Source organism: Herminiimonas sp. KBW02 (genome assembly GCF_003852535.1).
GTDB lineage: Bacteria > Pseudomonadota > Gammaproteobacteria > Burkholderiales > Burkholderiaceae_D > Oxalicibacterium.
On sequence record NZ_QAJP01000004.1, the window covers coordinates 1 to 57671 of the forward strand.

Below are 57671 nucleotides of genomic sequence, written 5' to 3' on the forward strand. Positions count from 1 at the left end.
TTCTACCCACTCCTGGATGATTGAAATTACTTCAAGCAATCACGATCGATCAAGGCGAAATGAGAGAAAGATGTTTCGGCTAAAATCGTTATCGTGATTGCAGTCTTAATCCTTCATCATCCCGTAGCGTTGTAGGCTTTCGCCACACTTACAAGGTAATAACTGAGTTGACGCTGTTTGTTAACCTCTTAAACGCAACACTGAGGTGCGCGAAGTTAATAGCCATGTTTTCCAGATTGCGACGTAGAAGAAAAAATGTGCTTTGCTATGGCTGGTAGGATGCAATTTCGTGTCAGGATTCTATGGTTTCAAAACGGATGTACTGGAATTGGAGTCGATATGCCGATTGGAATAGTAGGAAGTACAGCTCCAGAATTAAAGGTTTCTTATTGGATTGATTCCAATGGAAAGGAGCGTCATCCGTTGAAGCTTGCCGAACTTGGGCCCGATTTCAAAGTACTTTTCTTTTTTCAGAATTGGTGTCCCGGATGTCACACCGACGGATTCCCGCAGCTAAAACGTCTTATTGATCATCTCGAACACAGAGGAGTGGGATTTGCTGCAATTCAAACGGTATTTGAAGGAATGGACACAAATACCAAAGACAAAATTCTTGTGAATCAGCGGCGACATCACTTAAAAATCCCTTTCGGTCATGATGCACCTTTGACCGCTAATCTTTACCCTGCAACTATAGAGGATTATCGAAGTCGGGGGACGCCTTGGTTTGTTCTCATAAATCCTAACAATGTCGTGATTTACAACGATTTTAGATTGAATTTTGAGAAAGCCCTGATGATCATCAAGTCGAGCTCTCCACTTGATGATGGCTCTCCTAGCTTATAGCGGAACGGAGTTCATAGGTTGAGCGGAATGGAAGAATTTTCTGTGGTTATTTCAGACCGTAAAAAGGTGTCTCCTGAATAGAGTGATGGCAGTAACTGACGAGTAAGAAAATTTTGGAGAGTGATCATGATTAACAAAAGTGCGTTACGAGAGTCAATGCTTGTACTGGAAAAAGAAAAATTAGCGTTTTCAGAAAAGGCATACTCAGAGTATCTCGGAAGTGCGAGGCGGAATAGCAGTGAACCGCAAGATCACCATGATTTCTCCATAGAGTTCGCTGACTCAGAAGTAGCGCAAGCATTTGAAACTACCCTTCATAGCCATATAGATGCGATAAGTAAACTAAGAACTATCGATTTTTCTCCAAAAGTCGTGGTCGAAGAAGGCGCAATTATTTTTTTGCGAGATCGCTGGTTTGTTATTGCTGTTGCGACGACGCAATTTGATTGTGATGGAACACCGTTTATGGGCATATCAACCGATGCTCCATTGTTCAAAGCGATGGAAGGAAAAGCGCCTGACGACTGGTTCACATGGAATGGTAAGGAATTTAGAATCAGTGTGGTCGCCTGATATTGATGCACTGATGAGCTAGTAAACACGGGGCAATAATTATTTAATTGCGATGCCTATTTTGGCCGATCTGCTGCTTAAATAGACGCATAACTCAGAAGGGGAAAATGTTATTAGGGGTAAAAGTACGGAATTTTTCTTAGATACGTTAAAGTAAGCTGGTTGTATCTCATATTTACCATGGAGCGATGATGCCTAAAACAGATGAAAATAGTGAGCCACAAAACGATGTGCCTATAAAAAGAAAATTATGGAAAGAAAATTCGGAACCAGCTCCGACGCACCACTGGACTATGGATGAAATAAAGGAAGATGAAAAGCTGCACGGATTGGTCGACGAAGACCACCCGTTTCCGTCCAAAAGTAACTAAGAATTTCCTTTGATTTGATTTATGTCAATTAGGGCGGAGAAGAGGCTGCGGATGTGAATCAAATGCTTCTTGACGGTGATACCGAGATGTATGAAGAACAAGGTGAAATTGCTCGATGCTGACATCGACATTGTCTGGAATGGTCGGCAACTCTTAGCTGTGACTGGCCGACATCAACAAAGAATTTACGATGATCGGAGCATTAAGCGGAGATTCTGAATCGCGGCACCTGAAGCGCCCTTTCCTAAATTATCGAAACACGCGATCAGCACTGCTTGTTCCGATGCAGTGTCACCAAACACAGAAATTTCCAGTGAATTAGTGTTATTGAACCTTTCCGGATTGATGTTCACCGAATCAGCTGCCGTGCCTTCAATCAATGGAGCGACACATACTGCGGTGGAACTCTCATAGTGTTCCGAAAGTATTGCATGCAAATCGTAAGGAGTAGTAGCAACTCGCGATGCCCATAGCGGTAGTGGTATTTGTACCAGCATTCCTTGGCGAAAGGTGCCGACCGCGGGTATAAATAAAGGCGGGCGAGAAAGCCCGGAGTGTTGTTGCATTTCTCTCAAGTGTTTATGTTGAAAATTCAGACCGTAAGGACGAAACGCCGGCCTCTTTTCTGAGGGATCTTCATAGGAAGCGATCATCGCTTTGCCGCCCCCGCTGTATCCGCTGATCGCATTGACCGTTATTGGCGTGTCCGGCGCAAGTAAGCCTTTTTGAATTAAAGGACTCAAAAGTGCAATCACACCTGTGGCATAGCAGCCAGGGTTCGACACCCGACGAGCTTGAGCGATACGACTTGCTTGTTCTGGGTGCATTTCCGGAAAACCATAAACCCACCCAGAAGCTACACGGTGAGCAGAACTGGCATCCAATACACGTACGTTATCGTTTTTGATCCAAGATACTGCATCTTTCGCTGCGTCGTCTGGCAGGCATAAGATCGCCACATCGACATCATTGAGAAGTTGTCGACGCACGTGTTCTTTTTTACGATCAAACTCGTCGATTGAGATGATATCGATATCATCGTCGTTGGCAAGCAATTGGTGAATTTGGAGGCCGGTTGTTCCAGCCTGCCCATCTATGAATATCCTGGGTTTTTTCATGACGACTCAGTTAATTTTCTATCGAGAAATCGTAAATATATAGTGTAATTTCGGAAGTCAGGTTCTCTACGGCGAAATGATTGGAAGAAAATCAAACAGATATCATTTTAGCGAGTTCGATATAACGTGTCCTTGGAATTGAGACTGAGTTATCAAATCAAAGTTCTGGCTATGATTAAGACAGAAGCGATAAAGTCACACAAGCAAAATGCAGACATTGAAACATATTAGTATTGACTTATGATGCCCGATTTTGATTTGCCTAATGCTCTAGATTCGAACGGATAGGAATAGCGATACGGCTCATGGTGAAAGCCTTCGTTAGGCAGTTATAACTTAAGAAAACGGACGTAGCGTAAGTTCAAGGCCCAAGATCACGAGGAAGAGAAGAAAGCAGTGACGGAATGTTTTCGGACTGATCTTTTGCCGAACAATCGCGCCTAACCACATTCCGATAAGAGCGGGAAAGACGGCCAATAACGACAGGCTGAGCTGATCAAGTCGGAACGCACCTTGGGTGAAGAGTCCTCCTGCGAGAGCAACCGTAGAGACGGTGAATGAAAGGCCGAGGGCCTGGACTAGTTCATCTTTCTGAAGTCCTAGGGCCTGCACATAAGGCACGGCCGGAAGAGTGAAGACGCCGGTGGCACCAGTTAACAATCCGGTAACAATGCCGATAAGAGGCGAGAGCCAGGATTCTAAACGTTTTGGAATCGAGAGCGTCGGTAAGAACAGGGCAGTGATGGCATAGGCGATCAGGGCAAGTCCTAGAGCACGCCCCGACAAGATGGGGTCAACGATTACCAATAGTCGCGCGCCCAAAAGTGTACCAATCACGATGCAGAGCATCATTGCCCACAGTCGGCGCAAGAGGCGAAATGTGTCACGCCCAGCCAACATTTGCCACACATTAGTCACGAACGACGGAATGATTAAGATTGCTGCTGCTGTCAGCGGTGACATAGTTGCCCCTAGGACCCCCATAGCGACCGTGGGTAATCCCATTCCACTCACGCCTTTAACGATACCGGCTCCTAGAAACGTGGCAAATAGTATGCAAATCAATTCAAGGTTCAAAGTATTCATGGTGTGCATTACATATCCAGTCAGAAGCTGGCACAATGCGGTTTTTCCGATGCCGCCTTCGGATTTGCCGAAGGGAAGTTGTTTTTTTTGGGGGGGGTATGAGATTCGATCTCACGGATCTACGCTTGTTCATTTGTGTCGTTGATGCAGGCAGCATTACGGCTGGGGCCAGACAAGCTAATCTCGCATTGGCTTCAGTCAGCGAGCGTATTAGTAATATTGAATCGGATGCCGGTGTCGCTCTACTTGTAAGAAGTCGAACGGGTGTGATAACCACCGAGGCGGGAGAAGCCCTGGCGCATCATGCGCGTCTCATACTCAAGCAACATGGCCTCTTACAAGGAGAGTTACGTGATTTCGGTGCCGGCGCGCGTGGTACGTTGCTGTTGTATGCGAACACTGCAGCGTTGACAGATTTTTTGCCGAAGAGGCTAGCACCCTGGCTGGCGCAACGTCCCCGCTTAAACATCGATTTGAAGGAACGGACGAGTACGGAAATTGTGAAGATGATCAGTTCAGGATTGGTAGAGGCGGGTGTGATATCGGATGCGATAGACTCCACAGGTCTCATAATTCAACCGGTCGCCAGCGATCATCTCGTCCTGATTGTTCCTCTAATGCATCGTCTCGCAGGATTGAAGGCGACCCACTTTGCCGACGTCACAGGTGAACAATTCATTGGCCTAGAGGTTGGGAGTGCGCTTCAGAACCATATCGACGAACACGCGACCGAATTAGGGAAAACCCTAGCTTTCCGTATTCGTATGAAGAACTTCGAGGATGTATGTCAGATGGTATCGCAAGGAGTGGGGGTGGCGATTGTTCCGTATGGAGCCGCAAGGCGTTTTAGAAGTCGATATCCACTCAAAACTCTCAGGATTAGCGATGATTGGGCTCGCAGGCAACTCTGTCTGTGTTTTCAGCAATGGCACAAGTTATCTTCACCAATGCAAAGCCTACTGACGCATCTCGGCGGCGGAGCGTAGATAATTGGCAGTCTCAGCTGATTATTGGAGAAGAAAAAATTGGTATGTCATTTTCCAAGTCAACAAATTCTTGTGCGTTAAAGTCGAGAACCGTTGCGTTGGAAATCATATTAGGCGCTAATGAACGCATCATTTTCGTAACAGTGTTAGCGTGACATAAAAATTAAACGCGTTCAGAATTTTGGATGCGATAGCTCGGTTTATACATGGTCACGAGTTCTTCCGCAGCAGTGGGATGAACAGCCATAGTACGATCGAAATCCTCTTTCGTGACGCCTGCCTTTAGAGCAACACCAAGTAGTTGGACCATCTCGCCAGCGTCATGTCCAAGTATATGCGCACCCAGAACTTTTCGACTTACCGCATCAACTATGAGTTTCATGATCGTTTTTTCCACACGACCGGAAAGCGTCGCCTTCATCGGACGAAATTCGGCACGATAGACCTCTAGTTCGGGATAGCGTTTTGTAGCCTCTTCTTCAGATAGCCCCACTGTTCCAATTTCCGGCTGCGAGAATACGGCAGTGGCGATCACGTCGTGATCAGGAGCAGTTGGATTGTTTCTATACTCGGTTTCGATGAAACACATGGCTTCATGGATCGCAACCGGTGTAAGTTGTACTCGATCAGTGACATCTCCTAGTGCGTAAATATTGGTGACGTTGGTGCGAGAATACTTGTCCACAATGATTGCGCCGCGCTCATTAATCTTGACGCCGGCAGCCTGCAGGCCGAGTTCTTGAGTGTTTGGGTTGCGACCAAGTGCCAGCATGACGGAATCTACGGCTATCGATTTTCCGTCCATTGTTTTTGCCATGAGACCCCCTTCAGGAGTTTTCGTAACGTTCTCTATAACGTCGGATAGTACAATGTGGATACCTTTTTCAGTCATTGCTTTGTGCAGACCATGACGAAGGTCTCGGTCGAAACGTGACAGAATTTCTTTTCCACGATAGATTAGTGTTACATGTACACCAAGGCCATGGAAGATATTGGCAAATTCGACGGCGATATAGCCGCCACCGGCAATCAGGATTGATCGAGGCAACTCTGGAAGGTCGAAAGCTTCATTGGACGAAATACAGAGTTCATGGCCAGGTAGAGAGGTATGTGGGTTTGGTGTGCCGCCGGTGGCGACGATGATCTTTTCTGCAGTTACCGTCTCTCCAGTTCTTAAAAAACGAATAGTGTGGGCATTGATCAACTCTGCGCGACTTTCAATGATCTCAACACCATTGTTCTCAAGGCCATGACGATAAAGACCTTCGAGTCGGGTAATTTCTTTATCTTTGCCAGCGATTAGCTTCCTCCAATTGAACGTATTTTTACCGACTTCCCATCCGTAACCTATAGCATCCTCGAAATGCTCATGAAATTGAGAAGCATAGACGAAGAGTTTCTTAGGTACGCAGCCTCGGATGACGCAGGTTCCCCCGAGCCTATGTTCTTCGGCAATTGCAACTCGCTTGCCGAGTGACGCAGCGAGTCGGGCCGCCCGCACTCCACCCGATCCACCGCCAATTACAAATAAATCATAGTCAAAGGTAGTCATGTAATCTTCCCGGAAATTAAACTTTTAACGAATGAGTAACTTATTAGACACTAAGGTCGAAAATTAAAGTACTGACCGCACATTAGCGTGTCAGGTAAATAGTTTTTGATAGTGGATGAACCCTGAACGATTAGCGATGCGGTCGTATAGTTGTCTGGCGTTATGATTGTATTCGTGTGTCAGCCAATACACACGAGATACTCCGCGGCTTTTCGCGTTTGCATAGACATGTTCGATCAAAGCGCGGCCGACGCCATTGCCACGCCCATCGGCTGCAACGAAAAGATCTTGAAGATAGCAGTCATCACTCGTTGCCCAAGTCGAGCGATGATAAATAAAATGCACTAGTCCCACCGCTTGTCCATCCACCATGGCCAACGCCGCATGTATCGGTTCGAGCGGATCTAAGAAACGAATCCAAGTCTTGTGTGTCACAGAATCAGGGATATCCACTTCATAAAATCGCTGATAGCTTTTCCACAGAGGAAGCCAAATTTCAAAATCGTCGTTTTTAATGTCCTTGATTTCGACTGGTTGCATGGAATGTTCCTAAAATTTAGGTGTTCGCTGCGGTATGGAGCGGGTACGTGGACGTTATGAGTCGGTTGTTGTTCTTCGTGCACCGGCGTCTATGGACCGACGAACTTCACACCGTACTTGTGATAGTAGGTGTTCTTGATTTCTTCCTGACTTCGATGAGGATCAGCAAAAACATGCGCTGGCGACAACAACGGGGTGATCAAGGTTGTCTCTATTCTGACAACATGATCGACAGGATATTCTGGGCCGTTCGTCGCCCGAACCCAATCGGCAATCATTGAAAATTCGTTGTGATTTGACGGCAGTACCGATGCTCGACCTTTGAATCGATAGCCTCGTCTCTGGAAAATATCAACTACATTAATTTCGACGGCGGGATTACGCTTCAAATTCTCTATCGTGCGAGGTGAAGCGATATCGGCGAAGTAGAGAGCACCATCTCTGACTGTCAAAGATGCTTTCGGTGAAAGATTGGGTGTTCCATCTTCGTTGACTGTCGCGACAAATGACAGCATCGCCTGTTTGATGATTATCTCAACGTCGGCATTAATTTCAATCATAGACATGGGACATTTCCTATGACTGTTAGGTCGATTTTTGCGAGTGCTTTTTCTCTCGCTAGTTTGGCTTGTTCTTGGTCGAGAAAGGCAGTGGCTTGCACGGAGAGAAATTGTAGAGATTTAAGTCCAATGCAGTCCAGCACTGCCGACAGATACGGAGTTAGAAAATCAGGCTGGTTAGCTCGATCGCCCGTAAAGACGCCGCCGGAAGCAATTCCGACAAAAACTGGGCGATTCCGGAGCATTCCCACCTTCCCCGTTGGAGTGGACTTGAATGTTCGGCCGGCGCGAAGAATTTGATCAATCCAAGCCTTGAGGACCGACGGAACGGTTAAATTGTTCATTGGTGTTCCAATGACAATCACATCCGCTGTTTCAACTTCTTGAATAAGAGTTTCGGACAGATCCAGTGAGCCTTTCAGCGGAGCCGCCAAAGTGCCTGGTGACGATAGGGTAGTTGCATAATCGGATGACGCGTGGGGTAGAGGGGTTGAGGCAAAGTCTCGACGGCTGATACGCGCGTTAGGAACGATCTCAAGAAGTTTTTTGACGATTGCTGCCGAAAGTTGGCGACTGTGTGATTCTGGGCGCGGGCTGCAATCTATGTGGAGGATGTTCATGCGAACGATCCCAACTGCTTTACAGAGTTGATCAGGACTATATTCATAATTGCTCTCCTTAGTTAGTCGCCGTTACTTCGAGTCCGCGTTGCACTGCCGGGCGTGCTAGGCCACGGGTAAACCATGCTTGTACATGATGAAAACGGTCGAACTCGACGAGTTCGCGCGCTTCGTAAAAGCCGATAAGGTTGCGTACCCAGCCGAGCAATGAAATATCGGCGATGCTGTAAGTTCCCATCACCCAGTCGCGGTCTGCGAGTCGATTGTCAAGGACACTGAGTAGCCGTGCTGATTCGTTTACGTAACGGTCGCGCGGACGTTTGTCCTCATAAGCTTTGCCGGCGAACTTATTGAAGAACCCGACCTGGCCGAACATTGGTCCAACTCCGCCCATTTGCCACATCACCCACTGAATCGTTTCGTAGCGGGTGTTTGGGTCACTCGAAATTAATTGTCCGGTCTTGTCTGCAAGGTATAAGAGAATAGCTCCCGATTCAAACAGCGCGAGTGGTTTACCGCTTGGCCCCTCAGGGTCGTAGATTGCGGGAATCTTACCGTTGGGGTTGAGTGAGAGAAAGGCCGGGTCGTGACTTTCGTTTGCTGCGATGTCGATTCGGTGCGGTTCATAGGCGAGGCCTGTTTCTTCGAGCATAATTCCGACTTTCACCCCATTTGGTGTCGGCAAGGAAAAGAGTTGAAGCCGATCGGGATATTGTGCTGGCCATCGTTTAAAAATTGGATGATCGAGTATCATTTTCTCTCCTAAATTTGTCAGCGTTCAGATTGAACCAGCTAGCGGAACGGCTGGATAATCTTTTTCAGGATCAAACACGTTGTTGAAAAAGTTGGTTAGAGAGAACATCGCCACCATTGAAATTATTTCCATAATGTTCGCATCCGTGTAGCCGGCATCGCGCACCGCTTGCACGTCAGAGTCGTTAACTTGGCCGCGAGTCTCAATGACTTTACGTGCAAATTGGACTGCTGCATCGCGCTTCGGGTCGCTGGAATGTCCCTTTCGAGCGAGAATAATTTCATCGGCAGGAAGTTTAGCTAAATTGGCTGCATAGGTATGAACCGCTAGACAATAATTACAACCATTCACCTCGGAAACAATGAGACTGATTGCTTCACGCGTCTTCATGTCGAGTGCCTTGTTTAAGGAACTGCGGAAGGCAGCCCATGCGTTGAATGCGATTGGACTCTGCGCAAAGCTCGCCAGCATATTTGGAGTAAAGCCGAGACTCTTGCTGAATGCATCGAGAGTTGGTTTCGACTCCGGCGGCACTTGTTCTGGCTTTAGAGCAGTAGTTCTTGGCATGGTAATCTTTCTAAAATTATCGGTTTATTTAATGGAGTATTTCAGTGGCCAGCACTTTGTCCACCGTCAACGTGCAGAATTTCTCCCGTGATGAACGGTGCGGAGTCGAGAAAGAGAATGGCATCGGTGATATCGTTAGTTTCACCTAAGCGTCCAATAGGGTTGTAAGTTCCCAGGGCTTCGTGAATTTCGGTTGGATGCATCGGCGTCTTTATGTTTCCCGGAGCAACGGCATTCACTCGAATACCTTTCTTTGCATATTCGATTGCGAGTGATTTCGTCGCAGCATTGATGCCGCCCTTCGATAAAGCCGCCAAAGCCGAGTAAACGCCGCTGATCGCTACTTGGTCGATACTAGCTGTGATGCTCACCACGTGACCACTCGAATGCTTTTCCATTTCCTGAATCGCAAGTTGCGTGATGTGATAAAAACCTGCCATGTTCACATTCATTACGGAAGCGTAATCTTCTGCTGTGTGCTCAGTAAAAGGTTTTCCGATATAAATGCCGGCGTTGTTCACCAACGTGTCAATTCGACCAAACCGTGCGACACCTTCGGAAATAACACGTTGAGCAGTTGTAGGATTGCCTATGTCGCCGATTACGTTCAAAATGTTCTCGTCATCCGATGGTTTGATCGAACGTGAGGTTGCGATGACGCGGTAATCGAGTTTTCGAAATGCCTTTACGACTTCAGCGCCGATACCACGCGATGCACCTGTGACGACAACTACCTTCTGTGACTTATTCATTCCTTGCCCCTGATAATATTATTTCTCGTCAATGTCCATCGCCGGCATACACGAAAACTCCGACGCGTTCCTGAGATATCTCTTTGGATGCATCCGGGTTTTCGCATCATGCATGAGCTTAGATTGAGCCAGCTGGTGTAACGGCCGGGAAGTCTTTCTCGGGATCGAATACATTATTAATAAAGTTCGTCAGGGAATACATAGCCACTAGCGCAACAATCTCCATAATATTTGCATCTGTGTAACCAGCATCGCGGACGGCTTGTATATCGGCGTCACTAACTTGGCCGCGCGCCTTGGTAACTTTCTGTGCAAACTGAATAACTGCGTCCCGTTTCAGATCAGTAGCATGGCCCTTTCGAGCGAGAATGATTTCATCGGCCGGCATCTTTGCCATATGCTCAGCTGTATAGCTGTGAACTGTCAGGCAGTAGTTGCAACCATTTATTTCGGAGACAACTAGGCCAATGCTGTCACGAGTTTTTACGTCAAGCGCCTTACTCAAAGAGCCAAGCAGAGTGGCCCATGCGTTGAAAGCAATGGGACTTTGCGCGAAAGTCGCCATCATGTTGGGGGTAAAACCGATATTCTTGGTGAACATATCGAGAGTTGGTTTCGAAGCAGCTGGCACTTGGTCTGGCGTTAAAGCAATAGTTCTGGTCATCATGATCTCCATAAGTAAAGTAGGCAGTGGTTTTACTAATTTGGGAAATTCCTCTTAGAATCTTCCCTTCGGTTAGTGACTCTACTTTAGGCCTGCTAGGTACAAATTTCGAGACGACCTTGGCTCAATAAAATGCTCAAAAAGATCAACATAAAGAAATAATTCATCGACTGATCGCGAAAGGAAATGGTGCGACTAGCATCTCATTCAGCCCGCAGATTGAAAGCGAAGACATTACTTGACTTCGTGTGATAGGCGTCGACATTGCCCGGGGGTCATTCCCATTTTTTCAGTGAACACCCTCCGAAATGCTGCCACGGATCGATAACCGACCGCGTCGGCCACAGCCTCGGTGGTCATTCCAGGTTTCTTAAGTTCATTAGCGGCCATGCTCATCCGGATTTCCGTCAGAAGTTCTATCGCCGAACGCCCCAGTTTGTCTTGAAAGTGCCGCACAAAAGTAGCGCGTGACATGTTGCACAAGTCGGCAAGATCAGGAAGATTCCAAGGGCGTGCCGGACTAGCGAACATTGCTGAAATGGCTGGGGTCAATCTGGAATGGCCGGCAAGCGTTAGTAGGCCAGACGGTGCCTGATCTGATTCACTCGCCGCGCGTAGTGCTAGTGTGAATAGTGCCGAAGTTAGTGAGTTGAGGATTGCACATCCTCCCGGTTTATCGCTGGCAGACTCCACACGCATTAGTCCTACGAGATTGGCTAGGTGGTTGGAAGCGGACTTGATGTCTCCCCCACGGTGGCCGTCGATGGCACGCACAATCAAAGTCGCGGGTAGATAATCACGAACCAACCGATCATGAGGCGGTTCGATGAAGAATCGCCCGCACAGCATGTCTAGATGCTCACCCGGACTGTCATTCTCGCTGAGTCTCCATCCCGCAGAACCCTGTCGATTGTGTGTGGCGCTCGGGGGATGTCCGCTGCCATCATGCAGCACATGCGCAGACCCGTGAGGCAACAGCACAATATCGCCGGCCACTAGTTCCTTGTTCGTTTTCGTGTCCGGATCCTCAATAATAGCCCGACCATTGAGCACCACGTGATAGGGGATTTCATGAGCTGCAGATTGTGGCCAAGCCACACGCCATGGTGCACCATACGTGCAGTGGACCTCCAGCTTGCCGGTGACGGTAATTATTTGCAGGAGGCGGCTGAGCCAATCGACTTGGGACATAGAATCTCGGAAACTTAAAACGTTGATTGCGATTGCACATTGGTTGTGAGCACCCCGGTGTTCAATGCGCGAGCCGACCGTACACATAGTGTCTGACATCTTTCATGGAAGAAATCGAGCACATACGAAAAACCCGGAGGGATTTCCAAGACTGCTTCCTGGGCCCCTCCGGGCTTTGGTGTTACGTTTACCTTACTTCTAGATCCCTCGAAAGGGGTATTGTGACTGGGTTAAGTTTAGATCAAATTTAGTACTTCTGTAACTGGACGGCGTGGTTTCTGCGCCCAGTTTCCGGCACGCTCAACCCCAACGGACAATAACATGACTGGCACTTCGTTTTTGGTCAGACCGAATTCGCGGTGCACCCCATCGGCATCGAAGCCTATCATCGGCGTCGAACCCAATCCGAGCGAACGGGCCGCATAGATCATCGCCGCCGCGCCAAAGGTGCCGGTGCGCATGGCCTCGTCACGTTGACGCTGCGGTTGGTCCATGTAAAGACCACGCGCAGGGTTTTCCCATTCCGGTACCATCGTTGCAGGCATGACACCAGCTTTCACCAATGGAGCTAAGCGTTCAGGTATTACGCTGGAATCGGCTAACTGGCCACAGATGATAAAGGTAACAGCTGCTTCGGTAATCGGGGGTTGACCCCAAGCAATCGGGCTCAGCCGAGCCTTGGCTTCGCGTGTGCGCACCGCGATGAAGCGCCAGTTCTGCATGTGAAAGGATGTTGGTGCTGTAGTACCGATTCGCACGAGTTCATAGATTTGCTCATCGCTTAAGGTGGCGTCAGGGTCGTAATATTTGGCAGCGGTGCGACTCAAAATACATTCGATGACAGGATTGCTCGTGGTGATTCCGTTGATCATGATTATTCCTAGGGACAAAAGAGTATGTTGAGGTATAAGAAAATGCTTACTTTGCTGGTTTGGTCAGTTCTTTGTCATTGCTATCAACGATGAATATGGCCAATAGCTTTGCTGCTTTGGTTTTGCTCGCATTTCGGCTAATAGAATGGCTCGCACCAGGCGGTTCAGACCAGCTCTCACCAGCACGGTATACGCGAACTTCACCATCGTTGACTTTTGATTCGATCGCACCTGATACCACGTACGCGTATATGAAAGCGGACTTTGCGTGCATGTGGGGTAACGAGGCTGCACCCGGTGGATACTTAACCTCTACAGCGACCAGTGATTTACCGGGTAGATTTGGAATCGTTTGTTCAAAATTCAGCTTCACAATTTCACTGCCATCATGCGCTACGACATCACTACTAATGAAGATTGTAATTGCCGCGCATAGCGCAATCAGAATCGGATGAATGATCATGTGTGGATGTCTCATATTGCCCTTGAAATTTTGTGCAGCAACGTGCAAATATTCTGTACCATCAATGGTATTAATAAAAGAACCAAGATTCGCTATTTTTGTGTGTACTAAGAAATGGCGAGTGGAGGGCGCTTCATACTGACTAGTTCCATCACATCATGAAGATCATTTGCAGATGAGATAGCAACTGTCATCCATTTCCCATCAGGGTATGTTCGGGCTTGATCGTAGAACTTAACCAATTGAGGGCTCCAGGCATAACGCCGCTCCTCAAACTTCTCTCGCTCTGCTCTTCCCAAGACCACCAGAACTGAAAATAGTTTGTATCCCGGTATTAATGTGCAGAACGCCTTGGTCTTCTTGTAGCGCAGGGACCAACCGCGGTTTTTACCGCCATGGAGCCAATCCGGTGTGAAAACATTGGGATAGGATGCTTCGATCCAGCTTCGCAGCTGGTTCCAATGCTCGAACGCCTCCAGCCCGATCCAGTTTCGGATCATGTTTTCATCTGGCGGTGCCGATTTGTCTATGATTCTGTCGCCGATTTGAGACTGCTGCTCGATGTTGCTTTCCTCACGCCTCACATTGATTTCTCTGGTGGACCTAGCACCTGCTTTTCCTGGAGACGAACTTTTCCGCGTGGGTGGGGTCTCGAGCGTCATGTTGACCTTAGGATTATGTGGGTTAATATGAAAATATTTTGTACCATCAATGGTATGAATAAAAGAACCAAGATTCCCAATTTTTGTGTGTACTAAGGATATGATTTCAAACCTGAAAATTCAAATCGATCGGACTGCAAAGTTATCTCTATCCGAACAAATTTGTGTGAGCATTCGGCGGGCAATAGAGTCGGGACTTCTTGCGCCTGGCACTCGATTGCCCTCGTGGCAAGCTCTAGCTGCACAACTTGGTGTGGCTCGCGGTACTGTTCAAGCGGCGTATGAACGATTATCAGACTCTCAGATGATCGAAACATTTGGAGCAAAAGGTACCCGCGTAGCACCACGACCCCTAGTAACTGCGATGAAACCCGAAGTGCCTCAGCCTGGAGCTTTTATAAAAAACTATCTGGAGATGATGGCCGGACCAGCGATCTTTCAACTCGGTATTCCAACGATGGAAGGGTTTCCGGAACAGCTTTTCGCTCGTGCCCGCTCTTCCAATTTACTGAAGACTGGATCTTTCTCATCGATGGTCTATCCTGACCCTAGGGGGGAGTTCGAGCTGCGGAGAGAAGTTGCAGGCTATCTCTCCATTTCTAGAAATTTTCACTGTTTTCCAGAGCAGGTGTTTATCACTTCGGGATACAGCTCCGGCTTAGGCCTTGTACTGCGAGTGTTAGGTTTGGACCATAGGAAGGTTTGGATGGAAGAGCCTGGTTTTTTCCTCACTCGAAAGGGATTAGAACTTGCTCGCTTGAATATTGTCCCGGTACCTGTAGACGCAGAAGGCCTCAACGTAGACTACGGAATCGAGAACGCCGCGGACGCAGCGTTGGTCGTGGTAACGCCTGGTCAACAGGCTCCATTGGGCACTACTCTGTCTTTGAGGAGACGGCTTCAATTACTTGAATGGGCAACCGCGAATGATGCCTGGATCGTCGAAGATGACTATCTCAGCGAACTTCAACTAGAAGGCAGGCCCGCGCCCGCCTTAGCGTCTTTGGATGAGGGGAAAAGAGTTATTCACGTAGGTTCTTTTAGCAAAACTATTAGTCCGGGACTGCGACTTGGATTTGTCGTGGTGCCAGCTGAACAGACTGCTGCGTTCTCCGAGGTTGCTACAACACTTGCCCCTGCGCCATCACCCGTAACTCAACTCGCTACTGCTCAATTTATGCGTGATGGTCACTACATTCAGCGCGTACGTCGACTCAAGCGTTTATATTCTGCCCAGAGTAACGCGCTATGCGAGCAGTTACGCATGCGTGACGCCGAGTGGATTAAGGCCGGCTTGGCGGTACTCCTCAGACTACCCGAGGGAGCCCCCGACGTGCAGATTGTTCGGGATGCGAGGAGCATTGGTATCGCACCATCGCCGTTATCTGCTTGGTTCGCGACTCCATCCAGAGCCTTACCTGGTCTTTTGCTTGGGGTTGCCTCTGCACCTGAATCGTACGTTGCTAAATCGTGTCGCCAATTGTTCGAGATCATCGACCGATATTGCTAGCAAACCACTGTTTGAGTGGGTATTTATCGATCCAAAATAGAATAATGATTCTATCTTAGATGTAATTTTGACATGACTTCGCGCAAAACTACTGCCTGATTATGTTGCTCATCTTTAGCGCCGTAGACAAGCGTTATTGGCCGGCCAGCAGCATTCACGAGTAGTAATTGCATCTGCCGTAATTTTTCTACCTCAGTTAGTTCACTTCTATAGCGCTGTTTGAAAACTTCCCAATGTTGCGGATCGTGCGCGAACCATTTTCGCAATTCGTCGGTCGGCGCAAGTTCACGTGCCCAATGATCAAGTTTCAGCGATTCTTTGCTACGGCCGCGAGGCCAGAGACGGTCAACCAGAACTCGATAGCCATCATCTTCGGAAGGATCCTCATATGCTCGACGAATCGAAATCATTGAATGTTTATTACCTAGGTTCGACATTTCAGTTCCTCATTGACTGGGCCTGATAAAGCGACTATCTAATCCAAACGTTTTTTTACTGTCTCACGCAAGACTGGTAAAAGTTTACTCTCGAACCAGGGATTACGGGCCATCCAACTAACGCAGCGCCATGACGGATGCGGTAATGGGAAAAATGTGGGAAGAAAAGAGGAGAATGCTTTAACTCTATCTGTTTGTAATCGAGGCGCTGTCCACGGCAAATAACGCGCTTGCGCATAACTTCCAATTAACAATGTCAAACGATCGGATGGGAGTTGCGCCAAAATTTTGTCATGCCATAACGGCGCACATTCAGGTCGTGGAGGTAGGTCGCCAGTTTTTCCTTTACCTGGGTAGCAAAATCCCATTGGCATGATGGCGACTTTCTCTGGATTGTAAAAATCTTGTGATGATATGCCAAGCCATTCCCGCAAACGCGCACCGCTTTGATCGTCCCACGGAATACCGCTGGCATGCACTTTCGTACCTGGTGCTTGTGAGATGATCAAAATCTGCGCCGTTCTGCTGAACTGCACCACCGGACGGGGACCTAAGGGTAAATTTGGTACGCAGTTAGTACAAGCAGCAATTTCTTCATGTAGTTTTTTTATACTTTGTACCATTTTTTCTTGGCTGGAAATTTCTGTTTTCGAAAAATTGCGGTGTTCACTGACAGAGTCGGATTTTGGTCCACAGAACTAGTCTTCTACTCACTTGAGTATGCGGAACTACATTTTAAGCCTGGGTCAGTTCTCGATGAAAATCAATAATCCACTTATCGGTAATACGACTTAGCTTGCATTACCTTTCAACGATAGATAACGGGATGACCATGCAGTAATTAGATCAGCTACATAGTCGGCATCCCGGCGTTGCGTCAGTAAATGATCTGCATCGTCCAACGAAATAAAACTCTTAGGATGCTTGGCCGCTGCAAAGATACGTGAAGCATTCTCGACATATACCGTATCGTCACCTGGCGCATGCATCACCAATAGTGGACGTTTCAAGGTCGCGATGTGCGAGTGCAAGTCGTTTTCTCGCAACGCATTGATCAGATCTTTGCGAACAAAAAAGGGACGACCAGCTAGGTGGACTTCGGCCTCGCCATCGGCTTCGATTTTTTCTAAAGCAGCAGGGTCGAATTGATGCAGAACGTGTTTTAAATCGTATGGCGAACCGATCGTTACGACCGCGCGGATATTTGGCATCATGCCTGCTGCCATTAAAGATGCTGCACCGCCCAGACTATGACCGATCAGCAAAGAAGGTTCCTTATCAGCTGCAGTCATTGCCTGACCTGCGGCGACCAGGTCCGCCACATCTGCAGCAAAAGTCGAATCACCGAATTTGCCCTGGCTCGCACCCAATCCGGCAAAGTCAAAACGCAACACACCTACACCAAGCGCTCCCAAAGCGCGTGTTGTTCGAGTAGCCGCTAGACTGTCTTTTCCACACGTAAAGCAATGTGCAAAAATCGCCCAAGCATGCGGTGCTTCTGGTCCTTCAATGCGGCCAGATAGCCGATAGCCTTTAGGTCCTTTAAAATCAAATACCTGTGACGCCATGATCATCCTTTAGTATGTAATTCAAACTTGAGCAATCGATGCCCATACTACTTGATTTTTTCGGACACTTGTAAGTGAACATATATAGGTTCAAGCTTTCGGCTTGGTTAAAGACCGAGGCGGCTACGTCGCGTAAGCAACGACGGACTTTGAAAAAGACGCACATCGATCTATGTGCATTGGGATTTGATGGGTCGTATGACCGGGTCTCAGCCTTCGCAAGGCGATGGAAGGTGGATCAGTTTTCGGTAACAATAATTTATGAGCAACAGGCCGTTTTGACTAAAAGACGAACAATATCAGATGGAAAATATGGAAAATATGGAGTGGCTACTCGACTTGCAGGATGACTCCAGCAACGAACGGTGGTTTGATGCCGCTGTGCAGATCAAGTATGAATATCAGCGGATATTACGAGAAAATTTTGATTCAGATGTCGCCAGTCTTCAGGCATATCTGCATCGAGTGGCTCAACTTGGTGCACTTCCTGGTTGGCCTAGACAGTATTGGACGGAAGAAAGCTTCGATGAGCAGGCATTTGTAGAGTTGATCGATACTTATCCTCTAGCCTCCGAAATTCTGACGGATAGCGATGGCGTGTATCGCGAAAATATGGTGTGTTTTTGTAGCGAATTATTGAGAGCTAAACTCGCACTCAAGACTGGTCTAAGGGAAAAAGCATGGTGGCATTTGTCTCGTGCCAGTTTTTATGACGGGCAAGCACAGGGGTATTACCTAAGGGTAAAGCCAGCGGAGGATAAACGGAGGAGCGGGAAAAAAGGCGGGATATCTAAAGAGAAAAATAAGCGGCAAGCGGTTCGGAATGCTTGTATGCAACATCTAAAAAATGATTGTCCCCTAGGGGGGTGGAGCTCTACGAGTGTCGCTATCGCTGCCGTAGCTCCAAAGGTCGAAAAAATGATTAGAAAACAACGCGAAGAAGTCGATGTCCATGAGCTTCTTTACGCTTGGTTGAACGGTGACCTAGAAGTCCAACAAGCAGGTGGTTTCAAAATGCCATGCGCATGATTGCGGTATGGTCGAGCGGTATACGACATTAGCCGATTGAGTAACGTCTCTGATGCGTGCGTTAGCATGCGTTAGTGCAACGTCGAATCTCCATCAAGCACGGCATGATTACATTTCGCCTGCGCGTTCCCACGACGCTGTAGGTCCCTCGTCGGACGTTCCGTGAGTGCCCGACTTCCTGCTATCAATCTTGTCGTTCTGGCGAATCATGAACTCGGGTAGTTTTTGTAAATTCGTTTAGTGACCTCGGGCCAGGCGCGCACGTAATTCTTGCGACGATCTATTTCCTCCTACTATCGCCACACATTAATTTCATATCGCTCGACTCGCGTAGTTGCCGATCACATCGTTTCCTAAATGAAGAAGGTAATTTTTTACAGGTGCTAGGTATCGCGAATTTGGCCCTAATCCTTAATCATTCGTCGAGCTGCAATTCGCAGCGTTCAAAAAAGGATTAGCTATGTACAGAACGACACCGGTAGATACCATTTCGACAACTAAGACCAACTCCAATAGCATGATTACGTCGGGCAACGTCGCTTTATTTTCATCTCAAAAAGATAATTCACTGCGCATCCTGCGCATGAAGCAACTGATTGAGCGCACACAATTATCGCGCTCGACTTTGTACTGGCTTATTGTGAACGACCCAACTTTTCCTCGCAAAATCAAATTGTCTGTACGTACCGTTGGTTATTGCGAATTTTCGGTTGATGCCTGGATTGCATCGCGCATCGCGGCATAGTCGGAGAGAAAAAATGACTAATTTAACTATGTCATTGAAGCATATGGCTACGTATCCTTTTGGGCAGCCACTGGGTGGACTTTTGATGCCTCAGGCGTCATTGTCTCCCCCCGATCTAATGCCTTTCCCTAGCCATTATTATCCGGATGAATTGGGCCAAATGATGAAGCAATTGTGCGGCAGTGGTGCCATCCCGCCTGAACTTGTTGGTACGCAATTAGCTATTTTTTGCGCTTTGGCCGCTCAAGGGGTTGCTGATGTCGCATGGCCAAACGAACAGCCTATGCCTGTCGGCATTAGCGCTGTAATGGGTGTGGGTGCCTCCACTGGCAAGAGTTTTATCGAAAAAATACTCAAGGCTCCCTTCAGCCCCTATCGAGAAGTTCATACGGATGCCAGCGGTGAAAAATACGGTTTCTTGATCGAGGATGCTTCGCGTGAATCTCTGATTGATAGCATGCGTGAATGGCCGGTAGCCGGCTTGATAACGGATGAAGCGGGCATGCTCAAGCCATTACTGCGCCATGCTCACACATTGGCAAAATTGTCAGATGGCTCTTCGTTGCATCACGCACGCAAGGCCACAGGCAGAACTCAGGTGAAGGATCCCCGCCTGGTGATGTTGCTGATGGAGCAGCCTGACTTGTTCCAAGAAACAAAAATCAAGTTAGGTGCAAAAAAGGGTGGCGTCGGGTTGATCAATCGTTGTTTTGTGGTGTCGATACCGCACAAGCTGTCCGAGGGTACATACGATGACGTAAAACTCTCACACGATATGACTGTTTGGTATGAGAAAAAAGTAACCGAGTTGATGGACGCTAGCATTTTCTATCTGAAAGGTGAGACAGCGAAGCGCCCAATACTTAAATTAAGCAATGATGCCCTTCGTCATTTTAAAGGATTGAGTCAGCACGCGAGCAAACAATGCTTGCCTGGTTCGGATTGGTTCTTCATTTCGGAGTATATCGGTCGTCATGCTGAACGTGTCCTGCGATTGGCGGCGATTTTTCATGTCTTCATGCATGGTACTAGCGGCGAAATATCTCTCGATACTTTGTTACGCGCTGAGGGCTTGGGTAACTGGTATATAGAGTCGTTTGCGCAGATCGCCTACGAACCGCCAAAGACGACTCAGGCCGAAGATGATGCTGACAAGCTCGCGGATTGTTTTTACCAATTTTTCTACCAGACCCGGTATTTACAGTTCCCCATGTCTGATCTTCGACATACGGCATTATCAATTGGCCTTACGCCTACTCGTGTTACTCGAGCGCTGGCTACTCTTGGTGAGCAAGGGCGCATTCGTGTCTTCGTACACCTCAAAAAGCCTTGGGTTGAGTTGAACGCATCACGCTTCCCTCAATACTGATCATCAGACTGTTTGCCATGAATGCATTGACATGCATTCATGCGCTTTTATGCCCTGTCGTATCGGAATAACTAAGCATATCGACCATCTTGCAGAAACATCGGTGAGGGTGGCGGCTCGGATTTCCGTGAATGCAGTTTCATGGATGTTTTCTGAAGCGCTGAATTCTGGTTATTAGTGAGATATGCGTTGGTACAAGTGGTTATCCATGCCTCAGATAGCGATAGGGATCAATACCAATATTTGAAGAAATTTATATGAATGCCAATATTAATTTATACACCTTGAAAGCTACCAACGGTACGAACTACATCATGCCCTATGCCTTAGGTGATATCCACCAGTTGATGAGTTTTATGGGTCTGGTCATCAATAGTCAAGTGTTGATGGGTAGTGCGAGTAGTAACAGAAGATATGCCCGCGAACTTAAGAAAACGAGGCTTCATCTCCATATGAAGTGTCTACCTGAATATATTCAGCTTTATTCAAAGAACTACTATTTTTCACCATTGCTTGATTTCTTCTTCGAGCAATATCGTATTCATCCGATCCATGAATGCCTAACGCTTGATGAGTTTGATTCAGACGACATCGATATATTTAATAACTTCATTTCGACAATGCGCCAGCACGCAACAGAGGTAAAGCTAAAGAAAAAGGTGGCTGATTGGCTAAGCAAAAGCAAGAAGAATCAAAAAAGCCTTATGGCGTTTGAAAACAAGTTGTTTAAAAAGAATGCGCGATTGATGGTGATTCGCTTGGATTTTAACTATCACAAGGCTGAGTTTTCGCCAGCCGAAATCGAAGAACTATGTACGCAGAATGCTGCATTGAAAGAGCGTGACCTATCCGACTATTGGGCTGGGGATGACCTTTCAGAAAAACGAGTCATGAAAGGGCGTATTGCGTTAGAAGAGGTTCAGCGTGACCGGAAGCATTTATTCGGAAACATGAAAGGCAAGCCTTCTTTATTTGAGCATCTGGTCGGCTATGCGTGGCGTATTGAATGCGGGCATGAGGCCGGCTATCACTTGCACGTCATGTTTTTCTTTGATGGTTCATATGTCCAGAAGCATGAATATCTCGCTCAAGAAATTGGCGAATACTGGCGTGATGTCATCACGAAAGGCCGTGGCTACTTTGAAAGCTGTAACAGGAACAAGACAAAGTACGGTGGTTACTGGGCGCTTGGCACAATCAATCACTGGGAAGTTGCGAGACGGAATAACTTGAAAGCTGCGATGCAATATTTTTGCAAGACGAATCAGATCGTTCAGGTGGTTCCGTATCGTGGATGCCATCTTTTTGGAACTGGGTTTGCTCGTCGTGACCGTGGAAAGGGAAATCATAGTGGCCGGCCTCGCACGCGTGGCGACTCACCCACACCAAACCAAGGCTCGGCTCTGTGATTTTTTATATCCGTTTTTGTCCTTTTTCTTTTAGATCAAGGACTTATTGAAAAACAAAACAATTGGGGTAGGTGTGGTTAGGTACGCCTACCCAATGAAAAAATATTGAGGTTACTTATGAATATGGGAAGCAAGGATCCGGCGTGGTTCGGGTGTGCGATGTTGGCAATCTTCGCTACGGGGATTTCGCTCAGTCTATCGGTAATTACCGGATGGCAGGTAGGGGATTTCTTTGTGACGAAAGCAATGATGGCTGCGGTTGGTGTATTGGCAGTGATGGCAGCGCATTTAATGCCAGCTTTATACGCTTCGAAATCGCACAAAGTACGCTTTGTCGGTCTGACGTTATGGCTGTTTTGTGTGACATACGTGGCGTTTAGTCATGCGAATTTCTTTCTGCTATCGCAGCAGCAGGCTGGAATGCAGCGGGAAATGGCAATCACGTCTTCGCCCGTAATTGGCAAACCGCAGAAGGATTTGATTGAGGTTTTGAATGACAAGGTCAAGGTGCAGACTGAGTTAGCGAAAATACAATTTCGCTGTCAGGAAGCCTGTACCCGACTGGCTTCGACGAAGGCAAATCTTGAGGCTCGGCTAGCGGTATTGGAGGAACAGGAATCAGTCGCTAGAAACTGGCAGAAGAAGTTGGAGCAGCAACAGAAACGTCAGGAAATTGCCCAAAACAACCCGGCATTAAGTCGATTGGCGGAGTGGTCGAATATGACGATTACCCATTTGGAACTCATCATGGGAATAGTCTTTTCCCTTATTCTTGAAGGGGTGGCCTGCTTTTGTTGGTACTTGGTACTGCAGCGACGTGATTTCTCTTTGACTCATCCCATTGTGACTCCAGTCGTGGCACCAGTCACGGTAATTGAGGATGTGACGAGCGCAAGTCAGATTAGTCAGATGCCAGTTTCACAGCAGTACGATGATCTAGTTGAAAAACTGGCGCAGTTAGTCAAAGGCGGGCACATTAAGCTGACTGTTGCGAGTATCCGCGAGTATTGTCGTTGTGCACAGGGTAAAGCTGCAGATCTGAAACGACTGGTCCAGGAGAGAGTAGATGGAGAATGCGCAGTTTAAAAGTCATTAGGGAGCTTGATCTGCGCGAATGATTATTTGTGACGTGCCTATTGGTGGACGAGAGACAGTTAGAAAACGGCCGATATCAGTATTTGATATCGGCTTAGTTTTAGACGCATTTGCAACTTGGTGGTCGCAACTATACGCATGCAATCGCTTTATCTTTGATGATTAGAGCCACGCCTCTTGTTCAGCCTTACGTCCTTCCTGGGCCATAGCCTCGCACAAAGCACGTAACGTCGGTTGGAGATCTGCCTTCGCAAGCAGGACGCCTAGTAAGCGCCGATCATGATCATTTAATGGCCAACGCTGAATAGTGGCTTCCCATTGTGGGACTCCCATCAAGTGTGGCTCCCAACTAGAACCTTGCTCTTCCCAAAGCCGTCCAACCCCGCAAGCGATGTCAATACCAGCTGGATCAGCATCAGCACTAATCCAGCATGGCGCAGGGGCAAGGCGTAGCAGGTTGGACATAGTGAGCATCCAATCATGAGAAGGGCGACCAGGCATCCAGACTACTGCTATTCCCTGTTGGCGCTGGCTAGCCTGTTTTTCGAAACTTGCGCGATTTTCAATTAGCCACCAGCGTTCGGGTGGGCTCACAGCTTCCAAGTTCCTTAGATCCGCCAACGGTAAGCCTAAGCAATGCAATGGCGCTAGGTCAACCTTATGTTTCCCCCAGAGTAGCTCAATGTCTCCTGCTAACCAAGCGACTTGAGCAAAACGGGCTATGCCTAGTCGTTCTAGATCAAAGATCGATTCCAACCAATGCCATTCGGCAGCTGTCAGCGCCTTGGTTGCATCTCGGGCATGTAGGGCAAAATTGCGACGCGACCCTTCCTGCCGGCTATCGTGCCACGTAGCGATAGACTTCAGTAGAGAAAATCGGCTATCCAAGACTTCTAGACGCAATGATTTGTCTTGTTCCAGCTCGGTCACAGCTCGAGACAACTCGTCCAGCAAGTCAGGGTCTAGTGCTGGCACGACTGTCGTGGTGCACCTTACCTGTAGCCAATCTACTATCTCTCCGACTTTTTCCTGGCGTGCCTGTAAACGCTGACTGGCGCTGGATAGACCCATTAAACTTTGTAAATGAGGCAAGTCACGCCAGGTAATGGATTCCCATAGCCAGTTACCGCCAGCGAGCTGTTCACGCCGCGATATCCATCCATTGTTCAGCATTTTTTGGCAGAGGTCTTCCGCTCGCTCGATAGATATATCGCTGGTTTGAGCTTCTTTCAGCAATGCTCCACGTTTACGTGTTTGAGCATCACTACGTGCCCAACGTAATAAAAGTGCTTTCTGATCGGCATCGAGCAAAGGCAGCGTTAGCGGTACAGGCTTAGAGGAGCACAAGTCGCGCGCGTTGCGACCTTTGGGCGTGACTCCTATATCTTGCATAGCCTGCCTGCTCAAGCAGCACCTGAGCGACGCTGTAAGACACCGATCGGCGGCGCCCATCGTGCTTCTTTCAGTTTTTTGGAGGTGACTAGCGTGATATCGGCAGGCTCAAATACCTCTACGTTGTGAGTGATAGGTGTAGTTAACACATATTGTGCTCGTGTTGATTTGAGGAAGTGCCCCACGAGTTGAATGTTACGTACATCTAAATGAGCAAAAGGCTCGTCAATAAAAACAAAGCCGCCAGGCACATCTTCGTCTTTGAGCAAACCTACGAGCAGAATCAAGGACTTAATTACTTGTTGTCCGCCCGAGGCTTCGCCATCGTTCAAGCCAATTTCGCCTTTTCCATCAAAATTGAAGCTGACTTTTAGCTCGGCTTGGCGCAATACGTTGTCATCATTCTCTAGGTGCGGTAAATCAGCGCTCACGTCGACACCAGCTAACAGGCCCAATTCGACAATATTTTTACGATAGCGTCGGATGGTTGCGCGCAACACATCGATATACCGTTCGCGAGCATTGTCCACTGCTACAGCTGCTGCCGAATTGCTTGACTTACGTGCATCAAGGTCGATACGCTGTTTGCTGACTGTTCCTCGCATAAGCGTTTGTTTTTCTTCGACAGTAGCGTCTGTTTCCCAGTTTCCGCTTTGTAATTCGTTTTCTACCGATGTCATACGCAACTCTGCTTGTTTGGCATTCGCGTACGTAACGTAGAGTGACTCTAACGCGGTAGCAGTAACCCATCTCGAGGGAAGCTGTCGTTTCTGTGTATTTGAAGCGGTAGCTTTCGTACGTTGCTCATCGTAGCGGTTACGCCACTCTCGCTCTTGGCGGTCGGCCTCACCCTCACTGTCACGCAGCTGCCTTTGCAAGGTCTCGTAATTAGTAAGCGCTTTAGTCTGGGCTTCTACGGCGCTGGAATGTTCCAAATCCAGGCTTTGCCAGCGTTCACTGGCGGCAACGCGGGCTTGTTTGAGCGCAGGTAGCTGTCTACGACTAAGCTCGAATTCTTCACTATGTTTTGCCAATTCTTCTGCTGCACGATGCCCTTTGCTTGCCTCGACCGCGTCATCAAATTGACGATTAACCGTTTTTTGCTTTATTGCCACCTCAGTGAGTTGCTTATCTAGCGCGTTGAGTCGCTTTTCGATGGATTCTTTACGAGCGGTGAGAGCGGCGACGCCGAACTGATAATCGCTTGCATCACTCCAGACGCTACGTCCGCCACGGCCATCTCGCAGGTAAGCAAGTGGTGTGATCCATTCTCCGCCCCGTTTTGCGCCTTCTTTGGTATCGCTAACAAGGTGAATTTGAGCTAATTGTCGTAGTAGCCAAGTGGGTACTTTTTCCGAGAAGCGTAATACTGCCAGCAGGCTATCAGCCGGTGGTTGCATCGGAGCGGGTGCCGTATCTGAGACAACATAGTGTCTGTAGCGCTCACGTTCAGCGATCGCCATGGCACGCCCTTCATCTTTTGGGTCATCCAAAACTACGATCCAACGAGAAGCGCGTAAAACCCCTTCCGCCGCTGCGCGCCAAGTATCGTCGGTGATTTCGATAACATTAGCCAAGAAATGGTGGCTGATATTTTCTTGCTTGAGCATGCGCTCAAACCGTTGTACTTCGGAAGGCGGTGGCGCTTGATGCTTGCCTTGCAATCCGTCCCAAGCGCTTTGGGCTTCGTTGCGCTGGATTTCTAAGCTGCGCCACAGGTCAGCTAATTTAGACTTCTCTTGTTCCAACTCCTGCAGGCGTGCTGAGAGCTGCGCAGCATCACTCTCGACTGCCGCTAGAGACATCAGTTCGTTGGCGCGATTGACCATTTCTTCAACCGGTCGTTCGGCATCCCGTGCCTTAACTTGGGCATCCTGAGCATTTTTTTTGGCAGTTTCCAAGTCCCGTACTTTATTGACAACGGCTTGGCTCTCTTCGAATAGTCGAAGTAGTCGCGCGCTGTCGTCAGCACGTTGGCGCCGCTGCGAACTGGCATGTAGACGCTGGCGATGTAATTCTCGCAAGCGGGTGGCACTTGTCTGCCGGTCTTCATGCCAGGTCAACACAGGGATCACTTCGGTCGCGAGTAATTCCCGTTCCCGCAGCTTTATTTGATATTGGCGATAGAGGTTAACGCGTCCGTCCAGTACCGCCAACTGAGCTTCGCCGTGCGTTAACTCACGCTCAGCGGATTCGACTTCTGCGGTCAGTTCTCGTTGATGGCGGCGTGCTTCTTCATAGCGATCCAAGACTTCTTGGTCGCCGAACACTTCAAATACTAAGCGTAGCAGCTCCTTTGGTGAGAATTCGCAGAGTCTGTCGGTTTGACCTTGTTCTAAAGCCAATACCCGGGCAATCGCCCGCGAAAGTCCAGCGCCTTCCAGGCGTTTGCGCCAATGTTCTACACCCAGCCATTCTTTATCGGCCATCTCGGCTAAGGTCTCAATCGAGACGTCGCCGTCGCTCATCGAGTAGCGCCGTTGCCAGTCGCCACCATTACGCTCAATGCGACAAGCTAGGGTAACTTGGTCTGCGTATAAAAGATTGCGTGCAAAAGGACGGGTCGACGTTTGTCGCGAATGTGGGCGGTTATCAACCGTAGCCCGTAACCAGGTCGTATCAGCATTGGCGTGACGCGCATAGGTTTTATAGCTGCGCCCCCCGGAGCATTCCAGCCCAAGAAGGGTACGCATAGCGTCGAGCAAAGTGGTCTTGCCTGAGCCGTTTGGTCCGGCTACTGTGATAATGGCACCGTCCAACGGCAATGTCAGACGTTGGCAGTAGTCCCATTGGAGTAGTTCAAGCGATTGCAAGTGAAACATCAGGCACCTTTCTCTTCATCTTGCACTTCGGGCATTTCTGCTTCTTGGCTTTTTACGCGTGTCAGTACGTCTCCCAGGGCGCCGTCAAGTATGCGCGGGGCTAGCGAGTCGTAGTCGAGCAGAAGGTCCAGCAATGGCCCTTCGATAATGTCGTCGCCGCGGCGAAGAATGAAGCCGTTTGTTTCAAGTCGCTTGAGATTGCCATCCATTCGCGTTTTCTTCCCCAACTGCGTACCAAAATCGGCTAGTAAAGCCTTATATGAAACAACTGGGCTAACCGTAGCAGCACTAGGCAGGGGTTTGTCACTATTAAACATCTCCTCCTGGATATCCCCATTTGACGTAGAGGCACGGGCGGATTGCCGTTCCCGCTTAGGTAATACGATGAGAGACCACAACACGACTAGCAGTGAAACGGCATCGCGTGGCAATTCCAAATTATTGTTGGCATTCAGTCCCGCCTCGCCGAACACGGCTGATTCAGCGTTGCGTAAAAGAGCGACGCAGATATGATCTGCATAGATGTTATCTATTAAACGCAGACCTACCTGTGCCAAACGCTCTTGCACGGCTTGCCACATGTCGGCTTCGATCAGAGCACGACGTACCCGTGGATGTTTACGAGGTAACCAGCGGCGTGCCAATAACTCGGCTGCCAACAATCCAGCATCGTCAATTACTTCATTCATTGGATTCTCTTGAAATATCAGGATGTAACGCCCCTAGGCTTAAGGCGCACACATTAGGGTCATCAACCCGCTCAATAGCTGGAAGAAAGCTAGCTTGCCAGGGCAATCGTGCCAAATCACCGGTCTGGCCTTTTAAGGTTCGAGATTGATGGTCGCCGAGCAAAGGCAATAATTGCATGCGATAGGCCGCCTGAGAAAAACGGCCGCCGAGCACAACTTGCTGCAATGGCAAAGGCTCTGCCATTTCACCTTCCGGCAACGCACCTAACCGGGTCAGTTGATCGATTAACTCATTCAATTCAGCTGGCATGCTGAGAACCTCTATCTCGCCCGCTGCAGCTTGCGCGGGAGGTGGGAGTCCTTCGGAACGTCTTGGATTTGGTCTGTCGCGCTCAAATTCTCCCTCGGCTACGTCCACTAATTCATGACCGCTTACAAAGATCGGCTGAACACCGATAGAAAGTGCGTCACCGAGTAATGTCGGCAAAAAAGGATAGGTTTGCAGCCATTGGCGTACGTCGGAGCTGGTAACGCCGGTACTACCCAGCGTTACTCGCTGACGGTCAGCCTGTTGTAGCGCGCGCGTGAACTGGCTGGCCATGGATAGCAAACGTGCTTGTCCATTGCCTAAGGCACGCGCTTCACGCTCCAAGCGTGCATCGTCGTGTTCGCTACGGATTAATGCGGTAAGCGCTTCGCCGGCACGTCCGACTAATTTCAGGGCACGCTCAAAGCGCGGCTGTGCTTCACGTAATCTGGCTTCGGAACCACTAGCGATGGCGTCGGCGAATTCATCATACAAGCGAGCCAATTGCGCATGCAGATGCCGAATCTGGCTAGCATCCGAAAGACCCATGGCTTGTGCGCCCGCTACCTGCGCCAGAAGGGAAGCCATCTCATCATCTTCGCTGCTTGCCCTAGTCAGTGGAGCCAGGAGCGCTTGTACCTGTAACGCAAGTGAGGATAAATAGTAATCCTGTGCGGTTGCATCCCAGACTAGTAAAGTTAATTCCCGCAGTCGCTTAAGGACGGCGTCCAATACTTCGGGTTTGAGATTGTAGAAAAGTTGGTTGAGATCGTCTCGGAGCAATCGCCCCTTAGGCTGCGCAGCAAGTTCGAGAAACACCCATATGCGCAGGCGAGCCGCAGCATGCCCGCCCGACAACAAGCCGCGCAAGGCATCTAGTACGTCCAAATGCTGGTTTAATCCCCAAGCCAGCATGGATTCTGTCGCTAAGCTGGGATCACGAAAATACCCATCGAAGGAGTCGAATTCTTGTTCATCAACCTGGAGCGGTTGATTCAGTTCTTCAGCCAATTTGGTTTTTCTATTAAATTGAACGCATACATCATACCGGAACGATTGCATCATTAATAACACGTCCCGTCCTCATGTTCGAGAGGGAGGGAGTATTCGCATGCTACTTGCCTGTAGTTCGTAAAGCAAAGTTACAGCTCAGAGGATTATAAAAAGTTGGCGTTCTGATTTTCTAACTTGGTGCTGAAAGCAGGCGTCTCAAGCGGTCCATGCTAATGGCAGCTTTGCTTTTGGGCTTAGTGGAAATATACGTGTGCATACTCAGCGTACCTCTGAAAAGCCAATTCCGCTCCGGCTATGAGTTGAAAAATAGTAGATTTTTACATGTGGAAGGAATTCAAATATCCCATGTTTATGGGATATTGCTCAGTCAGCCACCTCTGTATCGTTCGATTTTCTTCTGGGGTTTGACATGGCTGAGTACGCAAAGCAGGGTGATCGAGTAGCTGTTTTGGTGGATTGTGACAATACATCCCCTGAGATTCTTGAATATGCGTTACGTGTCGTTGCTCAGTTTGGACGAGTTGTCGTGCGTCGCGGCTATGGTAATCACGCCACTCTGGCAAACAAGTGGCAAGAGGCTTTAGTGCGTCTCGCATTTACGCCATGTCTTCAATATCAATACGCGGCGGGCAAGAACACTTCAGACATCGCACTGGCACTGGATGCACTTGAAGATTTGTTTGATCACCGTGCCGATACGTATTGCCTCGTTACCAGTGATTCAGATTTCGCATACTTGTGCCGCAAGTTGCGTGAACGTGGGGCAACCGTATGCATCGTGGGGGAAGACAAAACACCGGATGCTTTACGAAACGCCAGCGATCAGTTTTTTGAATATCAGAAGCCCGAAGCAGAGAATGCGAAGGTGGGCACTGCCAAGAAATCTAAGAAAAGACCTAAAGCCTTGATCGCAGCCGTTTCTCTTATGGCAGCGGAGAGTGCAGAAGGATGGGTCGGTTTGGGCGCTCTGGGTCAATATATGCGTAGAACAGATCCTGGCTTTTCTCCGCAAAAGAATGGTTACGGTGGATTGCTTGAGATGGTAGAGAGCTACCCTGGTTTGACGACTCGACGAGATGGTGGAGGCCATTGGGTACAAGTAAAGGAGAAAGCTGAGTGAGGTAGAGGGAGGGCAAGTAGATTAGGAAAATTCGTCGCCAAAATTCCAATTTAATAAGTGGCATTCTTTCTCTGCGATAGACTCTCCCTCATTACCTTCAGGAAGTATCATGATTAAGTCAAATCGAAATACGAATCCATTCGGAAAGCACATAGCTACTTTGGGTTATCAAGCAAATTAATTCGCGAAACTAAGACCCGACCAGATCCCGATAGAGCACGAGAGGCAACAGAACGTGCTCTCTATGCTCTATCCACTTCACTAATTTGATTGAAACTCGAAACTGAGCTCTTCGAATATCTTAGTTCTTTATCTTAGCTGGAGACTGTAACGCATGCTGGTAAGCATCATTGATAGAAGGTAAAGCGCTTAGTACATTACCACTCGATAGAAGGAAGCATTGTGAACGCAAAAGAAGAAAACGGGAATGCCGTATTGCAGCCATTCGAAAAATGGCTTTCCGAACGCCATAAATGGCTTCAGACGGCGGCAGTGTGGATGATTGAAAATAGAACTCGGCCTAATGAAAAGGTCATACGGCACTTCGCTGATTTGTGTTTACTTGAAGCGACCAAAGTGGAAAGTAAGGATTTTCGAAAGATCACGCCAGGATCTTTGGAACAGGCTGCAATGCGGCCGCAGCTTAGCTTAGTTGAGCTAGCTGATGTTTCTGGCGTCAATGCAATTAAGACTGGCGCTAAATTGACGTTCGGGAAGACTGGTTTAACGGTGGTATACGGTTCTAACGGATCGGGGAAGAGCGGATATGCCCGGTTGTTAAAACAGATTTGCGGATCACGTGCAAAAGAAGATCTGCTAAAAAATGTGTTTGATAAAAAGGCTGGTGAACCAACGGCCAAGGTTTTGATCGAGAAGGGGGGCGAGAGCATTCAACTCGATTGGATCTTGGAAAATGGTGGTCTTGCAGATCTTCGCCATGTGCATGTCTTCGACGCCGCGACGGCTGCTCTGTATTTTGGGCCTAAAAATGAAGCAACTTATGAGCCTTCCAGAATGAGGTTTGTTTCTTCGCTCATTCGCCTCAGCGACGAAGTAGCTGAGGAGCTAAATTCTAGAAAAGAGCGTCTAATTAGCAAATTACCCATCATGTCACCAGCTCTGGCAGGGACGCCGTCCGCTCAATGGCTTAATGCGATGAAATTGACAACGACTCAAGCAGAGGTCGACATCGCTTGTCAATATACGGAAGAATTAGACGCTGAAAGAGTAAGTGCAGAAGGTGCATTGGCGGAAAAGGATATTCCCGGTCGCTTGAAAGTTCTTGACCAAGAACTCCTCGCCGTAAATAACGTTAAAAGCTTATTTGAGACGTGGAAGAATGGCCTCGATGATACAAAAGTCGAAGCGATTATCGCTGCGAGGGTTGACGCCGCGCAAAAACGAAAGCTTGCGAATCAGGATGCAGAGAAGGTATTCGCCGACGCATCATTGGAGGGAGTCGGAAATGATGCCTGGAGAGCACTGTGGAATAAAGCTCGTGAATTCTCAGAAGCTCATGCCTATGCCGGATTGGTCTATCCGCACGTTGAAGAAGATGCAAAATGTGTCCTGTGTCAGCAACCGTTGGAAAATGACGCAAAAAACCGCATGCGCCAATTTGAAACATTTGTGAGAGGAGCTCTAGAACGCGACGCCCTGGCTTCAGAGCAAACGCTGAAAGTTCTTTTGAATGCATTGCCGGTAATTCCTAGTGTGGAGACTTGGCTAGTAAGCGCCGGTATTCTTAAGTTCGAAGAAGAGAAGGCTCAAGCCTGGCTTTCGTCGCTTCAGTCCAGAAGAACAGCTTTAGATACCGAAGATAAGAAAGAGGCGGTGGGTAGCGTGGAGTGGGAGATTGTAGGCGCATTGATTACAACTTCCATCCAAACAAAAAATCAAGAAAAGACCTCCCTGGAGGAATTGCAGAAGGACGGTACGCGACAAAAGAAGGCTGCGCGTGTGCTCGAATTATCTGCACTCCAATGGCTTAGTCAGCAAAAAAATGCCATTCTTGAAGAACTTCAGCGACGCAAGGACGTTGCTGCATTTGTCAACGCAGGCTCTCTGACATCAACAGCCTTGTTAACAAAGAAGAATACGGAGTTGTCTGTAAAGGAGCTAAGCGAAGGCTATCAGGCACGATTTGAGCTTGAGCTGAAGGCGCTAAATGGGACAAGGCTTCCTGTGATGCCTAAGAGTCGTCAGCTAGGCAAAGGTAAGGTGACTTTCAATTTGATAGTTAAGGATGCAGATGAAGGTATTAAGGCTGAATCTATTCTGAGCGAAGGAGAAAGACGAATTATCGCTTTAGCGGCTTTCCTTGCAGATATATCCGGCTCAGAGCAGAGCACACCATTTATCTTTGATGATCCAATTTCCTCGCTCGACCAAGACTTTGAGGAGCATGTCGTCGAACGACTAGTTAGCCTTGCGCAACAACGGCAGGTGATTATTTTTACACACCGACTATCTTTGCTCGTTCTTGTAGAGACCATTGTGAAGAAACTGGCTGATCAGGCGAAGCTTCAGCAGGTGGTGGCGCCGGTTACATTGCATACTTCCTCATTGCGACGAATGGGGCGCACTGTCGGTTTGGTGAGCGACATGAGCGTACGAGATGCAAAGCCGGAGAAGGCTTTGAATAAGCTGCTTCTCGAATCTATTCCTCAGTTGCGTAAGTTAATGGATGATAGTGATGTAGGCGGGTTCGACGAAAAAGCGAAATCTATCTGTAGTGATTTCCGAATTCTCGTTGAACGTTGTGTTGAGATTGTGCTTTTAAACGAAGTCGTTGTTAGGTTTCGCCGCAGCATCACGACACAAGGACGAATTGCTAGTCTCGCCAGGATACGCGTAGACGATTGCGCCATGATTGATGCTCTGATGAGCAGATATTCTGTGTACGAACACTCGCAGTCAGAAGAGCTCCCAGCGCAACAGGTAGATATCGATCAGTTGGAAGAAGATGTGGCGAAGCTGTCTGGATGGGTCAAAGAGTTTTTGGCTCGACCAACTGTAAGCTCGTAGCAGTGTAGAGACGACTGTAATCGACCAAAAATAGAGATTCAGATAGTGCAAAATTGTCCTCAATACATTACCGATAGACACCTATGAATATCACAGTAAATCGACAGGCTTGTTGTTCTCAAGATGACCAAATTGGTCCTCTTGAGATTAAGTACAGCATTGAAGTCGACTCAACTTTTTCATTACTTGTTGACGAAATTATTAAGTCACTTTTTCTACAGTTTTCGTCCTCTCACAATCGCATAATGGGAGAAGTAGATGGCATAGAGCTTGTTGAAATTTTCTCGCCACACAGCGTGAATGTAAGGCAACCTGAGTTTAAAGTGAACCCAAACATGCGAGTTGTTGATGTCCTTGGTGCCAAAGCCTTAGTATTTAATTTCCGTAATGTTTGACACACGGATTTCTAATAACGTGTACGGCTGTGCCGATCAATGTCAGCTTTGGATCGAGAGCAGACGTCTACTAACGGCCAATAGCGGACGTCCATGAAAAATAAAAGCGACCAGTTGGTCGCTTTTATTTTTCACTCGGAAGCCTACAAACTTGGTGGCTAGGGCTATGAATGTTAAGGAAAGATCGAAGAAAAATGAGCGCCTACCTGATCTGTTCCAAGGTAACCTTCAGCAATAGCTTTAATAAGCCCTTCTCAATTTAAATCTCCTCCTACCGCAACTCCTAATAGGATTTGCCTTGTGAGCTAGGCATTTGTGAGCAATCCGTTCTCGGCGAATGAAAATGCCGGCCCTTCTCCAATGATGAAATGATCTAGTACACGAACGTCGATCGATTCCAAAAGTGACGTAAGGCGCTTAGTAAGCAATTTATCTGCTTCACTGGGCTGGGTACTGCCGGAGGGATGGTTATGTGCCAAGATCATCGACGCCGCATTGAGTGACATGGCGCGTTGAACGATTACGCGTGGGTGAACCGACGTCTGATGAATCGTTCCAAAGAACAGTGGTTCGTAAGCGATAACGCGATGTAGCGCATCCATAAAAACTACCGCGAAGACCTCTCGTTGCTCATTGATTAGTTGTAGGCGCAAATAATCCTTTACTTCTTGAGGGCAGCTTAATTTCGGCCCGTGTTTGATGACGTGTTCATCCAAGATTTCAATGGCGCGGTGCACAATCCAAGTATCTATGGCGGTAAGGTCGCTTAAGAAATCACTCCAAAGTCGCGGATTCTCGGTATCTTGAGTCAATGCGTATGTATCGATATTGGTCGTCATAGAACCTCCAGGTTGGGAGAGTGCAGGTCGGGAAATGACAGCACTTTTCGAGTATGTTGAATATGAGGTCGAAAAAAAGACCGCCGAAGCGGTCTTAAGGGGCGAGGGAAAGCGGTCTTTGCATTCTCCTTCGTGAAATTTTTGTTTTGAGTGCTGTTTAGAATCTCTGTTGCATTAAAACGATGCGGCTGCGATGGATAAAACCAATACGATTTCCTCCGATCTGAACTTTCCACCAATCAGAGTTTTGTGGATGTGTCTGAAAGGATGTCCCGCTTTCCACACGTCCGATGATGCTGCTCTGTCCGCTCGCTTGAGCGCGAACGTTTGTATAGCCGTCTGGATCATCAATGACGGCCTCAGCAGAAAATTCTCGTACGGACCGTGGTTGAATCTGTTTTCCATTGTCCTTCAGGACGCCGTTTGTAAATATGTACTGATGTGATTCGTTCCCTTGTCCTTGCATCGTGACCACTACCGAGTCGGCTCTACGCTCGGCTTGATAGATGTCCGAGCATGTTCCGAATGTCGGATAGCTTTGTGCACCACTCGCTCTGACCACGACAAAATTGAATAACGCAGGACATGCCGAACCGCCGGTATTTTCAATAAGGACGATATGATCATCGCCGATACGGTACGACTCTTTGATGGACAATGAGGAGTTCGCTTGGATGGCTGGTTTGACCAAACGGCCATTCAGGATGAGTTGGGCGTGCTCATTGGTCGTGAGATGGCCGTAACGTGTTTCTAATAAATCGACTCCTTCTTTGTCTACGTTAGCTAATGTATTTTCATCATGTACATGCACAACGGGTGCTGCGCTCTCTGTTTCAATCGGTGGAACTGACAAATTGAGCCCCGCTACTACCTCATCGCTTGGGGATGGCTTTCTATGCTCGCCTGTACTGAAGCCAATCAGTAAATTAATTACTACTGCAGCAATCAAGACGACAACGCCGGCGATGGACCATCGTCGCTGCGATTTGTTGAATTCTTCTATATTGGCCCAATTGCCTTTTCGCCAGGCTAGTTCGCGGCCTTTGAAACCAAGCCAGAAGCTGATGCCAAATCCGACGATGGGAATGAGTGCTAGCAAACCTAGCCAAACCCGAAATCGGATGGCCCAGATCGCGTTTAATAAGAGACCTCCCCAGCACCAGCCTTGAATACCCTCGGGGAGGGGTTCCAATACTTGTTTTGAGACAGGTGTCTTTGCTGGGGAGATGAATTTCGCGGCTTGAGGTGCGCCGCACTCGGGGCAATGAATAGCGTTATCGGGAATTTCTTTACTACAGGCGTGGCACAAGGTCATGGCTATTTATTCCTCTATCTGAAAGGCACTTTTATCGTTGTATTGGTAGAGCTTTATTGCGGCTTGAGAATGACGGGCGGCAGTGCGAGGAAATAAGAAAACAGGTCTTCCTTGCGAGGTTCCGCCATTGCCGTTTTTATCCCCCGATGAATGCGGTACTGAGCTGGACAAAAACGAACGTGCCTATCCATGTCCAAAAGTAGGCTGGACTATGATTGAAGGCCTTGGCGCGTTTCCAGAGATAGACCGGGACCAGGATGGAAAATTTTCCAAAGTTGGCTGTATTGATACCATCTTTCTTTAGGCCTGCCTCGTCTCCCATGCAGAGACTAATATTGAGTATTAGCGAGATATACCAGTACTTGCTAGCAGCCATGTCTTGCATCGCGTAATACTGGCTTGGTGCGAACACGCCGGCCACAATGCTTTCCACAAAAAGACCGATTAGTGGGGCAAATGCGAGAGTCCACATAATCTTGTTGTTTGGGTTTGACACAGGCGAAGATGCTTTGGTCGCTGGTGCACCGCACTTTGGACACGCTGGCGCCGTTTCATGGATTTGATGAGAGCAATGTTGGCAGTTGAGAAAAGTACTCATTTTTTCCTTTATCTGAAGATTAGTTAGGTTGGCTATTTCCTAAAACAATAAGAAATCCGAGTATTGCGAAGGTAATCGCGACAATTGCTAAGGTCTTCAGTGGTTTGTGTTGATACAAACTGATGCTCGCTAGGATCACGCTGCTTATTCCTAAAATACCCGAGCCCACAATTACGTCGAGGTCGTATCCCCCTTCGAAATCCAGACTACCTAGAAACATAAAGCCGGCGAGAATCGCTGAAACGATGCTCATCCAGCCGGACTCTTTATTGACGCTCGCTGCAACCGCTTGAGTGGCGCCACACTGAGGACAGGAGGGGGCGCTTTCGTGTATTTCTTTGCTGCATCCGCGGCAAAAAACCATGGTGATTCTCCTATTTAGAAATGATGGGCAAGACCGCAGGGTTAATGTTTGTTGTTGAAAATTCAGCAATGCTCTTGCTTAGAGCATATTGGCTAGTAGCAACATGATATATCCTAAAACCGGTTTTGGGATATCCTAAATTGGGTTTGAGAATGACTGGATGCCAAATCCCATCCATGATCCCCGATACACAGTGTTTCGAAGAATGCTGCAAGAGACCCGTATTGCTAAGGGACTATTGCAGACGGATGTGGCCGATAGGTTGGGGAAAAATCAGTCTTTCGTTTCGAAGTATGAGCGCGGTGAGAGGCGCCTAGATTTCCCCGAATTTCTCGACGTTGCACAGGTTCTAGATATAAAGGTTTCGGACTTCATTAAAAGGTACGAAGCGGAAATTGAAAATCTCTCAACCTCTTTTAAGAAGTAGTTCATTCCAATAGTGCAGTCGTTTGCCACAAAGCCTTAGCTTTCAATGCAGCTCCCTGGCCAAACCAGGCTGAATCAAGTCTATGGTCGATACTCTTGGCTCGCCGTTCGTGATCAACAAATTCAGTAACAGCCTGCAAAAGTCCGAACGCAGTTCCTTTTGCCGAGGGTAATTCTGCCCCGCGTCCTTTTCCTTCATAGATTCGCTTTATTTGACGCATGGTTCGCCCCATGTTTTGTAACTCATTGTTTTCAAAGGGTAAAGAGAAAAGAGTGTGTAAGAAGGCATTTACTTCTTGATCTTTGATCTTGCGTTCCGCCAGCTTGTTCATGCGATATCGAAAGTTGTCCCAGGCAGAAAACGAAATACCCAATTCCTTCTTGACCAACTCAGGTTCGAAGGTCGTGCTATGGGGAACCTTTACAACATCTTTCCCACCCGATAAGGCAATCGCCAAAGTATTATTGCAAACCACTCGCACGCTGGTGAACTGCGCCGTTGTCGCAAGACTGCCGTCACAGGCGGTTGCCAGCAACAGGTACCCGTTTATACGATCCTTGGCTTTGATTGAGAAAGATTGTCCGGTCTTGGCCAGTGCCCAGAGTTTGCGGCCACCTTTCATGACGCCGGCCGTTTCCAATTCAAAACCAGAGCGTTCAGTCAGATCACGATAGAACTCCAAGATTTCGTCTGGCTGCACGACCTGGTATCGATTCGAGACGACAGACAGGGCAGCGTTGGTATCTGAGCGATACAGTACCTTTTGGTGGCTAAACATTTGGATCTTTTCCGGTGCACCTAATAAGCCGGTATTGAAGCGAACAGGTGTTTCCATAATCTTGAAATCAAGTCCGGACTGACGGGCCCAGGTATTAAGGGGCTGATTAGGAGTGAGCGCTTTGCCCAAGCCGTGCCATGGGGTTTCTCCGGTAAAAGCCATCGTTTCAATTTCGTGTGACATTGTGTTCCCAGCATAAAAAACCCATGGCATCACAATCGACAGTCGTCGACGAGATGACATGGGAGGGTTTAAAAGAAAGAAGAAAAGGAATTGGTTAAGTCGCGTAGAGATAGCGCTTAAGTTGGGGCAGCGGAGCTAATGAACGTTGAATGTATGTCCGCAGTGATGACATTTATTGTTAAGCATTACGGTACTGTCAACGATTCGGCCTAGCGCGATGCCTGTGGCACAACCTGCCGCGCCGCTAGCAAATGCATCAAGTACAGCGCCAGCGATGGCACCTATCGTTGCACCAATCGGCCCGCCGACCATTCCGATCGAAGAGCCAATGCGGGCTCCTCTTGCATAACTAGCGATGCTGACACTCATACCTGCGACTGCTCCAATGACGCAGCCGGCTTTAGTAGCGTAATTTCTGCTCTCGATCTGATGCGAGCGGCACTGAGGACAGGCTTCTGATGAGGAATAGGGTGGGAAAGCCTCAATAGGCTCATCGGGGTCGTGTGGATAGACATAAGGATTTTCCATGGTTTCTTTCATTGTGTTGATGAATGAACGCACTACAGCGAAATACCGGCTGAAGCTCATGGAAGTGATATGTGTTCGAAGTAGATTTCATTTAAACATTCGCATCCCATGAATATGGGATGGATCGTTCCTTATTGTTCGGTATGCTACTTTGTTCCTTGTGGCAACAATTGTGGCAACGATGTAATTGTCACTTAAGTAATCTCGCTGTCTATACCGAGGCAAAGTCGATATGCATGTACTCCTAACTAGGTTCCCTACCGCTTATGCCAATTAGATTTAGAAAGTCAATTAAGCTTGCTCCTGGTATTCGCATGAATTTCAGTAGCAAGGGGGCTAGTTGGACAATCGGTCCTCGTGGCGCTTCTTTAGGTATTGGACAACGCGGCACCTACTTAAACACAGGTATAGCGGGATTTTCATCGCGCCAAAAGCTAGCAGGAAGCAGGGGTAACCATAACCATGGTTCTAACACCAAGGTATCGATTGCTATCACTGTCGAAGTAAACGACTTAGGAGAAATTCTCTTCAAAGATGAGAATGGGATTCTGCTGACTGAGGATGTAATAAAAGTTGCGAAAAAACAGAACGGTGATGTAATCCGCGAGCTTATCCAAAGAAAATGTGATCAGATTAACAGTCAAGTTGAGGCTTTAAGCGAGATCCATCTGTATACCCCAGAATCGACACGGATCCCATCTTATGAGCCACTGCAGTACGGAGAGAGTCAGCCAGTCAAACCTCTTCCAATAAAACCCAACTTTTTTAATCGTTGGTTCAAAAAAACGATTGCAAGAATCGAAGCACAGAATGCAAAAACTCAGTTGAAATATGAAGACGATCTTTCTAAGTGGACTAGTGATCGACTTGAATTCGATACAGCGCAACGTAATAAGCAGGATTTAATTGCTAAGGTAATCCAGGGCGATACTCTATCAATGGAAATATTTTTGGAAGAGGTTTTGCAAGATATTGTCTGGCCTAGGGAAACGACTCTTTCTTTTGATATCTTGGAAGAAGGAAAAAAAGTTGTCGTTGATGTTGATCTACCTGAGATTGAAGACATGCCCGATAAGGTAGCAAGTGTTCCACAGCGTGGTTATCGCTTATCGGTCAAAGAGATCAGTGCTACACAAGTTCAGAAAAACTATATGCGTCATGTGCATGCAGTCGGTTTTCGAATTATTGGAGAGATCTTTGCTGCGCTTCCAACGGTTAATCTGGTCTTGTTATCAGGGTACTCCCAAAGGGCAAGTATTCGAACGGGGGAAATAGAAGATGAGTACTTGTATTCTGTAAAAGTACGTAGGGAAGAGTGGGGTCGTATTCAGTTTGCGAATTTGACTCATATTGAAGTTGGGGAATCTCTATCTCAGTTCGAACTTAAACGTAGTATGAGTAAGACGGGAGTATTTAAAGCTATTAAACCTATAGAGGAATGACGTTCTATTCCATATGGTTAAATACCATACTTTAGCTATGTGATAACTAAAATATTTTATTAAAGGGAGGCCGATTATGGCGGCTACTAAACGCTCACTCAATAAGTGCGTGGACTGTAAATACACTTGGTATCCCAAGGGAAAAGATCTATCCGCAAGATGTCCAGAATGTGCGAGTGTGAACGTTAAATACGCAGGGATGGGCTTACTAGGTCAACTAGGAATGGGTGCAGTTATCGTGGTAGGACTTTTAATTTTCTCTGGGAAGGACAAATCTCCGATTCAATCGACAACGAACGATGCGATCGTCGGGGAACACTTACGCTCACCGGATGAGCCTATATCGGGCGTCTCCGTTTCCTCCAATGACGAAACTGAATCAGGAAAAAATAAAGTATTTGATCAGGTCGAATATGGAACAACTAAACACGGTTCGACATTGCCGCCAGTAAGCCGACGCGATACTTCACCGGTATCTCAAACGCAAGTGAGTGGCAACATAGAGAAAACATATTCAGAACATGAGATTAATCAGATGGAAATTGAGAAACAATATCAAGGTGATGACCCTATTGTGCGTCGTAGATTACAACTACCTTCAAGGGATACCGGGAGGTTGATTCCGTAACGATATTTTTCTGGACGCCTATCTGTTATTTTTGTTGTTTTCTTTTCTTGATGGTATTGCATATCTATCAGCTAAGTTGCGATTTTCCGTGACTTTCTTGATGTAGATTTTATCTACGTTACTCCAAGCATAAAGAAGGCATAGACTCAGGTTTTTTTTGCCAGATCAAAATTCTTTATTTCTTGTAGATTGCTTTGCAGTGTTCCGGCCACTACTTTTAAAGGCACAACTCCTACACCCAGAGCACGTTCAATAGCAAGATTGTCACCGCGGTCCGCAAGTAATCCCTGCAACTTTGAAAATTCTCCGCACCAAATAGTCTCAACGTCCTTATCTCGACTGATATCTCTGTCGGCCTCTAACGCCACGGCCCTTACCTGTAAACGGCCATTCTGAGCATTTCCTCCAATTTCGACGCCATAGCCAGGTAGCGCGGCTTTTTTTGCGACAACTCGACCATCTGTAGCCCAAGCAGTTTCCATTCCTTCGCTGATTTCGTAGCCTAGCTGCGCCAGCCCTTGTAGGATAACCTGGCGCCGCGCCTCTGCTTCCTTGCGTTGCCGAGCCTGGGCAATTAATGTTCTGCATTCATCTGTGAGTTCAGTTATCGCCTGTAAAGACATCAATGGCTTACAAGCTTCAATGCGTTCGAGTAGTGTTGTTGTAGTTAGATCATGGGCCTGCAGTTCTGCGACAAGCGCTCTCAATTCAGTCATAGTGGACCGATATGTTCGGGCGCTCTCCAGATCGGCGGCCAAGTCTAAAATTAAGCTATCCAAGATGAGGTTTTGTTTTGAACTGACTTCCATCTTCTCAACTTTGCTCAATCTTTCAATATAGTTTGCTGTTCGATCGCTGCCCAAAAGCATCTCGAGTTCAGCAATCTGTTGATCAATGCGCGCTATTCTTGGGTTCTGGGTAAGGGGAACATGCGTTGCTTTCCAAGTCGTGAAATCTTGTTTCTCTAATCCAACCATGAGAGCTTCTGCTGCTGTACGCTGTGCTTCAGACAAGTCTTTGCTGCTAAAGGGCGTCGTAAGTAATGAAAATCCGCGCGCAAGGATGGTGTCCATATTGGGGGCGGCTTTGCCAGCAGCTAGCGTTCTTAGTTCTTCATATAGTTTTGTCGGAATGGCAATATCTCGAGCCTCAAGCATCTGTATTAACGTTGAGGCACTATCTCGCCCATGGCGATGGCGTTTTCGCTCTTGTACTGCTTTTTCGGAGGCTATTCGATGGCGTCGATCAAGATCAGCGGTTAGAAACGCAATTTCATCAGGAACTTTCTTTTGTAAATCCATGAATGCGTCTTGTTTTAACAGGATATCAAAAGCCTTTCTGCGATGCAGCGTCGTAGCGATTTCTTCATCAGTTAGTTCCTTAATCCTTTTGCCATCGTTGCTCCACATTGCAATGGTCTGGTCTAGGCGACGCAGATGTCCCTCACAGATAGAAATTATTTCTTCGCGAGTAACAATACGTACAACTTTGGGGCCGCTCATGTTAGTTCCTTCTGAAGAGCTGATTCGATAGCTGATTTCAAGCGCTCTTTTTCGGACGAATTTTCGTGATACCAAGCTTGCGATGAGATACGATGGAGACGAGGGATTGCACGGCTCAAGACAGAAGGACGCCAGATATCTCGCGCTCGCGCGCGGTGTAATAACTCGTGGCGCGGTGCATCGCACTCAATACCAATGGCATAAAGACCTGTGTGTGAGTCTGCAATAGCAAAGTCTAGACTGAAGGCGTCGCCTTCCTGTGCGACTACTGGATTGAAACCAATCGAGTGTAAATATGAGAGAACATCCGTAGCAAAGCCATCCAATTTTTTTCCTTGTTCCAAGCGTGCATTTACCCGTTCACTATGCATTCGTTTTAACAAAGAGAGGGCAGATGGAAGATCGCCGTTTGACATGGTGCGAGCATATTCCATATAGCCTTGCAGATAATCTCTAGGAATAGCTGGCTTACGTTGGGTGCTAAGCATGTCCGATATTTCATGGATTGGCATTGAGGTTACCAAAACGACCTTTTGGCGTGCTCGAGTTACTGCTACATTTAGCCGTCGTTCTCCACCTTTCTGTCCTAATACGCCGAAGAAGCGTTTGAATGCACCTTGACCATTGCGACCAAAGGTCGTAGAGAATACGATTACATCACGTTCGTCACCTTGTACATTCTCCACATTCTTTACGAAGACGGCCATATCCTCACCGCCGTCGCTTCTCATAGATTCTTCCTGATAAGCGGTACGGAATGCAGGATTCTCTTCAGCAAATAACTCCAATTTTTCTTCAATTAGCTCGGCTTGCTTTAGGTTGAAAGTCACTACACCCACGGATGGGCGATCCATATATGGCTTTTTCCAGAGATCCGCCAAGTAAGCTACTACACGGTCTGCCTCTTCAGCATTAGTTTGCTTATCGTACAACCCGTTGACTTGGATCATTTCGATAGGTTTGATCTCTTGGATCGTGGCATCAGGATGTCGTGCTGGAACGTTTAGATTGTTCTCGTAAAATGCTGCATTCGAATAGCCTATTAATTCACGATAAACTGACCGGTAGTGAATTTGAAGTGTTGTTATGGGAAGCGCTGTTCTTGCCAACTGTAGGAGATCAGGACAATCCTTAATTTCGCGACGATTCCATGTTTCTTCAAACTGCTCTTTTTCTTCTTCGCTAGCATCGTCATTGGGTTGTTCGCCATCGAAAAGCTCAGCCTCGTCGTTATCAGTGCGACCAGAGAAGAAGGAGCTAGGTGGCATTTGCTTTTCATCGCCACTGACTATTGCAACATTGCCGCGAAAGAGCGTAGGTAACGCATATTCAACAGGCATCTGTGAAGCTTCATCATATACAATTGAATCAAATAGGCCAGTTTTTAGTGGGAGTACACGGCTAGCAACGTCTGGATTCATAAGCCAGATCGGACGTAAAGCCATTAAACCCATACTGGCGCCTGATTCAATGAATTCACGTAGGCGCCGCGACCGCTGCCCTCGCAGTCTGGTGACATCTTCCCATTGTTTTGCCGTTGCAATATTGTTGCGATCAATACCCTCTCGTAGCACATCACGATTGAGCCTCCGCATTTCTTCATCAGCCGTAGCTAACGATTGGACCTTGGCGACTGTTTCCGTCTGTTCTAACAGAAGTTCGGGATTATTCTGTTCCATTCGGCGCTTCCAGCCCAAACGGGCTTCACGATTGACAATGCGGCGGACTTCGCCATCAAGTGATTCTAGCGGGACGTTATTAAAAAGGAATTCATTGTGCCGCATTGTCGCAAAGACTTCGAGCGTATCTTTGCTCAAGTTTTGGGAGCGTGTACGGAATTGCTGATAGGCCGCTAATGTGGGTAGTGCATCGTGAATTCGATTGAGAACGGTACGATCTTCGAGGTTGTGCTGGATAGACTGATGACATTGATCTATCAGGTCTGTGGAGAACCAGTCATGTAGTAGAGCCAGATTTTTCAAGCTTAATTGACGAGCGGCGTATCGTATAAAGGCGCGCTCGAAGCCGTCTAGGAGTTGCTCAACGGGAGCACGGTCTCCTGTCATGACAGCTTCTTCAAATTCGTCGCAGCGGGGAGCAACTGCTAAATGCTGCGCTAATTCTCGGACTTCTTCAAGTTTGCGAAGACGAGTTAGGCATTCATCGGCTAATGTTGGACCGCAGGCGGCCGTGACTTTCTCCATCAGTAATGTCTCCGCTATTGTATTAAGCTTCTGACGAAGGGGACGCCACTGCTGTTCCAGAAGTGCTGCTGCGAGTAGCTTATTGATGGAATCTACTTCAACGGTGGAGCCGGTGCGAATAATGAACTTCAATAATTTTTTTCGGCGAATATACGTAGCAGGATTCAAACGACTAAGGAATGTAGCCGGACGCACGGCCAGTGTGGCTTGTTTTATACGCTCTATTAGCTCAAGGTTAGTTGTTTGAGCTAGTGACGTCGACATGGCATCGTTATACCCAATGCTATTGATGGATATTAATTCATGACGCAGACCTTGGAGCGCTGCGTAATGAAGATGGCCAGGAGTATCCTTCCTGTCGGAAGGACGGAATAGCGGAAGCCATTGTGCAAGCCGCTTACGTTGAGTCTCATCCAAACCAGCCAATCGAGCTGCATTTTGCTTAAGCCAAGTACGATAGGGTTCTGGATCATCAACATCGAATCGCGCAGGGTGCTCATTCAGTACCTGAATACGATGTTGTTCCGCATCTAGAAAGGCTATAAAAACGACTTTAAATTCATCAATAGTTGCCGAGTCGGCGGAAAATGACTTCAATTGCGCTAAAGCACTGCCTTCAAATTTAGCGGGAAGCCAGTAACGTGCCAAGGGAGAACATTGTTCTTCAACAGTGGTAAGGGATGCAGGGTCTAACGATGAAAGTTTGCTTCTCAACTGCGGCATGTTTAAAGGTGGCGTACCGGCTTCCAGTTGGATTAACTCACCTAATAGGGTGCGATAGCTCAAGCCAGTTGCTTGATCTACGTTGTGAAGTGCGCGATGCAATCGATCTAATTCGCCTTCCAGTGCTTCAATTTTGGCTGCGACACGCTCACGTTGTTTTGACCAACCGTTGTCAAACGACGAGCCTTTAAAAATACTATCTAGTTGTTCTCGTATCGTGCGAATTGTAGGTTCACGGTCCTTATTGACATCGTTGACCATGATGATTCGGTCACCTAATCCTTCGGCAACTAGGCGCTTGTATACGACTTCCAGTGCTGCGTGCTTTTGACAGACAATGAGCAAACTTTTTTTGTGGCCAATGGCATCCGCGACCATATTGACGATGGTTTGGCTCTTACCTGTTCCAGGTGGCCCCTCTACCAAAAGACCTGGACCTTGACGTGCCTTTAGTATGGCTGACTCTTGAGACGGATCGCTAGCTACTGTCAGGTAGCGGTCTATTTCTGCCACTGATGGCACTGGCGCCTCATATTGCGCTTTTTCCTTCAAGCGCAACATAGATTCCAATGCGGTGCCAGAGGGTGATAGAACCTTTAGTTGTCTCAGATCTTCGCCTATAGCTTGGCCGCTAAAAGTTACATGAAACAAAACAGCGGAACAAACTAGTTGAGTGGTCCCGGGCGGAATCTCGTAAGTTGGTGGTGGTAGCACCCTAAGTTGGCGCTGTTCGACTGGTGCCAGTAGACCAAATGCGTCCATAACATCGGCGATTTTCAGTGTTGAACGTCCCAACACTTCGTCGGCTGCAGCACGCCAAGTTTTAACCGTCTCGCGGCCAAGCAAACCCTCCAAGGCAGGATTAATTCTGATCTCCTCGCGTTCCGAATCAAAAGCCAATGAAATTTGGGATCGAGTCCCCAGTTCCATGAGCAATTTAATTGGCCATAGTAATACTGGAGCGATTCTTGGACGAACTTTGGCGCGACTGTCCTTTATAGCTAAAAACGGAAAACCCATATACAGGCCATCGATACCAGTATCTCGTTTATAGACTGACGTTTGACGATACAACGCGTGAAGTCGCGATTCCAAACCGAGATGGTCAGCAAAGAGTGCTGGATCTAATTGAACTGATTGAGAATTACGCTGCAGCAGATGGTCTAGCAACATAGGCCCATTATGGCGCGAACTATTCATTTCCATAAGATCGGCCCGACCTACAGATTTACCGATAGTCATTCGTACTAATGGTCCACGCATGACTGAGGAAGATACTTTCTTCTCAAAAAAATCAAGAAGATGAGATACGTATTGCTGTTTCTGTGGCTCAAGCCATTGATCTACTGGAATGGCTAATAGGAGTATGGCTTCATGCAGCGACAAGCGACGCTCAAGGCGGAACTGTTCTGCCAAATCATCAATTAGCCTTTTCCCAGTACGTGCAAAGCCGGCAATTCGATCATCGACTTTCCGAAATAGTTCGGCACGACTTAACGCTAAAGTAGATCGTGCGGTTTCCTTATCAAAACTAAGGATATTTTCTCTGTCTGCTATTTGCTTGGCCTCATTCAATATTGTTTCAACCGAACGAAATTGAGAAATAGCTGCACTCAACAAGACTATTAGATCCTCTTCACTGATCGTCCTTTTCTCTGATAAAGACAATAGCCCAGGATGATTAGAGTCGGGCAAAAGTTGTCGAGTTTGTTCCCACATGGCCGCTAGTCGTGCACGCGATGTAGAAAGAAGAAAAATACGGACATTTTCTTCGCTCAGTTCAATACTTAAACTGGCAGCGCGCTGTCGAACAAGCGCAGCACGCGAGCTCAATCCAGAAATCCATTGTTCAGTTCCCAGTCGTTCCAAAAAAGAAGGTACAGGGCCAGTAATGAGATCGTAGGCTTCTAGTGCATTCTGCAGCAGCCATCCGGGATTAACGATTTCTCCGCGCAAAATTAACGGAAGTTCCGGATTGAGAAGCTTTAAGGCAATCATTAAGCGACAGTCGTCATCAATTTCAATCTGCTGCATCAGCTGTCGTAGGCCCGTTATTGCCTTGCTAGATAAGCCGGCTTGTTCTGCCCAAGTAATCAGTACACCGCGACTAAGGAGATCTTTTGCCTCGTTCCAGTGCTCTTTCTCTGCTGCCTTTAAGGCAAAAATGGGCGGCTTACGGAATCGTTGGGAGCCAAGAGAAATGCTGTTGCCTTCTTCACTATCGACATCTACTTCTCTTATTGTGGGGGCTTGTATATCCTTACCATCTAGCCACGCTTGTACTTGCGGCCATTGCCAACGTTCATGACGGTCACGTGCTAGTAGACCGCGCAACAGCAAATGAATTTGCGGATCTAAATCGGATGGGAGTGGCACACCATTGGTGACAACGTGAATCAGAAAGGCGTGAAGATTGGTCTCCTTAAAGCACGCACCATTGGTGAGCTTCTCGAGCAAAATCATACCTAAGCTCCACCAATCTGAGGCCGCGGCGACACCTCCGGCAACTGTTTCCGGAGCCATGTAACGGGTCGTTTCGAGTGGTGCGACAATATCCAGATCGAATTCAGCTAAACGTGCTGACCCGAATCCGCCAATAACAAGGTCTAATGGAGTGCGGTTCCGAACAAATAGTGTCTCAGGACGGAGATCTCGATGACGCAGTCCTGCTTCCGAGAAGGAGTTTAAGATTTTTCCGAGCTCGGAAACGACATTTCGGATAGTACTTAGGTTACTGAACTCGATGTCTATGTTGGCAAAAGAACCTTGGCTTAATTCTTCAGTCACTTCATAGGCTCGCCCATCCCATCGCCCTGTAGTAATTATCTCGGGAACATGTTCTTTGGGGAGATAGGCAACGACTTCATATACCGCCGGATCAGGTTCTGCGCCGGGGCGATATAACGTCAGAACGGCACTTCTATTTGTATCAATATGCTGGCAAACATAGCGTTCGCGTACGCTATCTGCATTGGAAATGCGTTTCAGTAATCGCCAGCCATCGATTTGCGTTTCTTCTGCAGTTGCTTGTTCTTCAGAGTCTTCTCCCGGCGCTGTCGCATCTTGTTCTAGCTCAGGTGGAATAACAGAACTTGGATCTGCACCGCAATCCAAGCACATTAAGTCACCCTGATTCATCAGATGGCCGTTTGCGCAACGTAAGATGGACGATGCGGATAAAATCCTTTGTCGCTGTTCTTTGTCTTCTTCCGTTACTAGTTCTTGTGGACGATATCCATTCTCCCTAATTGCGATTGCAGATAGCTCCCAGTTACAAGGTGCATTATCAACAATACCTTCGCAGAACCATTCCTGGACGGATCGTTCGGTTTTGCAATTTGGACAAAAACGCATCATGTCTACTAATCCTCTATTTTTTCTGTATTACTAATCGCTCGTCTTATCGGCACTAATCAGTATCTGGTGTCCCTGATCTGTTAAGAGCTCTTTTAGGCGATGGAAATCACCTCGTTGAGGTATGCCGGCAAACCAAATGCTGCCGTCCTGATCGAACATGACATCTAACGATTTGTCGCTGTCAGCTAGCGGTCGTTCATACTGACTAAATCGGTCACGTCCCAACATTGTTAGAAGATGCAAGCTTTGATTATCACTACCTCTAAGTGGTAGTGAGTTTGCGGTATGGAGTTCAAACGGATCAGATATCAAGGCATCGATTAGGCCTGCTGCTTTTTCTAATATCGGTGCGATGTGTTCAAAGGTATGGCCACTGTAGACGAGAATGTCTATTGCGGTACGGCGACGTAGACTTTGCAGTAATTTGAGCAGTGCCTCGGCCTGATCAAACGGTTCGCCGCCGGAAATAGTGATGCCGTTCGCAGAGGAAATCCAAGGAGCTATATGTTCAAGAACAGTTTCAACGGTTGTTTCGCCGGTATTTGTGGCCCAAGTATCGGCTGAGATACAACCGGGACAATGGATGCTACACCCTTGAAGCCAAATGCCAATGCGCTGACCTGGTCCTAACGTGGTGACCGGGAAGTGAAGGCGAGAAATTCGTATGTTCATGAACTACAGCTTGTGCAACTGTAGTGCGTCGGAGTCGTATCCACTCAAAGTAAATCGATCCTCTGCTTGCGCATTTTGGTCAAACAATCCTCGCGCTAGTGGATTGATGAGATGTGCCTCAATTTGATTGCGAATACCACGGCCGCCGTTTGATAAATCACTCAAGCATCGCTTTTTTAGTATTGACATAAAAGTCTCTTGGATCTCAATCGAAATGCCTTGTGCTGAGATATCGTCCAAAATAGCTCGGACCATTTGGTCAAAAATTTGTTCGGCAACATCTTGGCGAATGAAGTCAAAGACAATGATATTTTCGCCGATTCGGTTAAGGATTTCGGGCCGATTTAGTATTAGCTTGAAGTGATCCTGGATTTCACTTAATACCTTTTCCTGTACATGTTCAAAAGGTTCGCCAGGTAGTACGTTCGGTACTCGTTTCCCCAGATCTCCTTGGCGATAGATGCCTAGATTTGAAGTGAAAATGATTAATGCTTCGGAAAAGTAGACGCGATCTCCTCTCCCGGAGGTTAATACGCCATCGTCTAGAATTTGTAGAAATTTGTCTAAGATACGCGGATGGGCTTTCTCGATTTCGTCGAACAGAACTACGCTAAATGGCTTTTCGCGGATGGCATTAGTGAGTTCTCCACCAACGTCGTAACCTACATATCCGGGCGGTGCACCAATTAGACGTTGATCTGCGTGTTCTGCGCTGAATTCCGACATGTCGAAACGAATGTAAGCACTTTCGTCACCGAATAATAGGCTGGTAATGGTCTTGGCTAGCTCGGTTTTCCCGACTCCAGTGGGACCTGCGAGAAACGCTACTCCGCGTGGGCGCCCTCCCTTACGCTGCGATCCTAATCCAGTCATCGCACGTTTAACAAGATCCAGCATATGGGTAACTGCATGTGCTTGGCCTTTGACACGTTTGCGAATTTCTACTTCTGCATTCTGAATCTTATTACGTTCAATCTGAAGCCAGGGGTCTTCAGTAACGCCAACTTTATAACGACGAACTGCATCAGCAATCTTCTCAATGCCTACGTTTTCTACTCGGGCTAGCGTCGCAATAGCATTCATATCTGAAAGGAAGAGACCTTCCGTACCATCGACGAAAGCACGCTCGGCCTCAGCATAAGCTTCAGTAGAGGCGTTTTGGAAGCCAGGGACTCCGCGAAGGAGCGCGTTGGATAGCGCACGGCGTGCAAGATTATCGGGTTTTGAGATGGGGATATGGCGAATCCGCGGGTTGTCGATTAGAAGCCAATCTGGAACATCTCCTTCCTTGTCGACGATCCAAATAACCGTATTAAAGAATGGACGTCGTTGTTCTCCGTGAGGGCGAGGTTGAGCTGCGTGACCTAGTACTATTGCGCGTGTAAAAAGGTTATGTTCCGCCGCATTAAGTGATTCAGTGCGGACCGTCAAGCGAGAAGCAAAATCGATGATTAAAGCCATCGGTGCCTCAGCAAATGAGACTATACGTTCTAAGGTAGTGCTGAGTATATCTATTCCACCTGGGGCAACACCATTGCTAGGTGTTAAACCTAGGCTATTCAAAATAGTATCGCGCGATTCTTGGCTGTCAGTACGGGCATTGACAGAGAAGCCTATTAATGGATTCCAAACCACCAGTTGTGTATACCCAATCTCTCTTAAACCATCGCATAAAGTGTCGGTTAAAGGTTGTGCTGTCACAATTCCTGGGGCCACTTCACATGCTTGTAAGTCGCGAACGTTTCCGGATAGTACAAACTGACTTTTTAAGGGGGCAAAGCGAATTAGGTCGCGTAGCCAGCGTGCCTTGACGAATTCCGGCTGTTGTTTGCTTTGATTGTTGTTCATGGCCTTATTTATCAGGTACAGCTAGACAATTGAAACTTCACATGATGAGTTACTTTGAGAATCAATTTTCACTGATCGATAGGCAGTAACATCGGACGCCATTGTTTCCCTCTACTAGCAGTGATAATTGACAATTTGATAGTAATTCTACTTGGAAAGAGGTTGATGTAGAAGTGTGTAACGGTGTGCTGCATACTAGATAGCTCTGTCGAGGATTTTTTTTCGAGGGCGTGGATTACGTTCCTCTTATTCTAAGTTTGTCGAGTTCTTTGCCGAACCACGCTCGATCGCAGTCGGCCCCTGTATCTATGGAAATTATTCCTCCACCGGCGATTGCTGTTCGGAAGTCGAATGCCATGTGGAGGCTTGGCGGGAGTTCTATGGCCTTGCCGTTCAAGGAGAGTCTACCCATGCCGATTGCGCTGAGTGAGACACGCAACTCGTGCTCGGCACGAAAGCGTTCGGCTTTAAGGTAGCTATAGAGAATCGGGTTTGGGAGCTGCTGGCTGTTGAGCCTGTGTTGGTCAGTGTCCACATAATCGACGACTCCATAATTGATCGAGAAAATTTGTCGTAAAGGAACATCGTTTAGCATCAGTCCGCTTGTGCCCGGCATCAGCTGCGCATTGAGGTGCTGTCGTAGCCAAGTGAAATCGAAGACAACAGCAACACGTCCGTGATCGCTACCAGAGCCATAATGCTGCCAGATATGTGCGTTGTTCTCGAGTGCGAAGCAGCAAGCATAAGTTCGAGCCCGACTTTGGTCGTAATAATGTTCCGCAGTAAAGGTCGGTGCCTTTTCGAAGCCGATGGTTGCATTTAACACCCGATCAGCGGGAAGCTGCGCACCGTCTAGTGCGTCGGCTTTATCGAAATCGCGATAGCTATCGACGCGATTGAAGTGCAGATACGAATTAGCGATGGAGTTTATTAGATGCTCAGCCCGCATGACCTTGTATAGCGGCTGGCCATCCACCGGCTGTCGCAGTAAGGTCGCATGTGGCTCGATAAACCCTCTCGGAGCGGGAGTTGACGTGAGCGAGACTCTATCGGATATCTTGAGATGGGCATCTTTGTTCATTTTTTTGTGTGCACGTGTATTAGGTGGAATGTACCCCGAAACTCAGTAACGGATGTTTCCGGCTTGACTGCAATTCTGGTAATCAGCTGCCTCGAATTGTGTACACCATCAGCTTGCGCAACACGGATTGCAGGAGGCGAAATAATCTTCGCCAGCGAGTCATTTCGCCTGGTTACGGGAGACGGATCACATTCCAGCTAGACGTGGACAGCCAACGTCATATTTAACGAGCTATCCATTCCCTGTTAAAAGGGGAGTTCACGCCACTTTAAACCTTCTCGGTGCCGAGCTAGATACTTTTTAATCCCATTAGGCACACTGCGAAGTTGTATATCCTGGCGCAGACCCAAGAGCATCGCATCGTTCAGGTCGAGACTGAGACTGACTAGCAGGCGTCCCTTATCTGTAAATGAAATCATTTTGCGGTCAAAAAGCTTATCTAGATTTGGACTTAGAAGCAGGCCATTATCGGGATCAAGGCGCTCGTTATTGTTCTCGCAGGTGCGCCAAGATACTATGTGCGACGCAATTAACGCGGTCTGAGGACCGCAGCCTAGGGCACTGCAAGTTTTCCATCGCGTCAGAAGTTTTTTCCTAAATTCTCCTTGACCAACACGGGCCAGTAAGAGCTGCTCTCTCTCTGTACTACCGACAGAGCCGATGATCTCTTCCGCAGCTTCGTCTGAAATGTGGTCGGTAAAAGCATGTTGATTGGAATTCTGTGGAGTGCCGACGGCCTGCGGATGAAGTGATGATGTTCCGCAGTATTGTTTGTAGGCTAGGGGACATCCAGGGTGCGCCGGACGATGTTCGAAGTGAGCCTCGTTCCGTCCATTTTGGCTCTCCCTCATCAAAATTATAGGGCCATGACACTCGTAGCACCTTACTAACGCGGTTTTGCGGTGTGGATAAGCGGCCGAAACGGGCCAAATTTCCCATTGCGTCCCAGTCCATATTGCGCAACGCTTCTTGTTTTTGGGTCGAACCAGCGTATTTTCAACTTTCATACGTGTCCACTCTGTTTAGAATATAGATTAATTGAGCTGCATCGCCTCGAGGTCACCCACTGTTTATGCCGTTAACTTCCCGAACCTCCGAAAAAATGCCGGATCATTGTGCTGCTACCGCTTTCTAGAAAAATAACTGCGCACTTCAGGCGGGAACTGTCATCGGATGCTCGAGCTGGTTTGCCTAAGACATGGAAATTTAGAACATTGTTTTTTAATACTGTTGGAGGAGCTATGCTGCTTTGATCGAAACGATGGTTGAATTTTCTTCTAGTTTGTCCAAAAAATCAGCCCATGCTTGCATCATTCTCCGGCGTTCTGGTAAATGTTCAGCATAGTTGTAGGCCGCACGAACAGAATTCCTTTCTGCATGCGCTAATTGCCGTTCAATGGCATCCCGATGCCAACCTTGCTCATTTAGTAGTGTACTAGCCATGCTTCTAAAGCCATGACCCGTCATTTGATCATTTGTATATCCCAAGCGGCGAAGGCCCGCATTAACTGTGTTTTCACTCATTGGTCGGCCATTAGTTCTTGCGCCAGGGAAGACGTAACGGCCATTGCCTGTCAGAGGCTGGAGTTCGCGCAAAACTATAATGGCTTGTGTGGAAAGCGGAACAATATGCAATTCCCCCATTTTCATTCGTTCTGCAGGGATGCGCCATTCTAGAGTTTCAAAGTTGAACTCACTCCATTCCGCCTTTCGTAGTTCGCCAGGCCGGACAAAGAAAAGGGGCGCTAGTTGCAAAGCGCATTTTGTTATCAGAGTTCCTTGATACCCCTTAATTGCCCGAAGTAGCTCACCGATGGCCTTGGGCTCAATAATTGATGAGTGGTGTTTGACTTTACTTGGAGGAATGGCACCTCGTAAGGCAATAGTAGGGTCTCGTTCTGTTCGGCCGGTCGCAATTGCATAACGAAAAATTTGGCCGCAATTTTGTAGGGCGCGATGAGCAGTCTCAGTAGCGCCCCGATTCTCTACTCTGCGGAGTGCCATTAAAAGCTCAGGAGCCTTAATTTCTGAAATGGGAGATTTTCCAATCCATGGAAAGATATCTCTTTCCAGTCTGCGGATAATTTTCTCGGAATGGTTTTGTGCCCAGCTCGGCGCAAACTTGCCAAACCATTCCCTAGCGATCATCTCGAAAGTATTTTCGCTATTTTCTTGAAGTGCAGCTTTTTGAGCCTTTTTATTCTCTCCAGGATCTATATCGGTGGCCAATAGTTTGCGCGCTTGATCTCGCTGCTCTCGAGCTTCACTTAGGGTGATTTCTGGATAAGTGCCAAACGTGAGAAGTTTCTCCTTACCCCCAAATCGGTACTTTAGTCTCCACGATTTACCCCCACTCGGCGCAATGTGTAGAAATAGGCCGCCTCCATCAAACAACTTAATAGGCTTCTCGCCAGGTTTGGTATTTTTAACGGAAATGTTGGTTAAAGGCATGTGGGGGTATCGATTTAGCGGGAGGGTAGTGGTACCCCCGAATTTACCCCCTGTATGTTCTGGATGTCAATATTCCGCTTTGGACGTCTCTAAACGAAAAAACCGCATTCTCAGAGGGAGAAATGCGGTTTCTTGTACTTCTTTGGATGTCTTTAAACGAGTTCTTGGTGGAGGCGGCGGGAATCGAACCCGCGTCCAGAAGCACTCTACAGACAGTTCTACATACTTAGTGCTGCCATTTGATTTAACCCGTACGACGCGGACGCACACGCTGCGGACAGGCGAGTCACCTATTGTTTAACGTCTTGCCAAGTGACCCGGCACGACGCGATTCCTTGTATATGACTTCACTGCTGTTGCCAGCCCGCCCCAAGGAAGAAACGGTGTGAAGCTAACCGGTATTAAGCGGCTAGTGCGTACGAGTTATCGTTTGCAGTTATTACTTTTCTGGTTGTATTTACGAGGTGACCAGTCCTCGGTATGCCCTGCGCTGCTTTGCAACCCCTGTCGAAACCAGGTCGCCCCCAAAGCATTGCCATTGTATCGCATTAGATGGGGTGTTTCACGGCAGATTCAAGTGAGGCGGTATTCGCCCGGTTTGCCTGAAGCCGGATCGCCGTTTTACAAGCTGCTTTACGCTTTAATCAGTGTGAACAATTGTTGTGGCGACTCTGCCAAGGCGTCGGCATTCCAGCTGGTCGGTTCGATATTCCCGCAATAACCCCAGCCCGCAGCAATGGTCGTCATACCGGCGGCCTGGCCAGCCTGGATGTCACGCAAATCGTCGCCGACATACCAGCAGTGCTGCGGATCTATACCTATGCGTTTGGCGGCTTCGAACAGCGGGGCAGGGTGCGGTTTAGGATGGCTGGCAGTGTCGCCGGAGACCACGCAAGCAGCATGATCCAGGCCGATTTGCGGAACCAGTCTATCAGTCAGGTAGCTGACTTTATTGGTGACGATGCCCCAGACGATGCCTTGATCCTGTAATTGCGCCAACAGTTCGGTGACGCCGTCGAACAGGCGGCTTTCCACCGCTATCGATGCTTCATAGTTCTTGAGGAACGCGTCGCGTAGTTCAGGATATTCAGCGTCTTGTGGCGTCAGGCCGAAGGCGGCGCCGATCAGGCCGCGCGCACCTGCGGAAGCGGTAGGGCGCAGCACTTCGTAATCAGTCGGTTCCAGACCGCGCGCGATACGTAGTTGATTGACGGCTCCGGCCAGATCGGGCGCTGTGTCCGCAAGTGTGCCGTCGAGGTCAAACAGTATGGCTAATGGCGTGCGTAGGGTCATGTGAACTCATGCAGATAAGTAAGCAAGGCTGCGCTTTTGCACCAGCCTTGCCATATGTCGTGGATCAGGCGGGTTTGGTGCAGGCGACCAGATAATTGACGCTGGTATCCTGATTCAGCGAGTAGATTTTGGTCAGCGGATTGAAGCCCATGCCTTTGAGTGCATCGATATCCAGGCCGGCTTCACGGGCGAAGCGTGACAGTTCCGCCGGGGTGATGAACTTGGCGTAGTCATGCGTGCCCTTAGGCAGCAGGCGCAGCAAGTATTCTGCGCCGAGGATTGCGTGCAGATAGGCCTTCGGATTTCGATTGATGGTCGAGAAGAATACTTTACCGCCGGGTTTTGCGAGTTTGGCGCATGCAGCAACGATGGAGGCCGGATCAGGAACATGCTCCAGCATTTCCATGCAGGTCACGACATCGTAGCGACCAGCTTCGCGTTCGGCCAGTGCCTCCGCTGCGATCAGCTCATAGCGCACCTGTACGCCGGATTCCAGGCTGTGCAGGTCTGCTACTTTCAATGCTTTTTCTGACAGGTCTATACCCGTGACATTGGCACCGCTTTTGGCCATCGATTCAGCCAGGATGCCACCACCGCAGCCGATGTCGACTACGGTTTTGCCAGCCAATGGCGCGCGGCCATTGATCCAGCCCAGGCGCAGCGGATTGATTTCATGCAGCGGACGGAATTCTGATGTTGGGTCCCACCATTGATGGGCCAAATCACTAAATTTTTTCAGTTCTAAAGGATCAGCGTTCATGGGCTAAATGATAACTGGAAAGTGCAGTGAGCGCGCTGGTTTGCGCAGACGAAAAAAAACCCCGCCGGAGCGGGGTTTAGATTTCGCAAGAAACGAATTATTTGCGTGTGCCAACAACTTCGATTTCTACGCGACGGTTTTGTGCGCGACCAGCAGCTGTTTTGTTAGTAGCAACTGGTTGTTTTTCGCCTTTGCCTTCGGTGTAAACACGTTTCGCGTCAACGCCTTTGCCAACCAGGTAAGCTTTAACAGCTTCTGCGCGGCGAACCGACAGTTTTTGGTTGTATGCATCGGAACCGACCGAGTCAGTGTGACCAACAGCAATGATAACTTCCAGGTTCAGATCTTTCAGTTTCGAAGTCAGATCGTCCAGTTTAGCTTTGCCTTCTGGTTTCAACACTGCTTTGTCGAAATCAAAGAATGCATCAGCTGCGAACGTTACTTTTTCCGAAGTTGGAACTGGAACAACTGCTGGAGCTGGGCTAGCAGGAGCAGGAGCTGCAGCTGCTACCAGTGCACCGTCGCAACCTGGAACCGAGTCAGCTGGTGTCCAGTAGCCAGTGTGCCAGCACA

52 protein-coding genes and 1 other RNA gene (1 of these 53 running past the window's edge) are annotated in these 57671 nt (G+C 48.0%); 16 read left to right on the top strand and 37 right to left on the bottom strand.

Going from position 1 to position 57671, the window contains the following annotated elements; translation table 11 throughout:
- Nucleotides 1-339: 339 nt before the first annotated feature.
- From DBR37_RS04445 to DBR37_RS04455, 3 genes are all read left to right on the top strand, one after another.
- Nucleotides 340-846: a peroxiredoxin gene (locus DBR37_RS04445; RefSeq protein ID WP_124573288.1), complete on the top strand. Its 507-nt coding sequence runs from the start codon at nt 340-342 to the stop codon at nt 844-846.
- Nucleotides 847-972: 126 nt separating this feature from the next.
- Entirely contained in the window at nt 973-1419 is a 447-nt protein-coding gene (locus DBR37_RS04450; RefSeq protein ID WP_124573290.1) for a hypothetical protein, read from the top strand.
- A 191-nt stretch (nt 1420-1610) separates the two neighbouring features.
- Nucleotides 1611-1790, top strand: coding sequence for a hypothetical protein (locus DBR37_RS04455; RefSeq protein ID WP_124573291.1), 180 nt, complete (start codon nt 1611-1613; stop codon nt 1788-1790).
- Nucleotides 1791-1975: 185 nt separating this feature from the next.
- Here the strand turns inward: DBR37_RS04455 and argC are convergent, their stop codons facing one another.
- Nucleotides 1976-2908, bottom strand: coding sequence for an N-acetyl-gamma-glutamyl-phosphate reductase (argC, locus tag DBR37_RS04460; protein ID WP_124573293.1), 933 nt, complete (start codon nt 2906-2908; stop codon nt 1976-1978).
- A gap of 336 nt (nt 2909-3244) precedes the next feature.
- Nucleotides 3245-4003, bottom strand: coding sequence for a sulfite exporter TauE/SafE family protein (locus tag DBR37_RS04465; RefSeq protein WP_370454227.1), 759 nt, complete (start codon nt 4001-4003; stop codon nt 3245-3247).
- 89 nt (nt 4004-4092) lie between these two features.
- Here DBR37_RS04465 and DBR37_RS04470 point away from each other — a divergent pair, with 89 nt between their 5' ends.
- On the top strand, nt 4093-4980 hold the full coding sequence (locus DBR37_RS04470; protein WP_124573294.1) for a LysR family transcriptional regulator: 888 nt from the start codon (nt 4093-4095) through the stop codon (nt 4978-4980).
- Nucleotides 4981-5143: 163 nt separating this feature from the next.
- Here DBR37_RS04470 and gor read toward each other — a convergent pair whose 3' ends face one another.
- The 12 genes from gor to DBR37_RS04530 all read right to left on the bottom strand — a co-directional run bounded on the left by gor (nt 5144) and on the right by DBR37_RS04530 (nt 14078).
- The gene (gene gor / locus DBR37_RS04475; protein ID WP_124573296.1) at nt 5144-6532 is read right to left on the bottom strand and encodes a glutathione-disulfide reductase; all 1389 of its coding nucleotides are present in this window, start codon (nt 6530-6532) and stop codon (nt 5144-5146) included.
- 90 nt (nt 6533-6622) lie between these two features.
- On the bottom strand, nt 6623-7072 hold the full coding sequence (locus DBR37_RS04480) for a GNAT family N-acetyltransferase (RefSeq protein WP_124573297.1): 450 nt from the start codon (nt 7070-7072) through the stop codon (nt 6623-6625).
- 89 nt (nt 7073-7161) lie between these two features.
- The gene (locus DBR37_RS04485; RefSeq protein WP_124574141.1) at nt 7162-7632 is read right to left on the bottom strand and encodes a pyridoxamine 5'-phosphate oxidase family protein; all 471 of its coding nucleotides are present in this window, start codon (nt 7630-7632) and stop codon (nt 7162-7164) included.
- Nucleotides 7629-8252 (bottom strand): FMN-dependent NADH-azoreductase, encoded by a 624-nt coding sequence (locus DBR37_RS04490; RefSeq protein WP_124573299.1) that lies wholly within the window; start codon nt 8250-8252, stop codon nt 7629-7631. The genes DBR37_RS04485 and DBR37_RS04490 overlap by 4 nt, the downstream gene beginning before the upstream one ends.
- Nucleotides 8253-8310: 58 nt before the next feature.
- Entirely contained in the window at nt 8311-9006 is a 696-nt protein-coding gene (locus DBR37_RS04495) for a glutathione S-transferase N-terminal domain-containing protein (protein WP_124573300.1), read from the bottom strand.
- 24 nt (nt 9007-9030) lie between these two features.
- Nucleotides 9031-9573: a carboxymuconolactone decarboxylase family protein gene (locus DBR37_RS04500; RefSeq protein WP_124573302.1), complete on the bottom strand. Its 543-nt coding sequence runs from the start codon at nt 9571-9573 to the stop codon at nt 9031-9033.
- Nucleotides 9574-9614: 41 nt separating this feature from the next.
- Entirely contained in the window at nt 9615-10325 is a 711-nt protein-coding gene (locus tag DBR37_RS04505) for an SDR family NAD(P)-dependent oxidoreductase (protein ID WP_124573304.1), read from the bottom strand.
- A gap of 118 nt (nt 10326-10443) precedes the next feature.
- Nucleotides 10444-10989, bottom strand: a complete 546-nt coding sequence (locus DBR37_RS04510; protein WP_124574142.1) for a carboxymuconolactone decarboxylase family protein — start codon at nt 10987-10989, stop codon at nt 10444-10446.
- A gap of 234 nt (nt 10990-11223) precedes the next feature.
- A complete protein-coding gene (locus DBR37_RS04515) occupies nt 11224-12180 on the bottom strand; it encodes an AraC family transcriptional regulator (protein WP_124573306.1) in 957 nt (318 codons plus the stop codon).
- A gap of 236 nt (nt 12181-12416) precedes the next feature.
- Nucleotides 12417-13052, bottom strand: a complete 636-nt coding sequence (locus DBR37_RS04520; RefSeq protein WP_124573308.1) for a nitroreductase family protein — start codon at nt 13050-13052, stop codon at nt 12417-12419.
- 46 nt (nt 13053-13098) lie between these two features.
- Nucleotides 13099-13515: a cupin domain-containing protein gene (locus DBR37_RS04525; RefSeq protein WP_124573309.1), complete on the bottom strand. Its 417-nt coding sequence runs from the start codon at nt 13513-13515 to the stop codon at nt 13099-13101.
- A gap of 107 nt (nt 13516-13622) precedes the next feature.
- A complete protein-coding gene (locus DBR37_RS04530; protein WP_124574143.1) occupies nt 13623-14078 on the bottom strand; it encodes a DUF3788 domain-containing protein in 456 nt (151 codons plus the stop codon).
- Between the two features lie 199 nt (nt 14079-14277).
- Between DBR37_RS04530 and DBR37_RS04535 the strand changes: the two genes are divergently transcribed.
- Nucleotides 14278-15687, top strand: coding sequence for a PLP-dependent aminotransferase family protein (locus DBR37_RS04535; RefSeq protein WP_124573311.1), 1410 nt, complete (start codon nt 14278-14280; stop codon nt 15685-15687).
- 50 nt (nt 15688-15737) lie between these two features.
- On the opposite strand, the gene DBR37_RS04540 is transcribed toward DBR37_RS04535, so the two are convergent.
- The 3 genes from DBR37_RS04540 to DBR37_RS04550 form a co-directional block, all read right to left on the bottom strand.
- Nucleotides 15738-16124, bottom strand: a complete 387-nt coding sequence (locus DBR37_RS04540) for a DUF488 domain-containing protein (RefSeq protein ID WP_124573313.1) — start codon at nt 16122-16124, stop codon at nt 15738-15740.
- Between the two features lie 38 nt (nt 16125-16162).
- Nucleotides 16163-16747, bottom strand: coding sequence for a uracil-DNA glycosylase family protein (locus DBR37_RS04545; RefSeq protein WP_124573314.1), 585 nt, complete (start codon nt 16745-16747; stop codon nt 16163-16165).
- 168 nt (nt 16748-16915) lie between these two features.
- Nucleotides 16916-17692, bottom strand: coding sequence for a S9 family peptidase (locus tag DBR37_RS04550; protein WP_124573315.1), 777 nt, complete (start codon nt 17690-17692; stop codon nt 16916-16918).
- Between the two features lie 303 nt (nt 17693-17995).
- Between DBR37_RS04550 and DBR37_RS04560 the strand changes: the two genes are divergently transcribed.
- The 5 genes from DBR37_RS04560 (at nt 17996) to DBR37_RS04580 (ending at nt 23330) form a co-directional block, all read left to right on the top strand.
- On the top strand, nt 17996-18721 hold the full coding sequence (locus tag DBR37_RS04560; protein WP_124573317.1) for a hypothetical protein: 726 nt from the start codon (nt 17996-17998) through the stop codon (nt 18719-18721).
- A 583-nt stretch (nt 18722-19304) separates the two neighbouring features.
- Nucleotides 19305-19466: an AlpA family transcriptional regulator gene (locus DBR37_RS04565; protein WP_233588323.1), complete on the top strand. Its 162-nt coding sequence runs from the start codon at nt 19305-19307 to the stop codon at nt 19464-19466.
- 13 nt (nt 19467-19479) lie between these two features.
- Nucleotides 19480-20835 (top strand): DUF3987 domain-containing protein, encoded by a 1356-nt coding sequence (locus tag DBR37_RS04570; RefSeq protein ID WP_158610224.1) that lies wholly within the window; start codon nt 19480-19482, stop codon nt 20833-20835.
- 257 nt (nt 20836-21092) lie between these two features.
- Nucleotides 21093-22244 (top strand): inovirus-type Gp2 protein, encoded by a 1152-nt coding sequence (locus tag DBR37_RS04575; protein WP_124573319.1) that lies wholly within the window; start codon nt 21093-21095, stop codon nt 22242-22244.
- Between the two features lie 117 nt (nt 22245-22361).
- Nucleotides 22362-23330 carry a hypothetical protein gene (locus tag DBR37_RS04580; RefSeq protein ID WP_124573320.1) on the top strand — a complete coding sequence of 323 codons (969 nt, stop codon included), beginning with the start codon at nt 22362-22364 and terminating at the stop codon, nt 23328-23330.
- 171 nt (nt 23331-23501) lie between these two features.
- On the opposite strand, the gene DBR37_RS04585 is transcribed toward DBR37_RS04580, so the two are convergent.
- From DBR37_RS04585 to DBR37_RS04600, 4 genes are read right to left on the bottom strand one after another with little or no spacing between them, the layout of a single operon-like run.
- On the bottom strand, nt 23502-24731 hold the full coding sequence (locus DBR37_RS04585) for a hypothetical protein (protein WP_233588271.1): 1230 nt from the start codon (nt 24729-24731) through the stop codon (nt 23502-23504).
- 11 nt (nt 24732-24742) lie between these two features.
- Nucleotides 24743-27553 carry an ATP-binding protein gene (locus DBR37_RS04590; protein ID WP_124573322.1) on the bottom strand — a complete coding sequence of 937 codons (2811 nt, stop codon included), beginning with the start codon at nt 27551-27553 and terminating at the stop codon, nt 24743-24745.
- Entirely contained in the window at nt 27553-28242 is a 690-nt protein-coding gene (locus tag DBR37_RS04595) for a hypothetical protein (protein WP_124573323.1), read from the bottom strand. Before DBR37_RS04595 ends, DBR37_RS04590 begins: the two co-directional genes overlap by 1 nt.
- Entirely contained in the window at nt 28235-29464 is a 1230-nt protein-coding gene (locus DBR37_RS04600; protein ID WP_233588324.1) for a hypothetical protein, read from the bottom strand. Before DBR37_RS04600 ends, DBR37_RS04595 begins: the two co-directional genes overlap by 8 nt.
- A gap of 508 nt (nt 29465-29972) precedes the next feature.
- Here DBR37_RS04600 and DBR37_RS04605 point away from each other — a divergent pair.
- The 3 genes from DBR37_RS04605 to DBR37_RS04615 all read left to right on the top strand — a co-directional run bounded on the left by DBR37_RS04605 (nt 29973) and on the right by DBR37_RS04615 (nt 34105).
- Entirely contained in the window at nt 29973-30683 is a 711-nt protein-coding gene (locus DBR37_RS04605) for an NYN domain-containing protein (protein ID WP_124573324.1), read from the top strand.
- Between the two features lie 402 nt (nt 30684-31085).
- Entirely contained in the window at nt 31086-33710 is a 2625-nt protein-coding gene (locus DBR37_RS04610) for an AAA family ATPase (protein ID WP_233588272.1), read from the top strand.
- Between the two features lie 83 nt (nt 33711-33793).
- Entirely contained in the window at nt 33794-34105 is a 312-nt protein-coding gene (locus DBR37_RS04615) for a hypothetical protein (protein WP_124573325.1), read from the top strand.
- Nucleotides 34106-34410: 305 nt separating this feature from the next.
- On the opposite strand, the gene DBR37_RS04620 is transcribed toward DBR37_RS04615, so the two are convergent.
- The 4 genes from DBR37_RS04620 to DBR37_RS04635 form a co-directional block, all read right to left on the bottom strand.
- Complete coding sequence (locus tag DBR37_RS04620) at nt 34411-34944, bottom strand: RadC family protein (RefSeq protein WP_124573326.1); 534 nt, start codon at nt 34942-34944, stop codon at nt 34411-34413.
- Between the two features lie 157 nt (nt 34945-35101).
- Nucleotides 35102-36259: an SH3 domain-containing protein gene (locus DBR37_RS04625; RefSeq protein WP_124573327.1), complete on the bottom strand. Its 1158-nt coding sequence runs from the start codon at nt 36257-36259 to the stop codon at nt 35102-35104.
- A gap of 136 nt (nt 36260-36395) precedes the next feature.
- Nucleotides 36396-36857: a hypothetical protein gene (locus DBR37_RS04630; protein WP_124573328.1), complete on the bottom strand. Its 462-nt coding sequence runs from the start codon at nt 36855-36857 to the stop codon at nt 36396-36398.
- A 19-nt stretch (nt 36858-36876) separates the two neighbouring features.
- Nucleotides 36877-37221, bottom strand: a complete 345-nt coding sequence (locus DBR37_RS04635; RefSeq protein WP_124573329.1) for a DUF4190 domain-containing protein — start codon at nt 37219-37221, stop codon at nt 36877-36879.
- Between the two features lie 205 nt (nt 37222-37426).
- On the opposite strand from DBR37_RS04635, the gene DBR37_RS04640 reads away from it, so the two are divergent.
- The gene (locus DBR37_RS04640; protein ID WP_233588325.1) at nt 37427-37648 is read left to right on the top strand and encodes a helix-turn-helix domain-containing protein; all 222 of its coding nucleotides are present in this window, start codon (nt 37427-37429) and stop codon (nt 37646-37648) included.
- A gap of 1 nt (nt 37649) precedes the next feature.
- Here the strand turns inward: DBR37_RS04640 and DBR37_RS04645 are convergent, their stop codons facing one another.
- Nucleotides 37650-38609: a DUF932 domain-containing protein gene (locus DBR37_RS04645; RefSeq protein ID WP_124573331.1), complete on the bottom strand. Its 960-nt coding sequence runs from the start codon at nt 38607-38609 to the stop codon at nt 37650-37652.
- 794 nt (nt 38610-39403) lie between these two features.
- Here DBR37_RS04645 and DBR37_RS04655 point away from each other — a divergent pair.
- Together DBR37_RS04655 and DBR37_RS04660 are read left to right on the top strand one after the other, a co-directional pair.
- Nucleotides 39404-40579, top strand: coding sequence for a DUF4236 domain-containing protein (locus tag DBR37_RS04655; RefSeq protein WP_124573333.1), 1176 nt, complete (start codon nt 39404-39406; stop codon nt 40577-40579).
- Nucleotides 40580-40802: 223 nt separating this feature from the next.
- A complete protein-coding gene (locus DBR37_RS04660) occupies nt 40803-41207 on the top strand; it encodes a hypothetical protein (protein WP_148089225.1) in 405 nt (134 codons plus the stop codon).
- A 146-nt stretch (nt 41208-41353) separates the two neighbouring features.
- Here the strand turns inward: DBR37_RS04660 and DBR37_RS04665 are convergent, their stop codons facing one another.
- The 11 genes from DBR37_RS04665 to ompA all read right to left on the bottom strand — a co-directional run.
- Nucleotides 41354-42709 carry a hypothetical protein gene (locus DBR37_RS04665; protein WP_124573335.1) on the bottom strand — a complete coding sequence of 452 codons (1356 nt, stop codon included), beginning with the start codon at nt 42707-42709 and terminating at the stop codon, nt 41354-41356.
- A complete protein-coding gene (locus tag DBR37_RS04670) occupies nt 42706-48993 on the bottom strand; it encodes an AAA domain-containing protein (RefSeq protein ID WP_124573336.1) in 6288 nt (2095 codons plus the stop codon). The genes DBR37_RS04665 and DBR37_RS04670 overlap by 4 nt, the downstream gene beginning before the upstream one ends.
- A gap of 30 nt (nt 48994-49023) precedes the next feature.
- Complete coding sequence (locus DBR37_RS04675; RefSeq protein ID WP_124573337.1) at nt 49024-49665, bottom strand: 4Fe-4S single cluster domain-containing protein; 642 nt, start codon at nt 49663-49665, stop codon at nt 49024-49026.
- A gap of 3 nt (nt 49666-49668) precedes the next feature.
- Complete coding sequence (locus DBR37_RS04680) at nt 49669-51513, bottom strand: AAA family ATPase (protein ID WP_124573338.1); 1845 nt, start codon at nt 51511-51513, stop codon at nt 49669-49671.
- A gap of 235 nt (nt 51514-51748) precedes the next feature.
- The gene (locus DBR37_RS04685; protein WP_124573339.1) at nt 51749-52594 is read right to left on the bottom strand and encodes a hypothetical protein; all 846 of its coding nucleotides are present in this window, start codon (nt 52592-52594) and stop codon (nt 51749-51751) included.
- Between the two features lie 245 nt (nt 52595-52839).
- A complete protein-coding gene (locus DBR37_RS04690; RefSeq protein WP_124573340.1) occupies nt 52840-53601 on the bottom strand; it encodes an HNH endonuclease in 762 nt (253 codons plus the stop codon).
- Between the two features lie 232 nt (nt 53602-53833).
- Nucleotides 53834-55045 carry an integrase arm-type DNA-binding domain-containing protein gene (locus tag DBR37_RS04695; RefSeq protein ID WP_124573341.1) on the bottom strand — a complete coding sequence of 404 codons (1212 nt, stop codon included), beginning with the start codon at nt 55043-55045 and terminating at the stop codon, nt 53834-53836.
- Nucleotides 55046-55210: 165 nt separating this feature from the next.
- Nucleotides 55211-55571: a transfer-messenger RNA gene (gene ssrA / locus DBR37_RS04700) on the bottom strand.
- A gap of 107 nt (nt 55572-55678) precedes the next feature.
- Complete coding sequence (locus DBR37_RS04705; RefSeq protein ID WP_124573342.1) at nt 55679-56338, bottom strand: HAD family hydrolase; 660 nt, start codon at nt 56336-56338, stop codon at nt 55679-55681.
- A 64-nt stretch (nt 56339-56402) separates the two neighbouring features.
- Nucleotides 56403-57098, bottom strand: coding sequence for a bifunctional 2-polyprenyl-6-hydroxyphenol methylase/3-demethylubiquinol 3-O-methyltransferase UbiG (gene ubiG, locus DBR37_RS04710; RefSeq protein WP_124573343.1), 696 nt, complete (start codon nt 57096-57098; stop codon nt 56403-56405).
- 97 nt (nt 57099-57195) lie between these two features.
- Nucleotides 57196-57671 carry the 3' portion of an outer membrane protein OmpA gene (gene ompA, locus DBR37_RS04715; protein WP_124573344.1) on the bottom strand. Its footprint extends 145 nt past the window's final position, so only the last 476 of its 621 coding nucleotides appear in the window; the start codon falls outside the window, past its right edge; its stop codon occupies nt 57196-57198.

Coding starts and splice junctions, on each gene's coding strand:
- DBR37_RS04445 (WP_124573288.1), top strand. CDS start 340: ATGCCGATTGGAATAGTAGGAAGTACAGCTCCAGAATTAAAGGTTTCT.
- DBR37_RS04450 (WP_124573290.1), top strand. CDS start 973: ATGATTAACAAAAGTGCGTTACGAGAGTCAATGCTTGTACTGGAAAAA.
- DBR37_RS04455 (WP_124573291.1), top strand. CDS start 1,611: ATGCCTAAAACAGATGAAAATAGTGAGCCACAAAACGATGTGCCTATA.
- argC (WP_124573293.1), bottom strand. CDS start 2,908: ATGAAAAAACCCAGGATATTCATAGATGGGCAGGCTGGAACAACCGGC.
- DBR37_RS04465 (WP_370454227.1), bottom strand. CDS start 4,003: ATGCACACCATGAATACTTTGAACCTTGAATTGATTTGCATACTATTT.
- DBR37_RS04470 (WP_124573294.1), top strand. CDS start 4,093: ATGAGATTCGATCTCACGGATCTACGCTTGTTCATTTGTGTCGTTGAT.
- gor (WP_124573296.1), bottom strand. CDS start 6,532: ATGACTACCTTTGACTATGATTTATTTGTAATTGGCGGTGGATCGGGT.
- DBR37_RS04480 (WP_124573297.1), bottom strand. CDS start 7,072: ATGCAACCAGTCGAAATCAAGGACATTAAAAACGACGATTTTGAAATT.
- DBR37_RS04485 (WP_124574141.1), bottom strand. CDS start 7,632: ATGATTGAAATTAATGCCGACGTTGAGATAATCATCAAACAGGCGATG.
- DBR37_RS04490 (WP_124573299.1), bottom strand. CDS start 8,252: ATGAACATCCTCCACATAGATTGCAGCCCGCGCCCAGAATCACACAGT.
- DBR37_RS04495 (WP_124573300.1), bottom strand. CDS start 9,006: ATGATACTCGATCATCCAATTTTTAAACGATGGCCAGCACAATATCCC.
- DBR37_RS04500 (WP_124573302.1), bottom strand. CDS start 9,573: ATGCCAAGAACTACTGCTCTAAAGCCAGAACAAGTGCCGCCGGAGTCG.
- DBR37_RS04505 (WP_124573304.1), bottom strand. CDS start 10,325: ATGAATAAGTCACAGAAGGTAGTTGTCGTCACAGGTGCATCGCGTGGT.
- DBR37_RS04510 (WP_124574142.1), bottom strand. CDS start 10,989: ATGACCAGAACTATTGCTTTAACGCCAGACCAAGTGCCAGCTGCTTCG.
- DBR37_RS04515 (WP_124573306.1), bottom strand. CDS start 12,180: ATGTCCCAAGTCGATTGGCTCAGCCGCCTCCTGCAAATAATTACCGTC.
- DBR37_RS04520 (WP_124573308.1), bottom strand. CDS start 13,052: ATGATCAACGGAATCACCACGAGCAATCCTGTCATCGAATGTATTTTG.
- DBR37_RS04525 (WP_124573309.1), bottom strand. CDS start 13,515: ATGATCATTCATCCGATTCTGATTGCGCTATGCGCGGCAATTACAATC.
- DBR37_RS04535 (WP_124573311.1), top strand. CDS start 14,278: ATGATTTCAAACCTGAAAATTCAAATCGATCGGACTGCAAAGTTATCT.
- DBR37_RS04540 (WP_124573313.1), bottom strand. CDS start 16,124: ATGTCGAACCTAGGTAATAAACATTCAATGATTTCGATTCGTCGAGCA.
- DBR37_RS04545 (WP_124573314.1), bottom strand. CDS start 16,747: ATGGTACAAAGTATAAAAAAACTACATGAAGAAATTGCTGCTTGTACT.
- DBR37_RS04550 (WP_124573315.1), bottom strand. CDS start 17,692: ATGGCGTCACAGGTATTTGATTTTAAAGGACCTAAAGGCTATCGGCTA.
- DBR37_RS04560 (WP_124573317.1), top strand. CDS start 17,996: ATGGAAAATATGGAAAATATGGAGTGGCTACTCGACTTGCAGGATGAC.
- DBR37_RS04565 (WP_233588323.1), top strand. CDS start 19,305: ATGAAGCAACTGATTGAGCGCACACAATTATCGCGCTCGACTTTGTAC.
- DBR37_RS04570 (WP_158610224.1), top strand. CDS start 19,480: ATGACTAATTTAACTATGTCATTGAAGCATATGGCTACGTATCCTTTT.
- DBR37_RS04575 (WP_124573319.1), top strand. CDS start 21,093: ATGAATGCCAATATTAATTTATACACCTTGAAAGCTACCAACGGTACG.
- DBR37_RS04580 (WP_124573320.1), top strand. CDS start 22,362: ATGAATATGGGAAGCAAGGATCCGGCGTGGTTCGGGTGTGCGATGTTG.
- DBR37_RS04585 (WP_233588271.1), bottom strand. CDS start 24,731: ATGCAAGATATAGGAGTCACGCCCAAAGGTCGCAACGCGCGCGACTTG.
- DBR37_RS04590 (WP_124573322.1), bottom strand. CDS start 27,553: ATGTTTCACTTGCAATCGCTTGAACTACTCCAATGGGACTACTGCCAA.
- DBR37_RS04595 (WP_124573323.1), bottom strand. CDS start 28,242: ATGAATGAAGTAATTGACGATGCTGGATTGTTGGCAGCCGAGTTATTG.
- DBR37_RS04600 (WP_233588324.1), bottom strand. CDS start 29,464: ATGCTGGCTTGGGGATTAAACCAGCATTTGGACGTACTAGATGCCTTG.
- DBR37_RS04605 (WP_124573324.1), top strand. CDS start 29,973: ATGGCTGAGTACGCAAAGCAGGGTGATCGAGTAGCTGTTTTGGTGGAT.
- DBR37_RS04615 (WP_124573325.1), top strand. CDS start 33,794: ATGAATATCACAGTAAATCGACAGGCTTGTTGTTCTCAAGATGACCAA.
- DBR37_RS04620 (WP_124573326.1), bottom strand. CDS start 34,944: ATGACGACCAATATCGATACATACGCATTGACTCAAGATACCGAGAAT.
- DBR37_RS04625 (WP_124573327.1), bottom strand. CDS start 36,259: ATGACCTTGTGCCACGCCTGTAGTAAAGAAATTCCCGATAACGCTATT.
- DBR37_RS04630 (WP_124573328.1), bottom strand. CDS start 36,857: ATGAGTACTTTTCTCAACTGCCAACATTGCTCTCATCAAATCCATGAA.
- DBR37_RS04635 (WP_124573329.1), bottom strand. CDS start 37,221: ATGGTTTTTTGCCGCGGATGCAGCAAAGAAATACACGAAAGCGCCCCC.
- DBR37_RS04640 (WP_233588325.1), top strand. CDS start 37,427: ATGCTGCAAGAGACCCGTATTGCTAAGGGACTATTGCAGACGGATGTG.
- DBR37_RS04645 (WP_124573331.1), bottom strand. CDS start 38,609: ATGTCACACGAAATTGAAACGATGGCTTTTACCGGAGAAACCCCATGG.
- DBR37_RS04655 (WP_124573333.1), top strand. CDS start 39,404: ATGCCAATTAGATTTAGAAAGTCAATTAAGCTTGCTCCTGGTATTCGC.
- DBR37_RS04660 (WP_148089225.1), top strand. CDS start 40,803: ATGGGTGCAGTTATCGTGGTAGGACTTTTAATTTTCTCTGGGAAGGAC.
- DBR37_RS04665 (WP_124573335.1), bottom strand. CDS start 42,709: ATGAGCGGCCCCAAAGTTGTACGTATTGTTACTCGCGAAGAAATAATT.
- DBR37_RS04670 (WP_124573336.1), bottom strand. CDS start 48,993: ATGATGCGTTTTTGTCCAAATTGCAAAACCGAACGATCCGTCCAGGAA.
- DBR37_RS04675 (WP_124573337.1), bottom strand. CDS start 49,665: ATGAACATACGAATTTCTCGCCTTCACTTCCCGGTCACCACGTTAGGA.
- DBR37_RS04680 (WP_124573338.1), bottom strand. CDS start 51,513: ATGAACAACAATCAAAGCAAACAACAGCCGGAATTCGTCAAGGCACGC.
- DBR37_RS04685 (WP_124573339.1), bottom strand. CDS start 52,594: ATGAACAAAGATGCCCATCTCAAGATATCCGATAGAGTCTCGCTCACG.
- DBR37_RS04690 (WP_124573340.1), bottom strand. CDS start 53,601: ATGAAAGTTGAAAATACGCTGGTTCGACCCAAAAACAAGAAGCGTTGC.
- DBR37_RS04695 (WP_124573341.1), bottom strand. CDS start 55,045: ATGCCTTTAACCAACATTTCCGTTAAAAATACCAAACCTGGCGAGAAG.
- DBR37_RS04705 (WP_124573342.1), bottom strand. CDS start 56,338: ATGACCCTACGCACGCCATTAGCCATACTGTTTGACCTCGACGGCACA.
- ubiG (WP_124573343.1), bottom strand. CDS start 57,098: ATGAACGCTGATCCTTTAGAACTGAAAAAATTTAGTGATTTGGCCCAT.